The 56,408-nt window shown below is 66.8% G+C and carries 50 protein-coding genes, 2 tRNA genes and 3 pseudogenes; 23 read left to right on the plus strand and 32 right to left on the minus strand.

The genetic code is table 11. From position 1 onward, the window contains the following. Positions 1-164 precede the first annotated feature (164 nt). Positions 165-554: pseudogene (locus tag JSE7799_RS03510) on the plus strand (transposase); the annotation flags it as partial. A gap of 343 nt (positions 555-897) precedes the next feature. Here JSE7799_RS03510 and JSE7799_RS03515 read toward each other — a convergent pair. Then, the gene (locus JSE7799_RS03515; RefSeq protein WP_055662364.1) at positions 898-1,212 is read right to left on the minus strand and encodes a hypothetical protein; all 315 of its coding nucleotides are present in this window, start codon (positions 1,210-1,212) and stop codon (positions 898-900) included. Between the two features lie 73 nt (positions 1,213-1,285). Beyond that, complete coding sequence (tyrS, locus tag JSE7799_RS03520; RefSeq protein WP_055662365.1) at positions 1,286-2,542, minus strand: tyrosine--tRNA ligase; 1,257 nt, start codon at positions 2,540-2,542, stop codon at positions 1,286-1,288. A 63-nt stretch (positions 2,543-2,605) separates the two neighbouring features. Here tyrS and JSE7799_RS03525 point away from each other — a divergent pair, with 63 nt between their 5' ends. From JSE7799_RS03525 to pgi, 4 genes are all read left to right on the plus strand, one after another. Continuing rightward, a complete protein-coding gene (locus JSE7799_RS03525; RefSeq protein ID WP_055662366.1) occupies positions 2,606-3,754 on the plus strand; it encodes an anhydro-N-acetylmuramic acid kinase in 1,149 nt (382 codons plus the stop codon). Positions 3,755-3,774: 20 nt separating this feature from the next. Continuing rightward, a complete protein-coding gene (gene zwf / locus JSE7799_RS03530) occupies positions 3,775-5,229 on the plus strand; it encodes a glucose-6-phosphate dehydrogenase (protein ID WP_055662367.1) in 1,455 nt (484 codons plus the stop codon). A 169-nt stretch (positions 5,230-5,398) separates the two neighbouring features. Continuing rightward, positions 5,399-6,070, plus strand: a complete 672-nt coding sequence (gene pgl / locus JSE7799_RS03535; protein WP_055662368.1) for a 6-phosphogluconolactonase — start codon at positions 5,399-5,401, stop codon at positions 6,068-6,070. Positions 6,071-6,080: 10 nt separating this feature from the next. Then, entirely contained in the window at positions 6,081-7,670 is a 1,590-nt protein-coding gene (gene pgi, locus JSE7799_RS03540; protein ID WP_055662369.1) for a glucose-6-phosphate isomerase, read from the plus strand. A 113-nt stretch (positions 7,671-7,783) separates the two neighbouring features. On the opposite strand, the gene JSE7799_RS03545 is transcribed toward pgi, so the two are convergent. The 7 genes from JSE7799_RS03545 to JSE7799_RS03575 form a co-directional block, all read right to left on the minus strand. Then, positions 7,784-8,272, minus strand: coding sequence for an acyl-CoA thioesterase (locus JSE7799_RS03545; protein ID WP_055662370.1), 489 nt, complete (start codon positions 8,270-8,272; stop codon positions 7,784-7,786). After that, a complete protein-coding gene (locus tag JSE7799_RS20865; protein WP_186201831.1) occupies positions 8,269-8,418 on the minus strand; it encodes a hypothetical protein in 150 nt (49 codons plus the stop codon). Before JSE7799_RS20865 ends, JSE7799_RS03545 begins: the two co-directional genes overlap by 4 nt. A 33-nt stretch (positions 8,419-8,451) precedes the next feature. Beyond that, a tRNA-Gly gene (locus tag JSE7799_RS03555) sits at positions 8,452-8,525 on the minus strand. A 267-nt stretch (positions 8,526-8,792) separates the two neighbouring features. Continuing rightward, the gene (locus JSE7799_RS03560; RefSeq protein ID WP_055662372.1) at positions 8,793-9,686 is read right to left on the minus strand and encodes an NAD(P)-dependent oxidoreductase; all 894 of its coding nucleotides are present in this window, start codon (positions 9,684-9,686) and stop codon (positions 8,793-8,795) included. Between the two features lie 11 nt (positions 9,687-9,697). Then, positions 9,698-10,522 carry a shikimate dehydrogenase family protein gene (locus JSE7799_RS03565; RefSeq protein WP_186201832.1) on the minus strand — a complete coding sequence of 275 codons (825 nt, stop codon included), beginning with the start codon at positions 10,520-10,522 and terminating at the stop codon, positions 9,698-9,700. A 76-nt stretch (positions 10,523-10,598) separates the two neighbouring features. Beyond that, on the minus strand, positions 10,599-12,101 hold the full coding sequence (locus tag JSE7799_RS03570; RefSeq protein WP_055662374.1) for a UxaA family hydrolase: 1,503 nt from the start codon (positions 12,099-12,101) through the stop codon (positions 10,599-10,601). Positions 12,102-12,782: 681 nt separating this feature from the next. Continuing rightward, on the minus strand, positions 12,783-13,640 hold the full coding sequence (locus JSE7799_RS03575; protein ID WP_055662375.1) for an NAD(P)-dependent oxidoreductase: 858 nt from the start codon (positions 13,638-13,640) through the stop codon (positions 12,783-12,785). Between the two features lie 65 nt (positions 13,641-13,705). Here JSE7799_RS03575 and JSE7799_RS03580 point away from each other — a divergent pair, with 65 nt between their 5' ends. Genes JSE7799_RS03580 through JSE7799_RS03595 form a run of 4 tightly spaced genes read left to right on the plus strand, consistent with a single transcriptional unit; the run spans position 13,706 to position 18,112 of the window. Next, entirely contained in the window at positions 13,706-14,446 is a 741-nt protein-coding gene (locus tag JSE7799_RS03580) for an SDR family oxidoreductase (protein WP_055662376.1), read from the plus strand. A gap of 51 nt (positions 14,447-14,497) precedes the next feature. Next, positions 14,498-16,273, plus strand: a complete 1,776-nt coding sequence (locus JSE7799_RS03585) for an IlvD/Edd family dehydratase (RefSeq protein ID WP_055662377.1) — start codon at positions 14,498-14,500, stop codon at positions 16,271-16,273. Positions 16,274-16,314: 41 nt separating this feature from the next. Next, positions 16,315-17,163, plus strand: coding sequence for a fumarylacetoacetate hydrolase family protein (locus tag JSE7799_RS03590; RefSeq protein ID WP_055662378.1), 849 nt, complete (start codon positions 16,315-16,317; stop codon positions 17,161-17,163). Next, complete coding sequence (locus tag JSE7799_RS03595; RefSeq protein ID WP_055662379.1) at positions 17,156-18,112, plus strand: 2-hydroxyacid dehydrogenase; 957 nt, start codon at positions 17,156-17,158, stop codon at positions 18,110-18,112. Before JSE7799_RS03590 ends, JSE7799_RS03595 begins: the two co-directional genes overlap by 8 nt. 16 nt (positions 18,113-18,128) lie before the next feature. On the opposite strand, the gene JSE7799_RS03600 is transcribed toward JSE7799_RS03595, so the two are convergent. Continuing rightward, on the minus strand, positions 18,129-19,274 hold the full coding sequence (locus JSE7799_RS03600) for an acetoin utilization protein AcuC (protein WP_083480224.1): 1,146 nt from the start codon (positions 19,272-19,274) through the stop codon (positions 18,129-18,131). A gap of 103 nt (positions 19,275-19,377) precedes the next feature. On the opposite strand from JSE7799_RS03600, the gene JSE7799_RS03605 reads away from it, so the two are divergent. Both JSE7799_RS03605 and JSE7799_RS03610 read left to right on the plus strand, forming a co-directional pair. Next, positions 19,378-19,803, plus strand: coding sequence for a DUF1178 family protein (locus JSE7799_RS03605; RefSeq protein ID WP_055662381.1), 426 nt, complete (start codon positions 19,378-19,380; stop codon positions 19,801-19,803). Next, a complete protein-coding gene (locus tag JSE7799_RS03610) occupies positions 19,803-20,435 on the plus strand; it encodes an SDR family NAD(P)-dependent oxidoreductase (protein ID WP_055662382.1) in 633 nt (210 codons plus the stop codon). Before JSE7799_RS03605 ends, JSE7799_RS03610 begins: the two co-directional genes overlap by 1 nt. 430 nt (positions 20,436-20,865) lie before the next feature. On the opposite strand, the gene JSE7799_RS03615 is transcribed toward JSE7799_RS03610, so the two are convergent. The 5 genes from JSE7799_RS03615 to lipB all read right to left on the minus strand — a co-directional run bounded on the left by JSE7799_RS03615 (position 20,866) and on the right by lipB (position 25,425). Continuing rightward, entirely contained in the window at positions 20,866-21,375 is a 510-nt protein-coding gene (locus JSE7799_RS03615) for a DUF2244 domain-containing protein (RefSeq protein ID WP_055662383.1), read from the minus strand. A gap of 1 nt (position 21,376) precedes the next feature. Then, the gene (locus tag JSE7799_RS03620) at positions 21,377-23,050 is read right to left on the minus strand and encodes a cytochrome c oxidase subunit I (protein ID WP_055662384.1); all 1,674 of its coding nucleotides are present in this window, start codon (positions 23,048-23,050) and stop codon (positions 21,377-21,379) included. Positions 23,051-23,160: 110 nt separating this feature from the next. Continuing rightward, positions 23,161-23,658, minus strand: coding sequence for an isoprenylcysteine carboxyl methyltransferase family protein (locus tag JSE7799_RS03625; RefSeq protein ID WP_055662385.1), 498 nt, complete (start codon positions 23,656-23,658; stop codon positions 23,161-23,163). Further along, positions 23,655-24,704, minus strand: coding sequence for a type III polyketide synthase (locus JSE7799_RS03630; protein ID WP_055662386.1), 1,050 nt, complete (start codon positions 24,702-24,704; stop codon positions 23,655-23,657). Before JSE7799_RS03630 ends, JSE7799_RS03625 begins: the two co-directional genes overlap by 4 nt. Positions 24,705-24,780: 76 nt before the next feature. After that, a complete protein-coding gene (lipB, locus tag JSE7799_RS03635) occupies positions 24,781-25,425 on the minus strand; it encodes a lipoyl(octanoyl) transferase LipB (protein WP_055662387.1) in 645 nt (214 codons plus the stop codon). 139 nt (positions 25,426-25,564) lie between these two features. Between lipB and JSE7799_RS03640 the strand changes: the two genes are divergently transcribed. Continuing rightward, positions 25,565-25,651, plus strand: a tRNA-Leu gene (locus tag JSE7799_RS03640). 172 nt (positions 25,652-25,823) lie between these two features. Here the strand turns inward: JSE7799_RS03640 and JSE7799_RS03645 are convergent. Beyond that, positions 25,824-26,702 carry a 1-acyl-sn-glycerol-3-phosphate acyltransferase gene (locus JSE7799_RS03645; RefSeq protein WP_055662388.1) on the minus strand — a complete coding sequence of 293 codons (879 nt, stop codon included), beginning with the start codon at positions 26,700-26,702 and terminating at the stop codon, positions 25,824-25,826. A gap of 565 nt (positions 26,703-27,267) precedes the next feature. On the opposite strand from JSE7799_RS03645, the gene JSE7799_RS03650 reads away from it, so the two are divergent. Further along, the gene (locus JSE7799_RS03650; RefSeq protein WP_055662389.1) at positions 27,268-28,548 is read left to right on the plus strand and encodes an AI-2E family transporter; all 1,281 of its coding nucleotides are present in this window, start codon (positions 27,268-27,270) and stop codon (positions 28,546-28,548) included. On the opposite strand, the gene pepN is transcribed toward JSE7799_RS03650, so the two are convergent. Next, positions 28,505-31,042, minus strand: a complete 2,538-nt coding sequence (gene pepN / locus JSE7799_RS03655; RefSeq protein WP_055662390.1) for an aminopeptidase N — start codon at positions 31,040-31,042, stop codon at positions 28,505-28,507. The genes JSE7799_RS03650 and pepN overlap by 44 nt on opposite strands. Before the next feature lie 128 nt (positions 31,043-31,170). Between pepN and JSE7799_RS19500 the strand changes: the two genes are divergently transcribed. The 5 genes from JSE7799_RS19500 to JSE7799_RS03675 all read left to right on the plus strand — a co-directional run bounded on the left by JSE7799_RS19500 (position 31,171) and on the right by JSE7799_RS03675 (position 35,332). Then, positions 31,171-31,332, plus strand: a complete 162-nt coding sequence (locus JSE7799_RS19500) for a DUF2256 domain-containing protein (protein WP_370736640.1) — start codon at positions 31,171-31,173, stop codon at positions 31,330-31,332. Positions 31,333-31,398: 66 nt separating this feature from the next. Further along, entirely contained in the window at positions 31,399-33,549 is a 2,151-nt protein-coding gene (locus JSE7799_RS03660) for a malate synthase G (protein ID WP_055662391.1), read from the plus strand. Between the two features lie 2 nt (positions 33,550-33,551). Then, positions 33,552-33,998 (plus strand): methyltransferase family protein, encoded by a 447-nt coding sequence (locus JSE7799_RS03665; RefSeq protein ID WP_055662392.1) that lies wholly within the window; start codon positions 33,552-33,554, stop codon positions 33,996-33,998. 27 nt (positions 33,999-34,025) lie between these two features. Next, positions 34,026-34,454: a GlcG/HbpS family heme-binding protein gene (locus JSE7799_RS03670; protein ID WP_055662393.1), complete on the plus strand. Its 429-nt coding sequence runs from the start codon at positions 34,026-34,028 to the stop codon at positions 34,452-34,454. Between the two features lie 95 nt (positions 34,455-34,549). Next, a complete protein-coding gene (locus tag JSE7799_RS03675; RefSeq protein WP_055662394.1) occupies positions 34,550-35,332 on the plus strand; it encodes a gamma-glutamyl-gamma-aminobutyrate hydrolase family protein in 783 nt (260 codons plus the stop codon). Between the two features lie 778 nt (positions 35,333-36,110). On the opposite strand, the gene JSE7799_RS03680 is transcribed toward JSE7799_RS03675, so the two are convergent. The 13 genes and pseudogenes from JSE7799_RS03680 to JSE7799_RS20880 form a co-directional block, all read right to left on the minus strand. Further along, positions 36,111-37,712, minus strand: coding sequence for an ATP-dependent DNA ligase (locus tag JSE7799_RS03680; protein ID WP_055662395.1), 1,602 nt, complete (start codon positions 37,710-37,712; stop codon positions 36,111-36,113). Next, a complete protein-coding gene (locus JSE7799_RS03685; protein ID WP_055662396.1) occupies positions 37,709-38,566 on the minus strand; it encodes an alpha/beta hydrolase in 858 nt (285 codons plus the stop codon). Before JSE7799_RS03685 ends, JSE7799_RS03680 begins: the two co-directional genes overlap by 4 nt. After that, the gene (locus JSE7799_RS03690) at positions 38,563-39,567 is read right to left on the minus strand and encodes a ligase-associated DNA damage response exonuclease (RefSeq protein WP_055662397.1); all 1,005 of its coding nucleotides are present in this window, start codon (positions 39,565-39,567) and stop codon (positions 38,563-38,565) included. The genes JSE7799_RS03685 and JSE7799_RS03690 overlap by 4 nt, the downstream gene beginning before the upstream one ends. Before the next feature lie 241 nt (positions 39,568-39,808). Then, on the minus strand, positions 39,809-40,906 hold the full coding sequence (locus JSE7799_RS03695) for a FliG C-terminal domain-containing protein (RefSeq protein WP_055662398.1): 1,098 nt from the start codon (positions 40,904-40,906) through the stop codon (positions 39,809-39,811). 128 nt (positions 40,907-41,034) lie between these two features. Beyond that, complete coding sequence (gene argC, locus JSE7799_RS03700; RefSeq protein WP_055662399.1) at positions 41,035-41,946, minus strand: N-acetyl-gamma-glutamyl-phosphate reductase; 912 nt, start codon at positions 41,944-41,946, stop codon at positions 41,035-41,037. Between the two features lie 199 nt (positions 41,947-42,145). Continuing rightward, positions 42,146-42,439: a sensor histidine kinase gene (locus JSE7799_RS21525; RefSeq protein WP_055662400.1), complete on the minus strand. Its 294-nt coding sequence runs from the start codon at positions 42,437-42,439 to the stop codon at positions 42,146-42,148. A gap of 665 nt (positions 42,440-43,104) precedes the next feature. Next, positions 43,105-44,580, minus strand: a complete 1,476-nt coding sequence (locus tag JSE7799_RS03715; RefSeq protein WP_055662402.1) for an ATPase domain-containing protein — start codon at positions 44,578-44,580, stop codon at positions 43,105-43,107. A 211-nt stretch (positions 44,581-44,791) separates the two neighbouring features. Further along, positions 44,792-45,169, minus strand: a complete 378-nt coding sequence (locus JSE7799_RS03720) for a response regulator (RefSeq protein ID WP_055662403.1) — start codon at positions 45,167-45,169, stop codon at positions 44,792-44,794. Continuing rightward, positions 45,156-45,404: a sensor histidine kinase gene (locus tag JSE7799_RS20870; RefSeq protein WP_055662404.1), complete on the minus strand. Its 249-nt coding sequence runs from the start codon at positions 45,402-45,404 to the stop codon at positions 45,156-45,158. The genes JSE7799_RS03720 and JSE7799_RS20870 overlap by 14 nt, the downstream gene beginning before the upstream one ends. A gap of 27 nt (positions 45,405-45,431) precedes the next feature. Continuing rightward, positions 45,432-45,759: pseudogene (locus tag JSE7799_RS22235) on the minus strand (HWE histidine kinase domain-containing protein). A gap of 171 nt (positions 45,760-45,930) precedes the next feature. Beyond that, positions 45,931-46,782: a PAS domain-containing protein gene (locus tag JSE7799_RS22240; RefSeq protein WP_370736641.1), complete on the minus strand. Its 852-nt coding sequence runs from the start codon at positions 46,780-46,782 to the stop codon at positions 45,931-45,933. Positions 46,783-47,244: 462 nt separating this feature from the next. Beyond that, a pseudogene (locus JSE7799_RS22245) lies at positions 47,245-47,926 on the minus strand (CheR family methyltransferase); the annotation flags it as partial. Next, on the minus strand, positions 47,866-48,519 hold the full coding sequence (locus tag JSE7799_RS20880) for a chemotaxis protein CheB (RefSeq protein WP_055662406.1): 654 nt from the start codon (positions 48,517-48,519) through the stop codon (positions 47,866-47,868). The pseudogene JSE7799_RS22245 and the gene JSE7799_RS20880, both read right to left, overlap by 61 nt. A 462-nt stretch (positions 48,520-48,981) precedes the next feature. Here JSE7799_RS20880 and JSE7799_RS03740 point away from each other — a divergent pair, with 462 nt between their 5' ends. The 3 genes from JSE7799_RS03740 to JSE7799_RS03750 are packed head-to-tail and all read left to right on the plus strand — an operon-like array spanning position 48,982 to position 52,101. After that, positions 48,982-49,794: a TIGR00282 family metallophosphoesterase gene (locus JSE7799_RS03740; RefSeq protein ID WP_055662407.1), complete on the plus strand. Its 813-nt coding sequence runs from the start codon at positions 48,982-48,984 to the stop codon at positions 49,792-49,794. Between the two features lie 46 nt (positions 49,795-49,840). Further along, complete coding sequence (locus JSE7799_RS03745) at positions 49,841-51,622, plus strand: SLC13 family permease (protein WP_055662408.1); 1,782 nt, start codon at positions 49,841-49,843, stop codon at positions 51,620-51,622. A gap of 29 nt (positions 51,623-51,651) precedes the next feature. Further along, positions 51,652-52,101 (plus strand): hypothetical protein, encoded by a 450-nt coding sequence (locus JSE7799_RS03750; RefSeq protein WP_055662409.1) that lies wholly within the window; start codon positions 51,652-51,654, stop codon positions 52,099-52,101. Positions 52,102-52,141: 40 nt separating this feature from the next. Here JSE7799_RS03750 and JSE7799_RS03755 read toward each other — a convergent pair whose 3' ends face one another. Next, a complete protein-coding gene (locus JSE7799_RS03755) occupies positions 52,142-53,125 on the minus strand; it encodes a phosphoadenosine phosphosulfate reductase (protein ID WP_144431544.1) in 984 nt (327 codons plus the stop codon). Between the two features lie 301 nt (positions 53,126-53,426). After that, positions 53,427-54,413, minus strand: a complete 987-nt coding sequence (locus JSE7799_RS03760; protein ID WP_055662411.1) for a hypothetical protein — start codon at positions 54,411-54,413, stop codon at positions 53,427-53,429. 106 nt (positions 54,414-54,519) lie between these two features. On the opposite strand from JSE7799_RS03760, the gene JSE7799_RS03765 reads away from it, so the two are divergent. Next, positions 54,520-55,437, plus strand: a complete 918-nt coding sequence (locus tag JSE7799_RS03765; protein WP_055662412.1) for a DMT family transporter — start codon at positions 54,520-54,522, stop codon at positions 55,435-55,437. Positions 55,438-55,739: 302 nt separating this feature from the next. Further along, positions 55,740-56,351: a Hint domain-containing protein gene (locus JSE7799_RS03770; RefSeq protein WP_083480232.1), complete on the plus strand. Its 612-nt coding sequence runs from the start codon at positions 55,740-55,742 to the stop codon at positions 56,349-56,351. Positions 56,352-56,408 lie beyond the last annotated feature (57 nt).

The raw sequence follows: 56,408 nt of genomic DNA on the forward strand, positions 1-56,408 counted from the left end.
TCAGAGCCAAGAGCTCGTTTTGGAGATTTGGCCCCGCTCCGCAGATCACCATATCGGCCCGCGGCTTCTGGAAGTGCCGCACATCGAGGCCTTAAAGAAGTTCGCACTCGATCACACGTCAAAAGGGTCAAAAGCTACTTGCATCACGGGCGGCAACCAAAGAAGCCGTCTGCCCGGCCCGCGCGACCGGCGCCGCGCTCGTCATGCCCTACGCCAACACAGGTGCGATGAGCGACCACCTCGCCGAGATCGCCCGGCACGTTTCGCCCGGCGCGCACGCCATCCTCGTCGTTGACGGCGCCGGCTGGCACAGCTCTAGGGAGCTCGTCGTGCCGGCGAACATCACCCTACTGACGCTTCCGCCCTACAGCCCCGAGCTGAACCCGGTTGAAAACATCTGGCAATTTCTCCGCCAGAACCACCTCGCGAACCGCGTCTTCGAGAGCTACGACGCCATCGTCGGCGCCTGCTGCGAGGCGTGGAACGCGCTCATCGCAATCCCGGAGCGGGTCGCCTCGATAACCTCCCGAGATTGGGCGAAGGTCAGCGGATGATGCCGTCGGTATAAGCCATCCAAAAGTTTGATCCATCGCTCTCGCGTTGCCGGTGCGGCAGGCCTTAAATTGAGTCGCTTATAATCTGTCAGGAGCGGAGGCAAATATGCGTCGTCGGCTTGGATGTTCCGCAACGGGAACGCTCGGTGCTCGTCGAAATTGAGATTGTGATACCAGCGGAGAAGCGAGTTAGTGCCGAGACGAGATTCGACTCCGGAAGACGCTTTGGCCGGAATGATTGACGGCCGATCCTTTGGGGACCGGCCGTCAATGCTGCTTGGAGCTCCATCACCCGCAATATGTAAACAGCGAGGTGAAACTGCGCTGACGCCGGGCGACCGCCTTACTCGTCCGGCAGCGCGTCGATGATGTCGCCGTCGCGTCCGCCGCCGCGGGTCGTGGCGGGGCCTTCCGATTCGGGGGCGACGGTAATCGGGGCCTGAGGGTCGATCTCGTCCGTCTCAACGCCTTCGGGCAGGACTTGGTTGATGTCGGGGCTCGGCACGCGGTCCGGCTCGGACACCTCCTCCGGCGTGGCCACGTAGAAGATCATGGACACCAGCAGGACAAGCGCGAGAAGCACGCCGGCGGCAATACCGATGAGCGGCCCGTAATGGCGCTTTTCCTGCTTCTCAAGGTCGGTCTGGGGGGCGCTCATGGCGGAACCTCCTAATGATGATTTCGGTTGTGCTTAACATGAAAACGCAAGGCGGGACGGCGATGTTCCGGTCCTAGTCCTGCGACAGCTTGACCAAGGCATGCCGCTTGCGCCCGGCCGAAAGCTTGAGCGGCACGGCCAGCGCGCCGGCGTCGAGAACCTGACCCGGATCCTCCAGCGGCTGGTCGTTCAGGCGTGCGCCACCTTCCGCGATGAGGCGCTTGGCCTCCTTGCCGGATTTGGCGAGGCCGGTGCGGACCAGAAGCTGGACTACGGAAATGCCGCCGACGATCTCCTCGTCGGTGAGCGTCACCGTCGGCAGGTCGGCTCCCGCGCCGCCACGCTCGAACGTCTCGCGGGCGGTGGCCTCGGCGGCTGCGGCGGCGTCGGAACCGTGCAGAAGCGTCGTGACCTCGTTGGCGAGCCGGACCTTCGCATCGTTGATCTCGGCCCCTTGCAGCGCGCCGAGCCGGTCGCATTCCTCCACGGGAAGCTCGGTGTAGAGCTTCAGGAACCGGCCGACATCGGCATCGTTCGTGTTCCGCCAGAACTGCCAGAACTCGTAGGGCGACAGCAGGTCCACGCTGAGCCAGATGGCGCCTTGCTGCGACTTGCCCATCTTGCGGCCGTCCGACGTCGTCAGAAGCGGCGAGGTCAGGCCGAAGACCTGATCGTCGAGGATGCGGCGCGTCAGGTCGATGCCGTTGACGATGTTGCCCCATTGATCCGACCCGCCCATCTGCAGAAGGCAGCCGTGCCGGCGGTGCAGCTCCAGAAAATCGTAGGCCTGCAGGATCATGTAGTTGAATTCGAGGAAGGACAGCGACTGCTCCCGGTCGAGCCGGGACTTCACGCTCTCGAAGGCGAGCATCCGGTTGACGGAGAAGTGCCGGCCCACATCGCGCAGGAATTCGAGGTAATTGAGCCCATCGAGCCATTCGGCGTTGTTGACCAGAATCGCGTCGGAGGCGCCGTCGCCGAAGGTCACGTAGCTGGTGAACACCTCCCGGATCCCGGCGATGTTGGCGTCGATCTGACTGGACGTCAGAAGCGGGCGTTCCTCGGCGCGAAAGGACGGATCGCCCACCTTCGTCGTGCCGCCGCCCATCAGGACGATCGGCTTGCCGCCTGTCTTCTGCAGCCAGCGCAGCATCATGATCTGGATGAGCGATCCGACATGCAGCGACGCGGCCGTGGCGTCGAATCCGATATAGCCCGGAACGTTTCCCGCCATCAGCGCCTCGTCGAGACCCTGATAATCGGTGCAGTCGGCGAGAAAGCCGCGCTCCATCATCACGGTGAGGAAATCCGATTTGGGGTGGTAGGTCATGGCGTGCCGGTCCATTTCTGACGGTGCCCTGCCTTAGCGCGTGGGCGCGGGAAGGGGAAGCCGATGGAGCAGATACGTGCGCTCGGGGCGATGTCGGGCACGTCGATGGACGGTGTGGACGCCGCCGAGATCCTGACGGACGGCGAAACCATCGGCGGCTTCGGCGAGACCGGCTATCTGGAATATTCCGCTGAGGAGCGGGCGGCGATCCGGGCGGCGCTTGGGCGGTGGCCCGGTGAGGATGGCGTGGATCGTGCGGCGCAGGCCGTCGCGGACGTGCATGCGCGCCTGCTGAGCCGGTTCGAAAGTGCGCAGGTGGTGGGATTTCACGGGCAGACGCTGGCCCATGATCCACGCGGGCGCGGCACCCATCAGGCCGGCGACGGCGCCGCGCTGGCGGAGCGTCTGGGCGTTCCGGTCGTGTGGGATTTTCGCACCGCCGATGTGCGGCTCGGCGGGGAGGGGGCGCCCTTGGCTCCGGCCTTTCACCATGCCTGCGCGCGCCATGCCGGCCTGACGGCGCCGGTCGCGTTCCTCAATCTCGGCGGTGTGGGCAATTTGACATGGCTCGACCCGATGCGGCCGATGGAGGCCGAGGGCGCGCTTCTCGCGTTCGATACCGGCCCCGCCAACGCGCCGATCGACGACCTGTGCATGGATTGGCTGGGCACGCCCTTCGACCGGGACGGCGCCTTGGCGCGGGAGGGAACGGCGCAAACGGACCTCGTCGAGACGTTCCTGCGCCATCCGTTCTTTGCGCGGATGCCGCCCAAATCGCTCGACCGGGATGCGTTCCGGCAGGCGGGGGCCCAGATCGACGCCCTGATGCCCAGCCATGCCGCCGCGACCTGGGTCGCCGTGATCGCGGAGACGGTCCGCGTGGCCCTGACGCTGTGCCCCGCGGCGCCGGCGCGCCTGCTGGTCACCGGGGGCGGTCGGCGCAATCCGGCGATTATGGCGGCCTTGGCCGCGCTGCCGGTGGCGGTGGATCCGGTGGAGGAGATCGGCCTCGACGGCGACATGCTCGAGGCGCAGGCCTTCGCCTTTCTCGCGGTGCGCGTGTTGCGCGGGCTGCCGACATCCTTCCCCGGCACCACGGGCGTCGCGGCCGCCGTCGGTGGAGGGCGCGTTTCGCGGCCCGATGGCGTGGTGGACTCGCTGCCGTCGAGTGCTAGACACACCCACACAAGGCGACTGACCAGAAGCCGATAGCAACAACGACCGGAGCCTCCATGGTCTCGCGCACGATCCCCGTCGACCCCTTCGACCTCGTCCTGTTCGGCGCCACCGGCGATCTGGCGCGACGCAAGATCCTCCCCTCGCTCTACCGCCGGTTCCTTGCGGGACAGATGCCGGAGGAGGCGCGCGTCATCGGCGCGGCCCGCTCGGAACTGTCGGATGACGATTTCCGCGATCTGGTGCGTGAGGCGCTCAAGGAATTCGTCTCCGAAAAGGCCTTCGACGCCGACACGGTGGAGACGTTCGTCGAGCGGTGCAGCTATATCGCCGTGGATGCCAAGGATGACGCCTGCTGGCAGCAGCTGAAGTCGATGATTCGCGACGACGTCATCAAGGCATTCTACTTCTCCGTCGCGCCCTCGATCTTCGGCCCGCTGGCGGAGAGGCTGCGCGATCACGGGATCGCCTGCGAGAACAGCAGACTGATCGTCGAGAAGCCCTTCGGCACGGATCTCGAAACGGCGCGCAAGCTCAACGACAAGCTCGCCACCTCCTTCGGGGAGAGCCAGATTTACCGGATCGACCATTTCCTCGGAAAGGAGACGGTGCAGAACCTGATGGCGGTGCGGTTCGCCAACGTCCTGTTCGAGCCGCTGTGGAACGAGCGCTTCATCGACCACGTGCAGATCACTGTGGCCGAAACGGTCGGCGTCGGCGGCCGCGGCAGCTATTACGACACATCCGGCGCGATGCGGGACATGGTGCAGAACCACCTCATGCAGCTTTTGTGCCTGATCGCCATGGAGCCGCCCAACCAGTTCGAGGCCGACCGTCTTCGCGACGAAAAGCTCAAGGTGATCCGCGCGCTCGACCCCATTCCGCCCGAGGACATCGTGCGCGGGCAGTACAAGGCGAGCAAGGAGAATCCCTCCTATGCCGAGGATGCCGAAAACCCCGACAGCCTCACCGAGAGTTTCATCGCGCTGAAGGTCGGCATCTCGAACTGGCGGTGGAAGCACACGCCGTTCTACCTGCGCACCGGCAAGCGGATGGCGCGGCGGATGAGCGAGATCGTCGTGCAGTTCAAGGAGACGCCGCACTCCATCTTCGACCGCGACGGCGCCAGCCGGGCCAACAGCCTTACGATCCGGTTGCAGCCCGACGAGGGGATGGACCTGTCCCTGACCATCAAGGAGCCGGGGCCGGGGGGGATGCGGCTGGTGAACATGCCGCTCGACATGTCCTTTGCCGACGCGCTGGGGCCGCGGGGCGGCGAGATTCCGGATGCGTATGAGCGGCTCATCATGGACGTGATTCGCGGCGACCAGACGCTGTTCATGCGTGGCGACGAGGTCGAGGCAGCGTGGTCCTGGACCGATCCGGTCATCGCCGGGTGGGAGGAGCGGGGCGACAAGCCGCATCCCTATTCCCAAGGCACCAGCGGGCCGGAGGCGGCGCTGATGCTGATGCATCGCGACGGACGCCGCTGGCGGGATCTGGAAACGTAGGCCTGCCCGTGCCCGCCGCGACGGATCGGAAGGATACGCGCGGCCGGGGAACCCAAGGCCGAACTCGCGGGTCTCGCTTCTGGAGCCCCGCCCGCGCGACGGTTGGGGCGGCGCAACAGACGGACACCGCCGCACCGTTTCGGCGGGGCATGGAGGATGAGGGAAAGTTATGAACCTGATCGAATATTCTGACCGCGAGATGCTGGCGATGGGGCTGGCCGACCGGCTGGCGACGGTGCTCAAACTCGCCCTCGACGGTCATGACCGGGTCAGCTTCTGCGTCCCCGGCGGGACATCTCCGGGCGAGACGTTTTCGAACCTGTCGGGCGTCGATCTGGATTGGGATCGCGTGCACGTGTTCCTGAACGACGAGCGGTGGGTTCCCGAAGGCCATGAGCGGTCGAACACGACGCTGCTGAAGGACACGCTGCTGACCGACCGCGCGAGGCGCGCGATCTACGTGCCGATGGCCAACGATGCGGAGACGCCGGAGGCGGGAATTCCCGCGCTCGAGGCGGGGCTGAAGGAACAGCTTCCGATCAGCGTTCTGCTTCTGGGCATGGGCACCGACGGGCACACGGCAAGTCTGTTTCCCGGCGGCGACAACCTTGCCGAAGCCATGGCCGAGGATGCGCCGATCCTGTTGCCAATGCGGACCGAGAGCCAGCTTGAGCCCCGGATCACGCTGACCCGCCGCGTTCTGGCCGATGCGATGGAGACGCATGTCCTCATCATGGGCGAGGAGAAGCGCGAAGTTCTGGAACGGGCGCGACGCGCCGATCCGATGGATATGCCGATTGCGGCATTCCTGCGGGACGCGGACGTGCATTGGGCGCCTTGAGGAGAGAGATATGAATGACGTCTGGACCCGTATCAAGGCCCTGAAGGCACACAAGGGACAGCGCATCGCGGACCTGTTGAACGACGAGGATCGCAATGCGCGGCTGGTGGTGGAGACGGGGCCGTTCCTGTTCGATGCGTCGAAGACCGCGATTGACGGGGCGGCTCTGGACGGGCTGCTGGATCTGGCCGCCGACGTCGCCGCCCGCCGCGATGCCATGTTCGAGGGCGGGCGGATCAACGAGACCGAGGGCCGCGCCGTTCTCCATACGGCATTACGCGCGCGCGGCACGTTGATGCTCGACGGCGAAGACATCATGACGGGCCTGAGCGAGACGCGCGACCGGATGCGCGCCTTTGCCGACGATGTCCGCTCGGGGGCCTTCAAGGGGCAGGGCGGGGCGATCACCGACGTCGTCAACATCGGCATCGGCGGCTCCGACCTCGGTCCCGCCATGGCCACGCGCGCGCTCGGCCCCTATCACGACGGCCCGCGCTGCCACTTCGTATCGAACGTGGACGGGGCGGATTGGGCCGATACCGCCAAGGGCCTGAACCCGGAAACGACGCTGGTGATCGTCGCCTCGAAGACCTTCACCACGATCGAGACGATGACCAACGCGCGCACCGCGTGGGACTGGATGGCGGGAACCGTCGACGATCCCGGCACGCAATTCGCCGCCGTCAGCTCCGCGCAGGAAAAGACCGCCGAATGGGGCATCGACGCGTCCCGCGTATTCGGATTCGAGGATTGGGTCGGCGGGCGCTACTCCATGTGGGGGCCGATAGGCCTGCCGATCATGCTGGCCATCGGGCCGGACGGGTTCGACGAATTTCTCGGCGGCGCGCGGGACATGGACGCGCATTTCTGCGACGCCCCGCTCGAGGGGAACATGCCGGTCCTGCTGGCGCTGGTGGGCATGTGGCATCATCAGGTGCTGGGCTATCCGACGCGCGCCGTCCTGCCTTACGACGATCGCCTCGCGCGGTTGCCGGCCTACCTCCAGCAGCTGGAGATGGAGTCGAACGGCAAGGGCGTGTCGATGGCGGGCGAGCCGCTGGAAGGCCCCGCCGGTCCGGTCGTCTGGGGCGAGCCGGGCACGAACGGGCAGCATGCATTCTATCAGCTCATCCACCAGGGCCGCACGCCGGTTCCGTGCGAGTTCATGGTGGCCGCCGAGGGTCATGAGCCGGAGCTGGATCACCATCACAAGCTGCTCATCGCCAATTGCCTCGCCCAGTCGGAGGCGCTTCTGAAGGGGCGCAGCCATGCCGAGGCGCGTGCGAACATCGCCAATCGTTTCAGCGGCGCGGAGCTGGAGCGTCAGGCGGCGCATCGGGTGTTCGAGGGCAACCGGCCATCGACGACCTTGATTTATCCCAAGCTGACGCCCGCCGCGCTCGGGGGCATGGTGGCCCTCTACGAGCATCGCGTCTTCGTCGAGGGCGCGATTCTCGGGATCAACAGCTTCGACCAATGGGGCGTCGAGTTGGGCAAGGAACTCGCCACCTCGCTTGGCCCGCTGGTGGAGGGGGGCGACGCATTTGCCAAGGACACGTCGACCCGTCGTCTGCTGGAGCGGCTTGCATCGTGGCGGTGACGTCCGGCCGCCGACCTGACGGCGGTTCGGCGTGGCCCGTGTTCAGGCTCTCCTGACACATTCCGGGGCGTCGATGCGCCCGGGGATGCGCGCATGTCGCGACCGCGGGACGTTCATCCCGCGCGGGTCGCGCCGTCGCGTTCGGTGAAGCTTGTCTGCCAAGTCTCTGGTAAGGCACGCTTTGTTTTGTAATCCGGCTCCATCAGCACAAGCACGGCCTCCGACGTGGCGCAGAGGAGGCCGTCGCGCCAGACGGTATATTCCATCGTGAAGGACGTGTTGCGATAGGCCTTGGTCCGCCCGGCGACAACATAAACGTCCTCGAGGTGGAGAGGCCGATGGTAATCGACCGACACCCCCTTGAGCACGAGGCCGGGGCGCGCCGTCTCGGAGGCGTAATCGCCCAGCCCGTAGGCGCGCAGATAGGAAAGGCGAAACGTCTCGAACCACGACAGGTAGCGGGTGTTGTTGACGTGATCGAGCACGTCGATCTCCTGAAACCGGACCCGGTCGGCATAACCGAAGGAGAACGGCTCCGGCACGCCCGCTCCACGCAACGCATCAAGGTCGAGCGGAACGAGAAACGGCAGACCGGAATTCATTGGATATCCTTGTTCTTCAGGTGCTTGCCGATCGTGCTAAGACCGGTTCGCTGCGTGATGATGTCGGTTAAGGGCGGGACGATCCGATTGCCCGCGACGCCGAATGCTGCGCGTGGAAACGTAACAGGGCGGAGAAACATCAGCATCGACCTGTCGAGTTTGCCGGATCGGAGAAGCACTGGAGCGGGTAACGGGAATCGAACCCGTAACTTAAGCTTGGGAAGCTCGCGTGATACCTTTTCACCATACCCGCATCAGTTCGGGCGAGATGCCACAGGCTTGCGGCGATCTCAAGGCCGAACCGGCGGCCGGAGGCGAACCGATCCTGCGGACAGGATTTCCGTCCGGGGCGCGAGGTACTTCTGGACCTTAAACCAATAGTCGATCCGCACGTCGCTGCGTGAGCCATTCGGCGAGAGTTTCCGTGAGGCCAGCCTCTTCGCCCAAAAGTTGAGGAAACGCATCCGCGGCTGAATTTCAGCGACAAGAGGTCAGGAGGCGAAGGAAGCCTGTCCTTGTATCAATCAGCTTCGCTTGAGAAACGGTCGGCAAAGAAGTCCACCATCTCGGGGACCATCGCGTCGCCTCGCCCGGCCTCGACAGCCGTGGACAGCGCCATCAGCGCACAGATCGACATGATCGAGTCCGCCTCAAGTTCATCCGCCATCATCTTGTAATAGCTTACATCCTTGCGGGCATTGGCGACGGAGAAGGCGAGATCGACCTGACCCTCCTTCGCGTAGTTGGCGATGAAATCCATCATCCCCGAATGCAGCGGCCCCGCAGCCATCACCGCATGCAGCTTGTCGCGCGCCACGCCCGCCCGGTCGGCCATGGCGAACGCCTCCGCCATCGCATTGGCGGTCGTCATCGCGAAGAAGTTGTTGATGAGCTTGATCGTGTGCCCGCTGCCCAGCTCGCCGAGGTGAAACACGTTCTCCCCCAGATCGTCCAGAAGCGGACGCACCCGGTCAAACGCCGCGCGGTCGCCTGCCGCCATGATATTCAGCTTCCCCTCGCGTGCGTGGCTGGGCGTGCGGCCGAGCGGCGCGTCGAGATAGGTGCCGCCCGCGGCCTCGACATCCGCGCCTAACGCCTTGGTCGAGCCGGGCAGAGAGGTGCCGAAATCGATGACCACCGCATCGGGGCGCAGGCCTTCGATCACGCCACCATCGCCCCGCATGCGCGCCTCGACGTGATCCGACGTGCCCATGCAGAGCATCACCACGTCACAGGCTTCGGCGACCTCCCTCGCCGAGCCGGCCTCCGTCGCACCCCGCGCGATGGAGGCGTCGAGGCCCGTCCGGTTGCGATTGCCCAGAACCATCAGCGTGTGCCCGCAATCGAGAAGCCGCTGTGCCATGGCGGAGCCCATGAGGCCCAGGCCGATGAAGCCGATCTTCGCGTCGGGCATGATGTGTCCTCTCAGATTGGCGGACGCAGTGCGTCCAGAAGCGGCAAGTTTCGGTCCGGGTCGGGCGGGTGGCCGGTATAGGCTGCGAAGCTCGCCAGCGCCATGAAGCGGAACAGGTCGAACCCGGTCAGGCAGTTCAGGCCCGCGGCGCGTGCGGCTCGCAGGAACGGCGTCTCGACGGGCGTGTAGACCGCATCGAACGCCCAGACCTGGGTACCGAGCCAGCCCGCATTGAAGGCGGAGCGCGTGTCGGGCGCCATGCCGAGCGGGGTGCAGTTGACGACCCCTTCGGCGCTCCGCACGGCCTCGGGGGCCTCCGCCTCCGAAACTGCGCGCGCACCCGTCGCGGCGGCGAGGGACCGGGCGCGGGCGGGATCACGGTCCCAGACGGTGACCGGGCCGGCCCCGAGCGAGAAGAGCGCGGGCACGACCGCACGGGCCACACCGCCCGCGCCCGCCACCGCGACAGAGCCGGGAGACCGGTCCATCACCGCCCGCCACGCCCCGAGAAACCCGGAATAATCGGTATTGTAGCCGGCGACGGGCCGGAAGGTCAGCAGGTTGGCCGCGCCCAGTTCCGCCGCGCGGGCGGTCATGTCACCGTCGGCCCATCGCGCGGCGGCGGGCTTCCACGGATGCGTGACGCTGATCCCGTCCCAGCCATTGGCGCGAAGCGCGTCGATCTCGTCGTTGAAGCGAAACCCGGTCGCCCCGGACGTCTCGATTGGCGTGAAATCCAGCGCGATGTCACGCGCCGCGCACATCGCAGCCATTGCCGCCGGAAACCGCGACTGGCTGATATTGTCGCCGATCAGACCGATGCGCAGCGTCCTCATGCGCGCGCCCCCACCATGCGGCTTCGGGCGAGGCGCCGCAAACTTCCCGGGCGCGTCCATGCCACCGATATTTGGCTCACATCACCGCTCCAATCTGCCAAGGTACGAATTCATGATCGCCGAGCCCCTGCGCCTCGGACTTGCTGACTTCTCCCGACGCGACCCGCAGGAACATGTCGTAGATCTCGCGGCCCTTTTCTTCGACGCTCGCCGCGCCGGTCAGGATGCCGCCCGCGTCGATATCCATGTCCTCGGGCATCCGCGCGAACAACTGAGAATTGGTCGCCACCTTGATCGTCGGCGCGGGCTTGGAGCCGAACGCGGATCCTCGGCCGGTCGTGAAGCAGACCAGGTTGCAGCCTCCTGCAATCTGCCCCGTGACCGAGGCCGGATCGTAGCCCGGCGAATCCATGAACGCGAAGCCGGATTTCGTCACCCGTTCCGCGTATTTATACACGCCCGTCAGCGGGGTCGTTCCGCCCTTGGCCGCCGCGCCGAGGGACTTCTCCAAGATCGTCGTCAGCCCACCCTTCTTGTTGCCGGGCGACGGGTTGTTGTCCATCGAGCCGCGGTTGCGGGCGGTGTAATCCTCCCACCACGCGATCAGGTCGAGCAGCTTCTCGCCCGTGGCGCGATCGACGGCACGACGGGTCAGAAGGTGTTCGGCGCCATAAATTTCCGGCGTCTCGGCCAGCACGCCAGAGCCGCCCTGCGCCACCAGCAGATCCGTTGCATAGCCAAGCGCGGGGTTCGCCGTGATGCCCGACCACGCATCCGAGCCGCCGCATTGCAGCGCAACCCGCAGGTCGGAGGCGGGGCAATGCTTGCGCACCGCCTCGTTGGCGACGGGCAGCATGGCGCGCACCTTCTCGACGCCCATCTCGACCGTTCGGCGCAGGCCCGCGACGTCCTGGATGTTCATCGCCTGAAAAGTCGGCCCCTGCTTCAGCCCCCACGCATCGAGCAGCCAGTCGATCTGGTTCATCTCGCAGCCGAGCCCGACCATCAGTACGGCGGCATGATTGGGATGGCGCGCATAGCCCCACATGACGCGCTGCAACGCCTCGAACCCGTCGCCGTCGCCGGCCATGCCGCAGCCCGTTCCGTGAACGAAGGCGCAGACGCCGTCCACATTCGGATAGGCGGCCAGTTCCTCTGGGCCGAACGCGTCGGCGATGCGCCGCGCCGCGGTGGCCGAACAGTTGACCGAGGTGACGATGGCCACGTAGTTCCGCGTGCCCACCTCGCCATTGGCGCGCCGGAAGCCCATGAACGTGTCACCCGTCGCATTCGTGGCGGGGCGCAGGTCCGTCGCGAAGTCATAGGCATGATCGGTCGCCGCGAAGGCGCAATTTTGGGTATGGACTTGATCTCCGGGCGCGATGTCCTCGGAGGCATAGCCGATGACCTGCCCGTATTTGCGGATCGGCGCCCCCTGCGCCACCGCACGCACGGCGATCTTGTGGCCAGATGGGATCAGCGTGCGCGTGACGGTGCCCGCGACGGCCTGACCCGCCTGCAGGGCGCGGGTGGCGGTGACCACGTCATCGATTTCGTGCAGGCGGATGGTGTCGGACATGGGGGCACGCGCTCTGAGGGCTCCGGAGGCTCGCGGCGACGGATCGGGAAAAGGCCGCGCGCCGCGTAACCTTCCGGCACCTTGGCACATCCGCTGCCCGCTCCGCCAGTCGCGCGGCCGGGACGGCTCTTTGCGCAGGAGGCGAGGGCCTTTTGCAGGGTGAGAACGAACGAAGGTCGGCAGACGGATATCATCCGGAAAATAAGAGTTTGTGAGAGGAGCCTGCATGATCGACATGTCTCGCGGATGGCCGCATTTGTCCTCCGAGACGCTTCGCCTTGGCCTCTCGAGACCGAGCCGCATCTGCAACGCCGGCTCCTGTACGAAGAATTCGCGCCGCGTGCGCGGCTGACGCCATGCTCGCTGCTCGGGTCCTGCGGTTGTTCCGCCCACACGGTGCGCAAAATGCTGCTGCAGCTCTCGAAGGTCAGTCTCGTGGGCCCCAAGATCCAGCGCGCCTTTGGCGCACGTGCCGTCAGCCGTGAGTGCAGCGAGAAGAGTGCGCGGATTCACGTCGTCCCAAGCCGGTCGGTCCATGCGAAACGGCGGCTTGAAATGGAAGGCGGCGCTTTACCGTCTGTTAATTCGCGGCTTGGGATTGTGCCTGCGGCCTGCGGCCTGCGGCCTGCGGCCTGCGACCCACGGCCACCAAGCGCCACGTCTTCCGGGAGGATCTACCTACTACCCGTTGATGTCCTTGAGCTCGAGGTAGAGCGCGGAGTGGTCCAGTCCGGCCCCGTCGAGTTCGGTCATCAGTCGCCGGAAACGCGCCGTCACCGCCTCGACCGCAGGCAGAGTCAGGCCAAGACCCGCGGCCACCTCCGCGACGTTGTCGAGGTCCTTCAACTGCGACTTTACCAGGCCGCCCGGTTCGAAATCGCCTGTGGTCATCCGGGCGCCATGCTCCTGCAGGATGATCGAATCCGCGAACCCTCCCGCAAGGGCCCGCCGCACCGCCGCCGGATCGGCGCCACCCTTTTCCACGAGCAGCATCGCCTCCGCCACCGCGCCGATCGTGCAGCCGACAATCGCCTGATTGGCGAGTTTGGCAAGCTGCCCGGTGCCGACGGGGCCGACATGGACCGGATGGCCCATCGCCTCCAGCACCGGGGCGACGCGTGCGAAATCGGTCTCCGACCCGCCCGCCATGATGGCGAGGGTTCCGGCCTGCGCGGCTTTGGTGCCGCCGGAGACCGGGGCGTCCACGTAACCGACGCCGTCCGCCGCGAATCGCTCGGCATGGGCGCGGGCCTCGGCGGGGCTGATGGATCCCATCTCGACGAAGACCGCACCATCCGCGAAGGCGCCCAGCGCGTCCTGCTGCACCGCGTCCGAAGTGGGACCGTCCGACAGCATGGAGATCACGATGCCGCTGCCGGCGACGGCCTCGGCGGGCGTTTCGGCGAAGGTCGCACCCTCGACCGCGCGCGCCTTGTCGGCCGAGCGGTTCCAGACGATGACGTCGTGGCCCGCCGCGACGAGGTTGCGAGCCATGGGCCCGCCCATCAGGCCCGTGCCGAGAAGCGTAATCTTGATCATCGTCGTCTCCCTGTTTGCGAAGACGATAGAAACACCCTAGCCAGACTGACAACCGGGAGAACGAGATGACCAACCGCCTCGAGGGCAAGCGCGCGCTGATCACGGCGGCCGGGCAGGGGATCGGCCGCGCCACGGCCGAGATGTTCATCGCCGAGGGCGCCGAGGTGCTGGCAACCGACCGCGACACGGGCCTGCTGGAGGGGCTCGACTGCGAGACGATGAGGCTTGACGTGCGCGACGATACCGCCGTGCGCGAGGGCGTCGCGCGTGCGCGGCCCGACATCCTGTTCAACTGCGCGGGCTTCGTGCATCACGGAACGGTTCTGGACGCGACCGACGACGAGTGGGATTTCGCCTTCGAACTTAACGTCGCCTCGATGTTTCGCACCATTCGCGCTGCGCTGCCGGGAATGCTGGAGCGTGGCGGCGGATCGATCATCAACATGTCGTCGGCCGCATCGAGCATCATCGGCGCGCCCGACCGCTTCGTCTACGGCACGACCAAGGCCGCGGTTATCGGGCTGACCAAATCCGTGGCGCGGGACTACATCGCCCGTGGCATCCGCTGCAACGCGATCTGCCCGGGCACGGTCGAGAGCCCGTCATGGCACGACCGCGTCGCGGCCCTCGGCGAGAAGCTGGGCAGCCACGAGGAAGCCCTGCAAGCCTTCGTGTCGCGCCAGCCGATGGGCCGTGTCGCACGGGCCGAGGAGATCGCGGCGCTGGCGACCTATCTGGCCTCCGACGAAAGTGCCTTCACCACCGGCCATGCGCACGTCGTCGACGGCGGCTGGTCGGGCCAGTAATCCGATTACCCATGGGTAATTGACGCAGCATATTGAAAACACGGATCTTTCATGACGAGTCTCCGCTCCCGCCTGTGGTTCGATAATCCCGACAACCGTGAGATGACGGCGCTCTATCTGGAGCGGTATCTGAATTACGGCCTGACGCGGGAGGAGTTGCAGGGCAACAAACCGATCATCGCCATCGCCCAGACCGGCAGCGATCTGAGCCCGTGCAACCGCCATCACCTGGAGCTGGAGAAGCGGGTTCGTGACGGGATCCGCGCCGCCGGCGGCGTGCCGATGCAGGTGCCGGTCCATCCGATCCAGGAGACGGGCAAGCGGCCGACCGCGGCGCTCGACCGCAACCTCGCCTATCTGTCGCTGGTCGAGACGCTCAACGGCTACCCGCTCGATGGCGTGGTCCTGATGATCGGCTGCGACAAGACCACGCCCGCGCTGCTGATGGCCGCCGCGACGGTGGACATTCCGGCGATCGCGCTGTCGGTCGGGCCGATGCTGAACGGCTGGTTCAAGGGCAAGCGCACCGGCTCGGGCACGATCGTCTGGAAGGCGCGCGAGATGCACGCGGCGGGCGAGATCGACGATGCCGGCTTCATGGAGATCGTGGCGTCGAGCACGCCGTCGGTCGGGTATTGCAACACGATGGGCACGGCCACGACGATGAACTCGCTGGCGGAGGCGCTGGGCATGCAGCTTCCCGGCGCCGCCGCGATTCCTGCGCCTTACCGTCAGCGCGGCCATGTCAGCTACCAGACGGGCGAGCGGATCGTTCAGATGGTGCACGACGATCTTCGCCCTTCCGCCATCATGACGCGAGAGGCGTTCGAGAACGCGATCGTCGTCAATTCCGCCATCGGCGGCTCGACCAACGCGCCGATCCACCTCAACGCCATCGCACGGCATCTGGGCGTGCCGCTCGACAACGACGATTGGCAGCGGCTGGGCCACCGGATCCCGCTTCTGGTGAACCTGCAACCGGCGGGCGAGTATCTGGGCGAGGATTACTACCATGCCGGTGGCGTTCCGGCAGTGGTGGGCCAGCTCGCCGAAGCCGGGATGCTGCCGCATCCGGACGCGCCGACGGTGAACGGGCGCAGCATCGGAGAGAACTGCGCAGGCCGCGCGAGCGAGTTGCCCGAGGTCATCCTGCCGGTGGCGGCGCCGATGCTGAAGGATGCGGGCTTCGTGAACCTGCGTGGCAATCTGTTCGACTCCGCCATCATGAAGACCTCGGTGATCTCCAGGGCGTTCCGCGACCGCTACCTGTCGAACCCCGACGACCCCGAAGCGTTCGAGGGCCGCGCCATCGTGTTCGACGGCCCCGAGGATTTCCACGACCGGATCGACGACGAGAGCCTCGGGATCGACGAGACCTGCATCCTCATCATGCGCGGCGCGGGGCCGATCGGTTATCCCGGCGCGGCGGAGGTTGTGAACATGCGGCCGCCGGCCTACCTGATCAAGCGCGACATCCACGAATTGCCCTGTATCGGCGACGGCCGGCAATCGGGCACGTCGGGGTCGCCCTCGATCCTGAACGCGTCGCCGGAGGCGGCGGCGGGCGGGGGGCTGGCGCTTGTGCGCACGGGCGATCGGCTGCGGATCGACCTTGCCAAGGGAACCGCCGACATGCTGGTCGACGAGGCTGAACTGGCGGCCCGCCGGGCCGCGCTCCCCGCGCAGCCGTTCACGCCGGGGAACCAGACGCCTTGGCAGGAGATCTTTCGCGAGCGGGTCGGTCCGCTGTCGGAGGGGATGACGTTGCGCGGTGCGGAGGTTTACCGCGGGACGGCCGCAAAGGGTGTGCCCCGCGACAACCACTGACCGGCGCAGACGACGAATGTGACCATACAAGGAGTTGAGACGTGAAGTTATGCCGTTTCGGAGAGCCGGGCCAGGAAAAGCCGGGCATGATCGACCATAATGGCGACCTGCGCGACCTGTCGGAGGAGATTGCCGACATCGCGCGCGAGGCGCTGACCGATCAATCCATCGAGATCCTGTCCAAGCTCGACCCGATGAAGCTGCCGATGGTGGACATGCCGGTCCGCTTTGGCCCCTGCGTCGCGGGGACGGGCAAGTTCCTGTGCATCGGGCTGAACTATTCCGACCACGCCGCCGAGACCGGCGCTGACATTCCGGAGCATCCGATCGTCTTCCACAAGGCGACCAGCGCGATCGTCGGGGCGAATGACGACGTGGTTCTGCCGCGCGGGTCCGAGCGGTCCGACTGGGAGGTGGAGCTGGGCGTGGTGATCGGCAAGCCCTGCAAATACGTCACCGAGGCCGAGGCGCTGGATCACGTTGCGGGCTACTGTGTCGTCAACGACGTGTCGGAGCGGCACTTCCAGACCCAGCTGAGCGGCCAGTGGACCAAGGGCAAGTCCTGCGACACGTTCGGGCCGATCGGGCCGTGGCTGGTCACCCGCAACGAGGTGCCGGACCCGCAGGCCCTTTCAATGACGCTCGACCTCAACGGCAAGCGGATGCAGACGGGGAACACGTCGACGATGATCTTCACCGTCGCGCAATGCATCGCCCATCTGAGCGAGTTGATGACCCTGCATCCCGGCGACATCATCACCACCGGCACGCCGCCGGGTGTCGGCATGGGGATCAAGCCCGAGCCCGTCTACCTCAAGGCCGGCGACGTGATGGAGCTGGAGATCGAGGGCCTCGGCCGCCAGCGGCAGGAAGTTCGCGCCGATGGTTAAGCCCCGGCTGCTCCAGATCGGGCGGATCACCGACCGGATGCACGACGCGCTGGCGCCGCATTTCGACATCGATCCGCTGCCCGATCGGGAGGCGCGGGAGCCGTTCCTTCGCGAGAACGGGCCGGAATATGTCGCCATCCTGACCAACGGCCACCTCGGTGTGCCCGAGGACGTGGCGGTGGCGACGCCGAACCTGAAGGTCGTGTCGAGCTATGGTGTCGGCTACGATGCGATCGACGTCGAGGCCTTCGCCGCGCGCGGCATCGTGGTCGCGCATACGCCCGACGTGCTGAGCGATGAGGTGGCCAACACCTTCGTGATGCTCTGGCTCGCCGTCAGCCGTGAGCTGATCCCGTCGGACCGCCACGTCCGGTCCGGCGAATGGGTGCGGGCGGGGAGCTATCGGCTCACCCGGTCGGTCCAGAACCGGCGCGTGGGAATATTGGGGCTGGGCCGGATCGGCCGGGCGATTGCGGATCGCTGCGCCGTCTTCGGCGCCGACATCCACTACCATTCCCGCAGCCGCAAGGACGCGCCCTATACCTACCACGCCAGTGCCGTCGAATTGGCCCGCGCGGTCGAGGTGCTGGTCGCCATCACGCCGGGCGGGCCCGGGACGCGGCATCTGGTGAATGCAGATGTTCTCGACGCGCTTGGCCCCGACGGGTTGTTCTTCAACCTCGCGCGCGGGTCGGTGGTGGACGAGGCGGCGCTGGTGCGTGCGCTGGAGGCGGGGCGGATCGCGGGGGCCGGCCTCGATGTGTTCGAGGCGGAGCCGAAGGTTCCCGATGCGCTCAAGGCGATGGACAACGTCGCTTTGACCCCGCACGTCGCCTCGGGCACGCACGAGACACGGCAGGCGATGGGCGATCTGGTGGTCGAGAACCTCCGGCAATGGCTCGAGGACGGGACGGTGCGCACGCCGGTCCCGGAATGCGCGCACCTGTGAGACGACGGGGCGATCCCTAGAGGACGCGCCCCGGCATCGCCCCGACCCGCGCGGCAAGCGCCGAAACCCTGTCCGACACCTCCGCACGCAGCGGGCCGGGGCGGGCCGGATCGCGCAAGGTGGTGAACCAGTGTTCCGGCGGATTGCGGCCCCGGGAGTTCCCCTCGAAGCGCAGGTTGCGAAGGACGGCTTCGGCCCCCGGCGGCAGGCGGTCGGGGATCTCCTGGTCCGACAGCACCGCCCAGTTCCCGGTCCAGAGCCGTCCCACCGACCACGGGTTGTAGCCGCCCCCGCCCAGAAGCAGAAAGCGCGGCGACAGGGGCATCAGCGCAGACAAAATGCCCCAATGCGCGTTGTTCGACAGGGTCAGGCGCGACAGCGGGTCCTCCTCCACCGCATCGGCGCCGCATTGCATCACGATCGCATCGGGTGCGAAGGCTTCTACCGTAGGCAGGATCAGGCGGTCGCGGGTATGCGCCATCTCGGTGTCGTTGAGCGCACGCGGGACGGGCAGGTTGAAGACCTGTCCCACGCCGCGATCCTCCAGCGCGCCAGTGAAGGGCCAGCGGCGCTCCTCGTGCGTCGAGATCAGGAGCGTGTCCGGATCCTCCGCAAAGGCATGTTCCACGCCGTCCATGTGATGCGCGTCGATATCGATATAGGCGATGCGGGCGGCACCGTTTCGGCGCAGCGACAGGATCCCCAGAACCGCGTCGTTGAGGTAGCAGAAGCCGGAGGCGCGATCCGGCATCCCGTGATGCGTGCCGCCGCCCGGATTGTGGATGCGGCCGCCATGGCGCAGGAGTTCCCCGGCCAGAAGTGATGCACCCGCGCCGGTGGCCGGGCGGCGGAACATCTCCGGGAAGATCGGATTCGACACGGTGCCGAGGCCGTGGCGCATCTTGGTGGCCTCGTCCGCGGCGCCCTCCTCCTCGACCCGGCGCAGGGCCTCGACGTAATCCGGCGTGTGCCAGATCGTCAGGGCCGCGGGCTTGGCGCGGGGCGACGCGCGGAACCGCTCCGGCGGCAGCCAGCCCATTGAACGCGCGAGATCGAGTACCGTCGACACACGCGGCACACGCAGCGGATGCCAAGCCCCGTAGGACGACCCGCGATAGATTTCCGACCCCATCAGGAGCGGGCCAACTGGACTTGTATTCATCGGGTGCAGGCTAGCAGTGCGGCGATCGGCATCAAGGTGTGACGCTTGCGCGCAGCGCGAGAATGCCTAGATTGCAAGAACTTGCAGGGGACGCAGCACAGTCATGATCCGCTATTCGCTCAAATGCGCCAAGGGCCACGCGTTCGACAGCTGGTTCCAGTCCGCCGATGCCTTCGACACGCTCGCCGCGCGCGGGATGGTAGCCTGCGTGGAATGTGGATCGACCGAGGTCGAGAAGGCGTTGATGGCACCGAAAGTCGTCCCGAAGGGCGAGGTTATCTCTCGGGGCGACCTGCAGCATCCGCAAACCGAGATGGAGGCGAAGCTGGCCGCGTTCCGCCGCAAGATCGAGGCCGAGGCCACCTATGTCGGCGGTCGGTTCGCGACGGAAGCGCGCGCGATTCATGCCAGTGAGACGCCCGACCGCCCCATCTACGGCGAGGCCAATGCGGCGGAGGTGAAGGGGCTTCTTGAGGACGGCATCCCGATCGCGCCGCTGCCGTTTCTGCCGAAGTCGAAGGCCAATTGATGCGCGCCCTCGTGACGGGCGCCAATCGCGGCATCGGCGCCGCGCTCCGGTCGGAGGGGCTTTCGCGGGGGCATGATGTCGTGGGAACATCGCGTGACGGGGCGGACGGGCTGCTGCGGCTCGACGTGACGGATGGGTGTCTCCAGACGGCCTGCGCCTCGGCGGCGGGCGCGCTCGATGCGGTGATCTGCAATGCCGGCGTATATCTCGACAAGGGGCAGGGGCTCGATGAGCTGGATGGTGCGACCCTCGCCGCAACGTTTGCCGCCAACGTGACCGGCGTATTCCTGACGGTGCAGGCCCAGCTTCGCAACCTGTCCGAGGGTGGGCGCGTGGCGATCATCGCCTCGAAGATGGGGGCGTCGGAGGCGGCTTCGGGCAACGCCTTCGCCTACCGCGCATCCAAGGCAGCGGCGGTCAATCTGGGCCTCAATCTTGCGGAGGCGCTGCGCCCCCGAGGCATTGCCGTCGGCATCTACCATCCCGGCTGGGTCCGAACGGATATGGGTGGCGCATCGGCGAGCGTCGGTGTTGAGGACAGCGCGCGCGGCCTGTGGAACCGGATCGAGGCGCTCGATCTCGACCGCACCGGCACCTTCGAAAGCTTCGACGGGACGCCGATCCGGCCGTGACCTGGCACGGCGCGTGGTCGCGGTGGACCCGCGACAGGTTCCGTGTTCGCGCGGCCGCTGACGACCTACGTATGATACGTTGCAGTGGCGGGCGGAGCGAATTGTTGCGGGACATGTTCCGGCGCAGATTGTTGCAGATAAGCTGGTCGTGACTGTTCGGCCGGCAATTCAATTGCACCGAAGGCAACGACTGGGTGGCTCGATCAGGCACGGTCAGCCGTGGGTGCGCTCCCTTGGATGACGCTTGCGCGGTGCCGGCTCATGTCGCGGAGCGCACACAGCGGAAGCTCGTTTTTGAAGGTGCTCGATACTGCCTCGGGTCACATGGCGGCCAAGAGTCGATCGCGAACCTCAGCGGTCTTTTTGCGACTGAGCTGTGAGGATCGATGAACTCGCGCAGGATAATTCCCGCGCCTGTTCTGTCCCTCTGCTAACGCAATCGTGCCAAGGCTCCAGCGAGCCGATCTTCCAGACCGCGGCGTTCGGCGGGGGTCAGGAAGGCGCCGATCTCGACGCGGCGCGGTCCGCCGTCGAGCGTGAGGTAATCCTCCACCTGCCCGACCTTGTCGTGCCGCGAAACGCGAATCCAGTATGGATTGGCCTCCCAGTCGCGGCGGGATCCGTCGGGGTCGATGCGGATGAGTTCGACACGGTCATGCGTCAAGCGGAACGTCTCGACGATGTCACGGTCGCGCCAGTTCCGCTTGAGCGACCACGTCAGCGCCAGAACCGAAATCATCGCGAAGGGCAGGATGCCGAGGAACACGACCGTCCCCAGAAGTCCCAGAAGCGGGATGCAGGCCATCACGAAGGTGCCGCCGATGATCCAGACGAAGCCCGTGCCGGTCAGTGACTGATGCGGCCAAAGCCTGACCTCATACAGAAAGGCCCCGGTGCTTGCCGGGGCCTCCTGTCGGTCCGTCAGAACCTGGTAGGGCATGTCAGTGGCCCGGCTGGCGGTCCCACATCTCGCGCGTGGGAAGCTGCTCGAACGTGTGCTCGGGCGGCGGGTTGGTGAGGGTCCATTCCAGCGTATCCGCGTGCTCGCCCCAGTAGGCCGGGTCGGTCACCTTGCGACCGGCGAAGATCGTGTAGAACACCACGCCGATGAAGAAGACGAACGATGCAAAGCTCAGGAACGCGCCCCAGGAGGAGACGTAGTTCCACATGGCGAAGGCGTCCGGGTAGTCGATGTACCGGCGGGGCATGCCCTGACGGCCCAGAAAGTGCTGCGGGAAGAACGTCAGGTTGGCACCGATGAAGAACGCCCAGAAGTGTAGCTTACCGGCCCATTCGGGATATTGGCGGCCCGACATCTTGCCGATCCAGTAGTAGATCCCGGCGAAGATTCCGAACACCGCACCCAGTGACATCACGTAGTGGAAGTGTGCCACGACGTAGTACGTGTCGTGGTAGACGCGGTCGATGGCCGCCTGGCTGAGCACGATGCCGGTGACGCCGCCGACGGTGAACAGGAAGATGAAGCCGATCGCGAAGAGCATGGGTGTCTTGAAGGTCAGCGACCCGCCCCACATCGTCGCGATCCACGAGAAGATCTTCACCCCGGTCGGGACCGCGATGATCATCGTGGCGACCATGAAGTAGGCCTGCTGCGTCAGGGACATGCCCACGGTGTACATGTGGTGCGCCCAGACGACGAAGCCGAGGCCGCCGATCGCGATCATGGCGTAGACCATCGGCAGATAGCCGAAGATCGGCTTTCTGGAGAAGGTGCTGACCACGTGGCTGACGATGCCGAAGGCAGGCAGGACGACGATGTAGACCTCGGGATGGCCGAAGAACCACAGGATGTGTTGATAAAGCACCGGATCGCCACCGCCCGCGGGATCGAAGAACGTCGTGCCGAAGTTACGGTCCGTCAGGAGCATGGTGATCGCGCCGGCTAGCACGGGCAGCGCCAGAAGGATCAGCCAAGCCGTCACGAAGATCGACCACGCAAAGAGCGGCACCTTGTGCAGCGTCATGCCCGGCGCCCGCATGTTGAGGAACGTCGTGATGATGTTGATCGCGCCGAGGATGGAGGACGCGCCCGAGACGTGCACCGCGAAGATCGCCACGTCGGTCGAGAAGCCGGCCTCGTTGGTCGAAAGCGGCGGGTAGAGCACCCAGCCGATGCCCGATCCGGCCTGTCCGTTGCCGCCTGGCAGGAAGACCGACAGGACGGCCAGCGACACGCCCGCCACGAACAGCCAGAAGGACAGGTTGTTCAGGCGCGGAAACGCCATGTCCGGCGCGCCGATATGCAGCGGCATGAAGTAGTTGCCGAAGCCGCCGAACAGCGCCGGAATCACGACGAAGAACATCATCAGGATGCCATGCGCGGTGATCAGCACGTTCCACAGATGGCCGTTCGGCGTACAGGTCCCGGGCTCACCGGCGAAAAGGCGCGCCCCTTCGAGGCACATGTACTGCACGCCGGGATCCATCAGCTCCAGCCGCATGTAGACGGTGAAGGCCACCGAGACGAAACCGGCAAATCCCGAGACCAGCAGGTACAGGATGCCGATATCCTTGTGGTTCGTGGACATGAACCAGCGTGTGAAGAAGCCCGGCTTGGCGTGCTCCTCGTGTCCTGTGATCGCGGCGTCTGCCATGCGGTCGCTCCTTGAGACGTGTCGTTCGAATCTCTGCGCGGGACATAGGTGTCCCGTTGGGAGGGTTCTATCCCTCGTGACGCGTCACGGCAACGCCAACGGAGGGCGCATCATGTCGCATCTTTGCGGTTCAGGGCGCGGGATTCGGCCGGAATGCGGATTCCGAAGAGCAATGCGGCATTCAGGATCGAGAAGATCAGCGCCACCCAGGGCAGCCCGAGGACCAGTGGGGCGACCGCGATCTCGGCGATGACGACGGCGTAGTTCGGATGGGGGATGAGGCGGAACGGGCCATGGACGACGCGCGGCTCGTCCAGCACGATGATGCGCGTCGTCCATCGCGGCCCGAGTGTCAGGAGAACCCAGATGCGAGCGATTTGCAGGACCACGAAGACGGCGAGCCAGAAGAGATTGATGGGTTCGTCCCAGCCGAAGGCGATCAAGGCCGCGATCCAGGCGGTGTGCAGCGCGACGATCAGGGGGTAATGCCCCGCCCCGTGCTCCACCGCGCCGCGCGCCATCAGGCGGGTCGTGTTGCGCCGTGCGATCACGAGCTCCGCAAGCCGCTGCGCGACGATGAAGGCCAGGAACAGGATCGCGCCGGTCATGCCGCGATTTCGAGCGGCACGAAGGAGGCGGTGAAGCCGGGGCCGAGCGCGCTGAGGAGGAAGCGGCCGGTATGGCCGCCGCGCCGGGCCGCATCGAGGACGAAGAGGACGGTCGGCGCGCTCATGTTCCCGTGCTCGCGCAGGACGTCGCGCTCCAGATCGAGCGCACCCTGACCCAGTTCGAGGCTCGCCTCCAGCGCCGTCAGGACCTTGGCGCCGCCGGGATGGCAAAGCAGGCGGTCGAAATCGTCGCGCTCCCGCCGCATGGCGGTGAGGGCGGCGTCGACGGCCTCGGGCATGTGCGCGGTGACGAAGGCCGGAATGGCCCGGTCGAACACGACGCCCAGCCCCTCGTCATCCACGTCCCAGCCCATGATGCCGAGCGTGTCGGGCCACATATGCTGCACGCCGGGCGAGAGCGTGACCGCGCCGTCGCCGTCGGTGGAGAGGCACGCCGCCGCCGCACCGTCGCCGAACAGGACCGTGGCGATGATGTCGGACTTTTGAAGCCGATCGGTGCGGAAGGAGGGCGTGCAGGCCTCCACCACGACAAGCAGCACCTTCGATCCCGGACGGCCCTGCGCAAGTTGCGCCGCGATGGAGAGGCCCGAGGCCCCGCCGGCGCAGCCCAGCCCGAAGACCGGCACGCGCATCACGTCGGGCCGGAACCCGAGCGCCTCGTGGCACACGGCTTCCAGCGTCGGGGTGGCGAGGCCCGAGGTCGAGACTGTGATGACGACATCCACCTCGTCCCCGCGCCAGCCCGCATCCGAGAGCGCCCCTTCGGCCGCCTCGCGCCACATCGCCGCGCAGCCGTCGTGCCAGATGCGGTTGCGTTCCGCCCAGCCATGCGCGCCGTCGTCGAACCATTCGAGCGGGGCGACCGACCGCCGCCGCTCGATCCCCGATTGCACGAATGTCGACAGAAGACGCTCGAATTGCGGGTATTTCGGCCCGAGAACCGTCTTGGCCCGTTCCTGCACGAGGTCCTGCGGCAACTCATACGGGGCCAGCGCCGTGGCGAGGCCTTGGAGGGTGACGTTCATGCGGTGCCTCGCGGTAGGTCCTGCCCCTTGGGCTGACGAGGAGGATGGCGCGCCCTCCCGCGCCGTCAAGCCGGCATCACGTCCAGGGCGAGGTCCGACGCAGCGCATCGTCGAGATCGCCCATCGTCACCGGCAGGCCGAGATCCACCAGCGACGTGACCCCGTGGCCGGTGATGCCGCAGGGCACGATCCCGTTGAAATGCGCCAGATCGGGCTCCACGTTGATTGACAGGCCGTGAAAGCTGACCCATTTGGACAGGCGTATGCCGATGGCGGCAATCTTGTCCTCGCGCGGGGTGCCGTCGGGCAGGGGGGGCAGGTCAGGGCGGGCGACCCAGACACCCACGCGGCCGGGGCGGATTTCGCCCCGCAGGCCGAACTCCGCCAGCGCATCGATGACCCAAGCCTCCAACGTGGTGACGAAGGCGCGCACATCGCGGCCGCGCGCCGCGACGTCGAGCATGGTATAGGCGACCCGCTGACCCGGCCCGTGATAGGTATATTGCCCGCCGCGCCGCGCCTGATGGACCGGGAACCGGCCGGGATCGCGCAGGTCCGACATCCTGGCGGATGTGCCGGCGGTATAGAGGGGCGGATGCTCCAGCAGCCAGATCGCCTCGTTCGCACCGCCGGCGCGAATGGCAGCAACGCGCGCCTCCATCTCGGTCAGCGCGGTCTCGTAGGCCACGGGGGCGTCGGAGGTGATCCATTCGGGCTGCATGTTACCGCGCGGCCATGCCCGAACGGGCCGCCGGGGTCCAGAGTGCGGGCGGTGAGAATTTCCGCGACGCTGGTGGCGAAAGCCCCTTTTCATTCCGCGACGGCTTGGCTATTCCCCCGCCATCCGAAGGCATGGCCGTGCGGTCGTGGCGGAATTGGTAGACGCGCAGCGTTGAGGTCGCTGTGGGGTAACACCCGTGGAAGTTCGAGTCTTCTCGACCGCACCATGCCATTCGGATCGTTGCGACGCCGCCCTTCGGGGCGGCGTTTCGCGTTTCGGCCGTGGGTTGGGGAGCTGGGACGACGTCTTGCGGAGCAGACCGGCGCCTTGCGGAGCAGACCGGCGCCTGCTCCGCCAAATTCGGTCGTGTCGAAGCCTGGGCCTTGGCCCCGCGGAGGTTATCCGATGCGGGGGGTGCTCGGGCGCCAGCGCCAGCCGGGGCGATTCTGCGTCAGGCGGATGGCGCCGCCACGCTCATCCGCGAGGCGCAGCGTGGCATCGCGCAGGACCGCGATTCCCTCTTCGCCCGATTTCGGCAAGGTGGCGCCGTCGAGCGGGCGCCCGATGGTGATGTGATAGGGCTGCACGTCCTTGTTCAGCGTCTCGTGGAACAGGGTGATATCGCGCAGCGTCGGGTGGATCGCGTCGAAGGCGTAGAACATCGCCGAGTTGCGCGCCCGGATGTGCACGGGAATCACGGGCAACTCGAATTTGCGCGCGATCATCGCGGCCGAAGCCATCCAAGGCCGCTCGTGCAGGTGCAGGCCCCGGCGTTTGGCCAGGCGTCCGGCCGGAAAGATCACGCCCAAGCGGTTCTTTTCCAATGCGGCACGAGTCAACTGCATCGTTTCGCGGGTTTTCGTGACGGTCCGCTTGTCGGTGCGCCATTCCACCGGGACGATTATGTCCGAGAATTGCGGAAGGATACGAAGAATGTCGCAGTTTGCGTAGTAAAACGCATCATCGCGGCGTTTTCGCAGCAAATCGTGCAGGATGATCCCGTCCGCGATGCCGGTCGGATGGTTGGCCACGATCAGGGCCGGGCCGCTTGCGGGGACGTTCTCAAGCCCCGTTGCAGTCACACGACGAGCGATGCGGCGGGCGAGGTCGCCCATGATCTCAGGCACCGTCAGATCGACGTAATGCGCACCGATCTCGACGCTGCGTTCATAGGCCAGAAGCCGGTCGAGGACGGCACGCGCCGCCCTATGATGGATCGCCTCGTCGAAGAGCCATGGGGCCCGTTCGGCAATCAAGGGGTCAAGACGATCGCGCATGACGCTTCCTTAATCAGTTCCATGTGACGTTCCTGCGAATTGTCGTCACAGGTGGCGCAAATATAGGCGGCCGGCGAACTTTACCACGTCAATTCTTAACGCTGCCGGAGGCAATGCGGTTCAACGGCCACAGGAGAGATCGAGAATCGTGCCGGTAAGATGTGGGGCATGATTGTTCAGCAGCCGCAGACTCGCTCGCGCGTCCGCTCCTCCGGGACTGCCGTTCGGAACCATCGCCAGATCGTGATCCGACGGATCGAGGTCGCACTTATCCCGGAGGAGACGCCCGCAGGGAACATCACCTTGCGCACCACGCGGTTTCTCCCCCCAAGGGCGGAACCTCATCGGCAACCCGTGCGATTCCCTACTGCCGTACCATCCGGGGCGGGGGGCGTCGTCTTGTCCCGCTGCGATATTTGAAACCGCGCCCACACGGCGCTGTCCATGGGCGTCGGGAGGCGCCCGCGCGAACCCGCGCAGCGCCCGAAGCAGAGGAAAGCCGGTGGGGCACGGACAATTTGAGGAACCCGCGCCGCATGAAGGCCGCCTGCACAGGGGAAGCACGATGAGCGATCAGAACCGCAGACCGAAGTTCCTCTGGTATGACGGGGAGGCCGATTGGCGCTGGTTCCTGGGATTCATGCTCTTGATCCTCACACTCTGGGCGTTTCATGCGGCCGCGTCGGTCGCGCTTCTGGTGACCGGCGGCTTTTTCGCCGCGCTGCTGGTTCTGCCGCTGGACCGTGCCGTGGCGGACCGCCTGCCGGATGGCTGGACGTGGATCGCGCATGTCATCGCGGCCTTTGCGTTGGTCCTCGGCCTTGCGGTGCTGGCCGGCGCGCTTGCCTATTGCGCCGTGCGGGTCGCATCCGAGTTCCAGAACATGTCGGACGGAAGCCTGTCATCCATGTTCGACACGTTCGGGTCGGGCGATGCGGGCGACGGCCAGAACGCCGGCGCGGGAGCGGACACGGAGGGTTCGACCGAGCCTGCCGGAGCGGCGGCAGGTGTTGCCGACAACGAAAGCCTGTTCCGGCGCTTCGGGCTGGATCTGGAGAACCTCGTCTCGCAGGCGGCGCAGTGGACCTCCCAGTTCATCACCGGCGCGATGAGCAGCGCGCTGGCGGTCGTGACGGGGCTGATCCTGATCGTGTTCCTTGCGCTGATGATGCTGATCGTCGCGCCGCATTGGGGCGCGCGTATCCGCGTGGCGACCGACCGTCATGTCTCCTGGATCAATGCGGTCGAGGTGCTGGGACGGGCGGTTCGCCGCTTCGCCTTGGTGCGCCTCGCGATGGGGGTGCTGACGGCGGTGCTCTACTCGATCTGGATCTGGATCATGGGGATCGACCTGATCTGGACCTGGGCGATCCTGACGGTGGTCTTCACCTTCGTGCCGACGCTGGGATCGATCATTTCCGGCGTGCTGCCCGTGATCTATGCCGTATTCATGCGCGACATCGGGACGGCGCTACTGCTCGGGGCGGGGTTGTTCGTCATCGAGCAGGTCATCGGCAACTTCGTCGATCCAAAGGTCGCGGGCGATCAGGTCGATGTCTCGCCGCTGGTTGTGCTCATCTCGCTTCTGGTCTGGGGGTGGATCCTAGGGCCGGCGGGCACGTTGCTGGCCACGCCGCTGACGCTCGCCATCGTTGTGTTCGCCGCCCGGATCGAGCCGTTGCGACCCTTATCGCTGATGCTGTCAAACCGGCCGGATTATGAAAGTCTGGACAATGCCCTGTCCTGCGAGGGGGAACGGCGCGACGTGGCGAAGGATGGAAGGCCGCACCGCCGCGCCGCGATCAACCGCGAATCCGGCCGATCATCTCCGACAAATCCCGACTGAGCCCGTCGGTCGCGGCGATCCGGTCGAGTTGCGCGGAGATGAGGGCCTGCCTGTCGGCGTCGTAACGCCGCCAAGTCTCGAACGCGGTCGACAGGCGCGCCGAAAGCTGCGGGTTCATGCCGTCGAGGCGGAGCAGCCAATCGGCGTAGAACCGGTAGCCCCGCCCGTCTGGCGCGTGGAAGCCGGCGGGATTGGCGGCCGTCAGCGCGCCGAGGACGGACCGCACCCGGTTCGGGTTTGCCGGATCGAAGAGAGAATGCGCGGTCAGGCGTTTGGCCACGTCAACCGCATCGCGCGGCGCGGCATGCGAAACCTGCGCGGCGAACCACTTGTCCATCACCAGCCGGTCGTGACGCCAATCGCTCTCGAACCGGGCGGCAACGCTTTCGTCGCCCGCTTCGAGCAGGCAGGCGAAAGCCGCCATCCGGTCGGTCATGTTGTCGGCGGCGTCATAGGCCGCGCGCGCGGCCGCCCCGCCGTCGAGGAAGGTCTGCAATCGCAAAAGCGTCGCGGAAAGCGCCCGCTTTCCCGCATCCTCGGCCCGCGGATCGTATTGTCCCGCCGTGGCGCAGGCATCGCGGAGCGCGGGAATGGCGGACGAAAGGCGTTCGGCCATCGCCATCTGCGCATGACGGCGGGCGGCATAGATCGCATCGGGGTCGGGCACCACGCCCGCCTCGTGCAGCGATCCGGCCAGATCGTCCTCGGACGGCAGCGCCAGCGCGAGCGCGCGAAAGGCGGGATCGGCGGTCGCATCGGTTGCCAGCGCCGCCACGGCGTCGAGCCAGTCCGCATCGAGCGCGACATCTTCGCCGATCGCAGCGATCAGACGCTCTTTCGCCAGCCGCCGTCCCGCCTCCCACCGGCAGAAGGGATCCGTGTCCTGCGCAAGGAGGCGGAGCCGGTCGACATCCTCCATCGGGTGGTCGAGCATGACCGGCCCGGAGAAGCCCCGGAGCATCGACAGGACCGGACGCTCCGCCATCTCGAAGGTCAGATGCTCTTCGGCCTGCGTCATCACATGCACTTCGGTTTCGCGGATTTCGTTGCCCGCGGTGTCGAGCAGGCCGAAGGCGAGGGGGATCGCCATCGGCGCCTTGTCGGGCTGCCCTGGGGTCGGCGGCACGACCTGTTTCATGTCAATGCGGTAGAGGCCGTCGTTGAAGCTGTCCCTGACCTCCACATGCGGCGTTCCGGCCTGCGAATACCACAGCTTGAACTGCGCCAGATCGACGTCGCAGGCCTCCTCGAAGCAGGCGAGCCAATCCTCGACGGTGCAGGCTTCGCCGTCATGCCGCGCGAAGTAGAGGGCGACGGCCCGGTCGTACCCTTCCGCCCCGACGATCCGGCGCAGCATCCCGATCACCTCGGCGCCCTTTTCGTAGACGGTCGCGGTATAGAAGTTGTTGATCTCCACGAAGCTCTCGGGCCGGACGGGATGGGCCAGCGGGCCGGCATCCTCGCGGAACTGCCGGGCGCGCAGGGTCATCACGTCGCCGATCCGCTGCACCGCCTGCGACCGCATGTCCTGCATGAATTGCTGGTCGCGGAACACGGTCAGCCCCTCCTTCAGGCAGAGCTGGAACCAGTCGCGGCAGGTGATGCGGTTGCCGGTCCAGTTGTGAAAGTATTCATGCGCCACGATCCGCTCGATATTGGCGTAATCGGCATCGGTCGCCGTCTCTGGCGAGGCCAGCACGTAGCGGGAGTTGAAGATGTTGAGGCCCTTGTTCTCCATCGCGCCCATGTTGAAGTCGTCGACCGCCACGATGTTGAACACCGACAGGTCGTAGGCCCGGCCATAGACCCGTTCGTCCCACGCCATCGACCGCTTGAGCGCATCCATCGCGTAGCTCGTCCGCCCCTCGTCGCCCGGCCGGACCCAGACGTTGAGCGCGACCTCGCGGCCCTCCGACGTGGTAAAGGTGTCGGCCTCCGCAACGAGATCCCCGGCCACCAGCGCGAACAGGTAGGTCGGCTTGGGCCACGGATCGCGCCAGACCCCCTGCGCCACCTCGTCGCCGTTCGACAGCAGGACCGGCAAGTCGGACTCGATGCGCACGTCATAGGTCGCCATCACGTCCGGCCGGTCGAGCATCCATGTGATGCGGCGGAACCCTTCGGCTTCGCATTGGGTGCAGTACATGCCGCCCGAAATGTAGAGCCCCGACAGTTCGGTGTTCCGCTCCGGCGCGATCTCGACCTCGGTCTCGAGCACGAAGGCGTCGGGCGCGTCGCGCAAGATCATCCGGTCGCCCTCGATCTCGGGCGCGATCTCCGCTCCGTCGAGGGCCACGCGGATCGTGCGCAGTGCCTCGCCGTCGAGCACCATGTCCCCCGGCCCCCGCCGTTCACAGGTCAGCCGCGCCAGCACCCGCGTCGCCTGCGGGTCGAGGCGGAACGTCAGGTCGACATGCGTCACCGTCACCGGGACGGGGGCATAATCCTTCAGGTGGACGGCCTGATTGTTCTGGGCGGGGTTCGCGTCGCGCATGGGGCATCTCCTTCGGGGCGCGACGCTACGCGCGGTGCGAAGGTGCCGCCACCCCCTTCTTTGCTTCCCGTGCGGGCATCCGCACTTGACGTTCGCGACCGTCGCCCGACCATCGGTCTATGGCGAAGATGACGCGAAAGGGCGATCTGCCCGTAAAGACCTGCGCGACCTGTGGGCGGCCCTTCGTGTGGCGGCGCAAATGGGCGCGGGTTTGGGACGAGGTGCGCCACTGCTCCGACAGGTGCCGGTCGCGAAAGACGGGATTGAAGCCGTCCGGAGGCAAGACTTGAGCGCGCCATGTTGTCGCTTCGCCGCCCGCAGGCTAAACCCGTCACGACACAATAAGGAGAGGCGCCATGAGCGACGCGAAGCTGATCGACAAGTCGGACCTGAAGGTGGCGGCGGAACTCGTGCGCTTTGTCGAGGACGAGGCGCTGCCGGGCACGGGAATTGCGGCCGACGACTTCTGGACCGGCTTCTCCGCGCTCGCCCATGACCTCGCGTTGAAGAACGCGGCGCTGCTTGCGCACCGCGAACGCCTGCAGGAGCGGATCGACGCGTGGCATCTGGAGCGCGCGGGCCAGCCGCATGACGCCACCGCCTACCGCGCCTTCCTCGACGAGATCGGTTATCTCGTGCCCGAAGGCGAGGCCTTCACCATCGACACGGGCAACGTCGATCCCGAGATCGCCGAGATCCCGGGGCCGCAGCTCGTCGTGCCGATCACCAATGCCCGCTACGCCCTGAATGCCGCGAATGCGCGATGGGGGAACCTGTACGACGCGCTTTACGGCACCGATGCGCTGGGCGACCTGCCGCCGGCGGGGGGCTATGACGCCGAACGCGGATCGCGGGTGATTGCGCGGGGCAAGGCCTTCCTCGACGAGGCCGTGCCGCTCGTCTCCGGCAAGTGGGCCGATGTCACTGGCATCGATATCGACGGCAACGACCTTGTCCTCGAGGCCAGCGGCAAGGCCGCGCTTGCCGATCCGTCCGTCTATCGTGGCTGGGTGCGCAAGGACGGGGTGCTGCGGGTGCTGCTGCGCCATAACGGGCTCGGCATCGTGCTCGTCATCGCGCCCGAGGGCGCCATCGGCGCCGACGACCCGATGGGCCTCGACGCGATCCATCTGGAGAGCGCGGTCAGCGCGATCATGGATTGCGAGGATTCCGTCGCCTGCGTCGATGCGGAGGATAAGGTTCACGCCTATCGCAACTGGCTCGGCCTGATGCGCGGCGATCTGACCGAAGAGGTCGCCAAGGGGGGCGAGACGTTCACCCGCCGCCTGAACCCCGACATGGAGTTCAATGCGCCCGACGGGTCGCTGATCACCGTCAAGGGCCGGGCGCTGATGCTGGTGCGCAATGTGGGCCATCTGATGTCCAACCCGGCGATCCGCCTGCGCGACGGCGACGAGATCCCCGAGGGCCTGATGGATGCGGCGATCACCGTGCTGATCGCGATGCACGACCTCGGGACGCCGGGCGGAAATTCCGACCACGGATCGGTCTACGTCGTGAAGCCCAAGATGCACGGCCCCGACGAGGTCGCGTTTGCCGACGAGATCTTCACGCGCGTCGAGACGCTGCTGGGCCTGCCGGCCAATACCGTCAAGCTCGGCATCATGGATGAGGAGCGTCGCACCTCGGTCAATCTAGCCGAATGCATTCGTGCCGCGAAATCCCGCGTGGCCTTCATCAATACGGGCTTCCTCGACCGGACCGGTGACGAGATCCATACCTCGATGGAAGCGGGGCCCATGCTGCCCAAGGGCGAGATGAAATCGACCCCCTGGATCTCGGCCTATGAGGATCGCAACGTCGATATCGGCCTGGCCTGCGGGCTCAAGGGGCGTGCGCAGATCGGCAAGGGGATGTGGGCCATGCCCGACCGCATGGCCGACATGATCGAGCAGAAGATCGGCCATCCGAAATCCGGCGCGACCTGTGCCTGGGTGCCGTCGCCCACGGCGGCGACGCTGCATGCGATGCACTATCACAAGGTCGACGTACTGGCGCGTCAGGACGAATTGGCGGCCGGCGGCGCGCGCGGCACGCTGGATGACCTGCTGACGATTCCGGTGATGGAGGGGCGCAACCTCTCCGATGCCGAGGTCACGGCCGAGATCGAAAACAACGCGCAGGGCATCCTAGGCTACGTCGTCCGCTGGATCGATGCGGGGGTCGGATGCTCGAAAGTGCCCGACATCAACGATGTGGGCCTGATGGAGGACCGCGCCACCTGTCGGATCTCCTCGCAGGCGCTGGCCAACTGGCTGCATCACGGGATCGTCCGCCCCGAGCAGGTCGAGGACGCGATGCGCCGGATGGCCGTCAAGGTCGATGCGCAGAACGCGGGCACGCCCGGCTATGAGCCCTTGGCGCCCGGCTTCGACGGGCCTGCCTGGAACGCGGCGCGCGACCTCGTCTTCGAGGGGCGGGTGCAGCCGTCGGGCTACACCGAGCCGGTCCTTCACCGCCGCCGGCTGGAGCGGAAGGCCGGCTAGCGATGTCAGTCCGCCGGGACTTTCCGGACCTGCCACCGGTCTGGGCCGCGAGTATCCTGATCATTCAGATCCTCGCGGCCTGGATCGTCCCGGTCGTGCAGTTTGAGGCGGACGTTCTTGGCTGGGTGGTGGTTGCGGCGGGCTTCGCGCTGATCCTGTGGTCTGCCCTGTGGTTCCTGCGCAGACGCACGACGATCGAGCCGCGCCAGACGCCGACCACCCTGATCGTCGAGGGGCCGTTCCGGCTGAACCGCAATCCGATCTATTCCGGCATGGCCCTCATCCTGATCGGCGCGGGTCTGCTCCTCGGTGCGCTGTCGGCGGTGCTCCTCGCGCTGGTCTTTCCACCGGTCGTCACGCGCCGATTCATTGTCGGAGAGGAGCGCGACCTTCGCGCGGCCTTCGGCGATGAGGCCGAACGCTACATCTCCACCACACGCCGCTGGTAGCGCGCGTCCACCCGAAAGGATTCCGACATGCCCGATCTCAACATTGCCAAGGCCCGCAAGATCATCAAGGCGACGCTCGCGCGCGGACGCGAGATGGAGCTAAAGCCGCTTTCCGTCGTCGTCCTCGATGCGGGCGGACACGTGAAGGCGTTTGAGCGCGAGGATGGCGCCGCGCCCGGGCGGTTCGCGCTCGCGCATGGCAAGGCCTACGGCTCGGTCATGCTGGGCATGGCAGGGCGCGCGCAGATGGCGCGGGCCGAGGAGCAGGCCTATTTCATGACGGCGATGAACGGCGTCTATGGCGGACAGGTCGTGCCGGTGCCGGGCGGCATTCTGGTACGCGACAGCAAGGGCGAGATCCTCGGCGCGATCGGCGTGACCGGCGACACATCCGACAACGATGTCGAGGCGGGCCTTGCCGGGATCGAGGCGGCGAAACTCGTGGCGGAGCCCTGAGCGTCACTGTGCGGTTGCGCACGTCCTTCCCTGCCGCCGTCGGTCTGGTCCGGCCATTCCGAAAACGGTAGGGTCGCCCGAACCGGAGGATATACATGCGCCCGATCGTCGGCATCATCTCGAACAGCTACCTCATCAACGACGAATATCCCGCCCATGCCAATGGGTCGATGAACACCGACGCAGTGGCCCGCGTCGCGGATGCCATTCCGCTGGCCTTTCCCGCCTGTCCGCAAAGCAGCCGGATCGACGAGTTGCTGGAGGTGTTCGACGGCTTTCTCTTCACCGGGGGGCGTCCGAACGTGCACCCGGAGGAATACGGGCATGATGCGACGGATGCGCATGGTGTCTTCGACCGCGCGCGTGATCTCGTGGCGCTGCCGCTGATCCGGGCGGCCGTCGAGCGGGGGCAGCCGGTTTTGGGCATCTGCCGCGGGTTTCAGGAGGTGGCGGTGGCCTTCGGCTCCACGCTCCACCCCGAGATCCGAGACCTGCCGGGGCGCGACAACCACCGCATGCCGCCGGATGGCACGCTGGAGGAGAAGTTCGCCCTGCGCCACGACGTGACCTTCACGGCGGGTGGGCCTTTTGCGCAGCTCATGGGCGCGGAGGTTGTGCGAACCAACACGCTGCACGGGCAGGGGATCGACGTGGCCGGTACGCGGGTGATGATCGACGGTCGCGCGCCCGATGGCACCGCAGAGGCGATCTGGATCGACGGTGCGCCGGGCTTCGCGCTGGCGGTGCAGTGGCATCCGGAATGGAACGCGGAACGGGACCCGGTGTCGCAGCGTCTGTTCCGCGCGTTCGGGGCCGCCTGCCGAGATTGGCGCGAGGGACGGATGGTCCAGACGGCCCCGCTGGCGCAGGCCGGTTAAGGTCGCCGCTGCGTCGGCGTTGGCGTCGGTCTCGAACGATGCGCCGGGACTGTCACCGCTCCGTTGTGGCGGCAACCGTGATACGGCAGGCGTGAACTGATTTTGCAAGGGATGGCGAGTCAGAAGCCGCGGAGTCGCGCAGAGTAGTTGACCGGAGCAACCTGCTGCACCTCGTCCTTGAAAAAAATCGATCGAATGCGTTGAGGAGCGCGTCGAGATGCATGAACAGTGCTGGAACCTGCCGGTTAGGGGCAAAAACTTGAGCCAGATGCGACCCGGACCAGTGAGTTGCGTAGCGCGAGAAGGCCCAGCGCGACCCCTCCGCCTCCGCTTCCGCCTCCGCATTGGTCAAAACGCCGATCCCGCCCGCTTGCATTGTTGTCGCCGAACGCAGCATCGGCCCACGCAGTTGGTGCGACATCGGTGCCTTGGAAGATTGGTTGGAAGACAATTGTGCGTGTGACGCTGTGCGTGTCCTTCCGCGGGCGGTAAGAGTCGAGACAGACATTGGAGCTCATGCCGGAGTCCTCGGAGCTTGGTTTCGGTGGAGCACATCGTCGGCGAGGATGCGAACCTCACAGTCGCACATTCCCTCCGGCACGCGATGACGAATGAAGTGGTGTGAGCGGTGAGGTAGAGCGGGAAAGAGCCATGCCGTGCTCTTTGGTCGCTGTGGGGCCTGCCTAGACATGATCTGGTCTCGGAACCCGGCGAAACGGCATCGCGACCCACATCACCCTTGAACCATGCCAAGCCCGACCGATCCGCTCGCAATCCCTCAGCCGTAGGTTTCCAGCATCTCCATCAGGTCGTCGTGATTGTTGGCCTCCTGCACCGGCTTGTCCTGCCGCCAGCGCAGCATCCGGGGAAAGCGTAACGCCACGCCGGATTTGTGGCGGGTGCTACGCTGGATTCCCTCGAAGCCGATCTCGAAGACGTGCTCCGGCGGAACCTGACGCACGGGGCCGAACCGCGCCAATGTGTTGCGCCGGACCCAGTGGGTGATCTTGCGAAACTCCGCATCGGTGAGGCCGGAATAGGCCTTGGTGAAGGGCACGAGTTCGTTGCCCTTCCACACGGCAAAGGTGAAGTCGGTGTAAAGGTTTGCGCGCCGCCCGTGCCCCGCCTGCGCATAGACCATGACGGCATCGATCGAGAGGGGGGCGAGCTTCCATTTCCACCAATCCCCCTTCTTGCGGCCGACGTGATAGGGGCTGTCGGCGCGCTTGAGCATCAGGCCCTCGGCCTGCGCATCGCGCGCTCCGGCGCGGATTTCGGCCAGCTTGTCCCAATCGTCGAACGGCACCAGCGGAGATATCGCCACCGGCGCCTCGCGCGGCAGGTCCGCAAGCATCGCTTCGAGCCGGGCGCGACGCTCAACGAAGGGACGCGCGCGCAGGTCGGCGCCGTCCTGTTCCAGCAGATCATAGGCGCGCAGGATCGCGGGCGCTTCGGACAGCACCTTTTTCGGCACAGTCTTTCGGCCGATCCTGCGTTGCAGCGCGGCGAAGCCCATCGGTGTTTCGGTCGCAGAATCCCACGCAAGGATTTCTCCGTCGAGAACAGTCCCATCCGGCAGGAAGTCGGCGGCACGGGCGAATTCCGGAAACCGGTCGGTCATCAACTCCTCCCCGCGGCTCCACAGGAAATGCTGCCCACCGCGCAGGATGAGTTGGCCGCGAATGCCGTCCCACTTCCACTCGGCCCGCCAGTCCTCCGGCGGGCCGAGCGACGCGGGCCCCGCATCTTCCACTCCGTAGGCGAGGCAGAAGGGATAGGGCCGGCTCAGCGCCGCCTCCGGATCCGGAGCGGTGACGAGGGTCGCGAAGCTCGTCGTCTCAGGGGTCCAGCCGCCCATCAGGCGATGGGCCAACTCGGCCTCGTCGATGCCCGTCGCGCGCGACAGGGCGCGGGTCATCAGCTTCTGGCTGACACCCACGCGAAAGCCGCCGGTGATGAGCTTGTTGAACACGAACCGTTCCATCCCCTCGAGCCTGTCCCACGCCTGAAGGATCCACCGCTTGCGCTCGGACTCCTCCAGGCGGGCAAGGCCGCGGATGTCGTTGATCCAGGACGAAAGGCTTCGATCCGGCGCGGCTTCCGGCTCCGGCAAGACGAGGTGGATCGTCTCCGCCAGATCGCCGACCACGTCGTAGCTTGCCTTGAAGAGCCACATCGGCAGGTCCGCCCGCTCCGCCGCCCATTCGGACAGACGGGTCGCGTTGACGGAGCGCTTGGGCCGGCGACCGGAAAGGAGCGCGATCGTCCAGATCTTGTCGTCATCCGGCGCCTCCTCGAAATACGCCGTCAGCGCCGCGGTCTTGGCCAGCGTTTTGGTTGTCTGGTCGAGCGTGGTGAAAAGCCGGGCGAAGCGCCTCATCGCAGGAAATCCGCAAGCCGCGCCACCGCACGATCGGCCTTCGGACTCAGCCCCACGAAGAGATGCCAAGTGTGCGGCACGCCGCGTTCCTTCTCGATCGTGACCTCTGCGCCGCCCGCGCGCAGGTGTTCGGCAATGGCGTCGGCATCGCCTTCCAGCAATTCGCCCACGGCGCACTGGATCAGCGTGGGCGGTGCGCCGGCGAAATCGGCGTGGATCGGCGACAGGGCCGGGTTCCTCGGGTCGGCGCGTGCAACATATTCGCGCTGCACCCGCCGAAGCATCCGCAGCGGCAGCAGCGCCTCATGCGGAGCGGGCGGCATCGGACGGTCCGGGTCAAGATCGACAGCCGGCGAGACGAGAATCAACCGTTCCGGCGGCGTCCCGTCGCGTAAAAGCGCGGCCAGAGTCACGAGCGCCAGCGTTCCCCCGGCGCTGTCGCCCGCCAGTGCAAACGACCCCTCCGCACGAAGCGCGCGTGCGACGGTGACGCAATCGTCCGGCGCGGCGGGGAAGGGATGTTCGGGGGCCAACCGATAATCGGGAACGACGACGCGCCGGCCGCTCAGATGCGCCAGCGTCTTGGCCAGATGCGCGTACGTAAGTGAGGAGCCCAGCACGAAGCCGCCGCCATGCAACCACAGCAGCGTACCGCGCGCCTGCGGGGACGCAAAGATGCGCGCCGGCACGCCACCGATGCGCGTCTGGATGACCTTTATATCGGGCAAGCTACGCCGGTGTGATACGACGGCCTGCATCACGCGGCGATGCCACCTCCAGGGCACGGGCAGCGCCAATGCGGGGCGCGCGCCCCAGCGGCAAAGCGCGAGGACGAGGGCATCGCGCCAGCTCATGCCGCGCCCTCGTCGGCTTCGAGCAATTCGTCGCCATATTCCGTCTCGACGATCCGTGCGTCGTAACCCTGCTCCTCCAGCCACTGGCGAAAGGTCGACGTGTAGCCATGCGTGGTGAATATTCGCGTCGCACCGGTCTCCGCGATGGCGGCGTTCAGCCCCTTCCAATCGGCATGGTCGGACACGACGAAGCCTCTGTCGGCCGCCCGCCTGCGGCGCACCCCGCGCAAAGCCGCCCAACCCGATGCAATGGCTTGGCTCGCCGCCCCGAAACGCCGCGCCCAAGGTTGTGCAAGCGCGCCCGGCGGGGCAACGATCAATGCGCCGGCATGGGACTTCAGGTCGATCTCCGGCGTGACCAGGATCGTGGCGGGCAGCGTTATTCCCTGCGCGCGCAGCACCGCATTCGTGTTCTCGACGGCGCCATGCGTCAGGATCGAGCCGATGGACGGGTCGATCATCGTGAGCACGCGCTGCGCCTTGCCCAAACTGTAGGCCCCGATCAGCGAGAAGCGACCGGCCTCGCGATTGGTCCGCCACCAGGCGTTGATCTCTGCCGCCAATTCCGCCTCGGGTCGCCAATCGAAGACAGGCAGGCCGAAGGTACACTCGGTGATGAAGGTGTGGCAGCGGACCGGCTCGAACGGCTCCGAAAGACCGTCGGGCGTGGTCTTGTAGTCGCCGGAGACGACCCAGACTTCGCCGCGATGCTCGACCCGGATCTGCGCACTGCCGGGGACGTGACCGGCGGGGTGAAAACTGACGCGAACTCCGTTTATGTCGCGCGTCTCGCCGAACTCGATACCTTCGAGGTCAACCTCGCCGAGCCGGTGGCGAATGACCGGACCGGCGGCCTTGCTCGTCAGGTAGCGACGATGGCCGGGATAGGAATGATCGGCATGCCCATGGGTAACGAGAGCCCTTTCCACGGGGCGCCACGGGTCGATGTGAAAGCGGCCGGCGGGGCAGTAGATGCCTTCATCGCGAAATTCGAGTACCATGGGATGGGATGGTAGGGGACGTGGCGGTGCGGGAAAGGGCCCCTGTTCTGCAGCGGCCGATTCGTCATGAGTTCGGAGTGGCACTCAGGCGACGGAACCGACCTGCGGTCAGAAAATTTCGCGCTTCCCATACCATTGCCCACTTTGCTCTGGTGCAGAGACAATTGGGCGAACATGTGCCGCCACTGCCCTATCCTGTGCGCCATACGCGCTGACGCCTTACGACGGGCGCCAGTGGCACTCAGTCCGCAGCCTTTTCCGGCTCCATGTTGAGGCTCAACTCGCCGCTCTCCTCAAGTTCACGGACGGCGGCAACAATGGCGGACATCGCTTCCTCCGCCTCTTCGTCGGCCACGTCGGCGCGATCCGTTATCTCCTCGCGAAGCTGTTCGGCCATACGTTTTGAAATCGACCCAAGGATGAATTCGCCGATCTTGTGCTGCTCCGCTGGCAGGGCCTTGATGGCGGCGACGATGAAATCGTTGCCAGCGGCACGCAGGACCTTCGGTATGTCGCGCGGATCGATCCGCTTCGGGATGTCTTCAAAGCTGAACACAGCGGCGCGGACGCGTGCTGCGAAGTCGGCGTCGCGTGCGTCGAGCGCATCCAGCAGCGTCCTGCGCACGCCAGAGGTGGCGGCGTTGAGGATTGCGGCGACCCGTGCCACAGGCGCAGATGCGAAGGCGAGCGGGGGACGGGCGGCGGCCTGGCGGCCGATTGCCGTACCGATCCGCGCCACGGCGTCGGGCGTCACGTATTCGGTGGCCGCGAAGGCCGCCGCCACCGCATCGGCCCGCTGGGACGGCAAGGCGGCGATGATCTCAGCCGACCGCTCCGCGGGCAGTTTCGAGAGCATGATCGCGCAGACTTCATCGGATTCCGCGTTGACCATCTCGAGGATGTCTTCGAGCGGCATCTCCGCGGCTTCGCGCCAGACGTTGTCGCCGGATGTCCCGCTGAGCCCGAGTTCGGCCGAGAGCATCTCCACCACATCCATTGAAAGCTGCCCGTCGAGGCCGGCAAGAAGCTTGGCGGGATCGCGGGGGATGTGGAGGCCGATCGCGTCGAGCTCCCCCGCGAATTCCGCAACGACGGCGGCCAAGGTCGGCTTGTCGATGAAGCGCAGCTCGGTCATGACACGCACGAGCATGCGCTGCTGTTCCTGGGGCAGGTCGCGGATACCCGGATCGACCCCGCCGGTCACCAGAAGATGCACAACGACCGCCGCCTTTTGACGGCGGGTCAGGGTATCGGCAGCCGGATCGCCATCGAAATCGGGCAGGGCCGTCCGCATGGCAAGCGATGCAGTCTCGGCCTTCTTGGGCAAGGCTTGGGGCACGGAACCTCCACCGGATCAGAACGTCTCCGGTCTCGCACGTGCTTTCCTAACGCTTCCCTAACTTGCCGGACGGCACCGCCTTCCTTTCCATGAAAATCCGATACATCGCGCCGGATACACAGCGTGGTTCAGGTCAGCCCCGCCGTCTCCTCCGCCCCGATCATCAGGTTGAGGTTCTGCACCGCCGTCCCCGACGCGCCCTTGCCGAGGTTGTCGAGCGTGGCCGTCAAAGTGACGCGACCACGGCCGTCGCCATGAACGCCGATCTCCATCCGGTTGGTGCCGTTGAGCGCCTGCGGGTCGAGCCGATCGCCCCCGAGCACGACGGACACGAACGGATCCTTCGCATAGAAGTCGCGTAGCGCCGCCTCGATCCGGGCATGGCCCGGCACCCCGCCGGTGAGGAGGTCGGCATGGAGGTGCAACTGCACAACCATTCCCTGCGCGAAATTGCCGACCGCGGGCTGGAACAGGGGGCGCCGCGTGAGGCCGCCATAGGTCATGATCTCGGGGACGTGCTTGTGATCCTGCCCGAGCGCATAGAGCGAGAAATCGGGCGCCTCCCCGGCCTCATGCGCGGCGATCGAAGCCTTGCCGCCGCCGCTATAGCCCGACACCCCGGTCAGGACGGTGGCGTGGTCGCTGCGCATGATTTCGGCGTCGATCAGCGGGCGCAGAAGCGCGATTGCCCCGGTCGCGTAGCAGCCGACATTCGCCACCCTGAGCGCATTGGAGATGCGGCCGCGCTGGCCCGGAAGCTCGGGCATGCCATAGGTCCAGTCCGGCGCGATCCGGTGTGCGGTCGAGGCGTCGATCAGCCGAGTTTCTCCAGCCATCGGAATGGCCATGCGCGCCGCATCGTCGGGCAGGCACAGGATCGCCACATCCGCTTCGGCAAAGGCGGCGCGGCGTGCGCCGTCATCCTTGCGATGCGCCTCGTCGAGCTGGACGAGTTCAATGTCGTCCCGGGCGGAGAGGCGATCGCGGATCCGCAAGCCCGTCGTGCCGGCTTCGCCGTCGATGAAGATCTTGTAAGTCATGGCCGTACCTCCCGCTGCGCGTCGTCTTGAGATACGCGCGGCGGCGGGGCCGTGCAACCGATGGGCGTGCCGTCGGCGCACAGACGCATCTGGCTGTACCGGTGGCTGCGTCAGAACCGGCTCGCGACGGGCGCGATGCTACACGAAATCAAGAAGAGCAGGGCGCATAAACGTCCTCGCCGGCACCGCAATCAAGCGATCACTGCGTCGCGTCGGGCAAAGCGGCGCGGATGGTGCACACCACCCCTTCGGGATCGAAGACAAGCGCTGCCGAACCGCCCAGATCCGGCGCGAGCGCCCGTTCGATGAGGCGGGAGCCGAACTCCTGCCGCTGTGGCGGAGAGACCTGCGGGCTGCCTTCCTCTCGCCATTCCACGACGAGGGTGGCGTCCTCCGATCCCGCCTCCGCCCACCAGCGGATGCCAACGCAGCCCTCGGGCGTGGAAAGCGCGCCGTATTTCGCGGCGTTAATCGCAAGCTGATGGAACGCCATCGAAAACGCAGTGGCCTTCTCGGTCGAGACGCTGATCTGTGGGCCATCGCGGCCAGCCGACCGAGAAACGCGCGCCGGCCCTCCTCGAGCATGTCCGCCTCGCGGAAGGTCTGCGACGCGAGGCTGCTTGCAAGCGCGAAGGCGTTCTTGACACCCGGTGCGCCATTTCCCCCGCAAGCGTCTGGGCCCGGCTCTCCGCCCGCCTGCGCGCCTCCAGTTCGTCGCGAAGCTGGAACGGCCGCTGTCGCGCGTCAAAAGCCGCGCGGGCGATCGAAATGAAGACCGCCGTACGCATCGGGCGCTCCAGCATGACGACCCCCGGACGCGTGCTGAAGGAGGTCATGTGGTCCTTGGTGCCGCTCACGGTGCGCCGCCGCTCCGGATCAACCAGGAGGATGACCGGAAGGCTCGACCAGTACGGTTGCGCATCGAGTAGGTCCGTCAGGCGCCGGACCACCTCACATGTCAGGAACTCCTCGCTCAGGACCAGCGCGCTCAGGTCCTCCAGCGGGATCTTGAGCAGGTCCGCGAGGTCCGTCGCGGGCAGACAGGGGAGGCCCGCATTGTCCAGCAATCCACACGCGATTTCCGCATCCCGGCCGATGGGGGCGAGTGTCAGGACGGCTCTGGTACCGCTTGTGTCTTCGGTCAATTTCGCCCCAGCCTCACTCCGGCAGTCCCTTGTTCTGCGTCTGCAATTCCGGCTCGCCGGACAGAACGCCGGAGAAGTTCTCGACCGGCTCGCTCACCTCGATCCGGCCGGGGGCGAAGCGCAACGCCCGGATGGTCGCCTCGTGGGGACCGTCGCGCTTTTTCAGGACGGAAATCACCCTGTGCACGCTTCCCGCCGCTTTGAAATGCCAAAGCACGATCACCGTATCCGCCATGTCGCTGACATCCACCGGGCTCTGCACGTTTTCCCCCAGAAGGCCGTGCTGTCCCACGACGACCAGCGACAGCACGCCCCTCTCGCTCAAGAACGCGAGCAGGTCGTGCATCTGCGTCACGAGGGCCTGCTCCTGCGGCATCGCGTGGGAATAGCCGGTGAGGGTGTCGATCATGACCACCTTGGCCTTGTCCCGCTCGACCGCCTCGCGGACCAGCTGCGAAAACTCGCCGGGTGACAATCCGGAGGTGTTCACGGACCGGAAGGTCACACGCCCGTCATCGATCAACGGGCCAAGCTCCATCCCGAGGCTCTTGGGAGCGGTTGAAGAACGTCGCCGGGCGCTCGTCGAAGCTGAAGATCGCGGCGCGGTCGCCGCGTTGCGCCGCGGCATAGGCGTAGAGCGCGAGGTCTTGCCCGTCCCCGTCGGCCCGACCACCACGCAGGCCGTGCCGAAGGACATGCCGCCGCCAAGCAGCTTGTCGAGTCCCTCGATGCCGCTTCCGACGGCTTCGCCGGGCGGCGGCCTGCCGCCCGTGTCGGCCTCGAGCCGCGGGAAGACCTGGATCCCGCCGCTTTGGATGCGGAAATTGTGGTTGCCGCCGTGGAAATCCATGCTCCGCATCTTCGAGACGTGCAGCCGCCGCCGCACGTCGTCGTAATCGGGCACGTTGCGGTCCAGCGCCACAACGCCGTCGGCAAGGTCGCCCACGACTTCGTTCATGCACTTGGCGCTGTCGAGAATGAGGGAGGTCGTCGACATCCGCGACAGCAGGGCCCGCAGCAGCAGGACCTGCCGCTGGAAGCGCACCTGCGTATCCGCAAGGTGCCGTATCTGTGCGATGGAATCGAAGACCAGCCGGTCGGGTCTGAAATGCTCGATCTCCTTCAGGAGCGCCGACATCATCTCCGTCAGTTCGACCTCGGCGGTGTGAAACAGCGTCTGCTCGCTGCTGTTCTCGGCCCCGTCCATCATCCGCTCGTTGCGAATTTCGACACCATCGAGCGACCAGCCATGCGCCGCGGCGGTGCGCTTCAGGGCCGCCTCGGTCTGCGACAGCGTGATGAAAAGGACCTTCTCGCCCTTCGCGAGACCGTCGAGCAGGAACTGTCGCCCCATCGTCGTCTTTCCGACGCCGGCATCGCCATAGACCACGTTCATTTCGCCGCGCGGAAACCCGCCGCCGAGAATTTCGTTGAGGCCCTTGATCCCGGTTCCGGCTCTCAACGGTTCATCGGGATTTCTGTCGAGCATGCGAGGTCCAGTTCACGATAGGGGGCACCGCCCGAATTCCGTCCGGTCACCAGAATCTTAACGAACTCGCGGAAGTAGCGTGCCCCCCCCCCCGCGGGTACGCAACGACTCCAATATCCGGGAGGCGCCATCGCCCTTGAGATCCGAAGCCCCTTCGCTGAGCCGGAAAGCCGCGTGGGACGGCAGGGACGCGCCGCAACCCCCGGACGTGTCAGGGATACGACGCATTCTTCAGCGCTTCGAGCGCGTCGTTGACGTCATGCGCGGTGTAGGGCTTGCGCATGATCGGATCGGTGAAGCCGAGCCTCCGCAACTCCGCCACCTCATAGCCGGACGCCAAAACCAGCGGAATCCCCGTGACGCGCAGGGCATCGACCACGGGCCGGGCGGACTGCCCGCCCAGATTGGCATCCACGAGCGCCGCATCCGGCCTGAGCGACAGCTTCTCGATCAAGTCGAGGGCCTGCGTAACCGTCGCGACGGGCCCGATCACTGAGTGACCGAGCTCCTCGAGCATGTCCTCGATTTCCAGCGCGATCAGTGTTTCGTCTTCGATGACCAGAACGCAAAGCGGTTCAACAGCACGCATCACTGACCATCTCGCCCTCGGGAAAGATCATCTCGCACACCAGACCGTCGGGCCGGTCGTCGAGCCGAACCTCCCCATCGAGTTCGCGGGCTATTCCTCGTTCCAGCATACGTTTTCCAAATGCCTGATGACTCGGCGGCTCAACCCGCGGGCCGCCGCTCTCGTTCCAGGTCAGGCGAAAGACCTTGCCGGCGTCGTCCCCGGGCGCCGCCTCGAACCGCCAGGAGACGTCCACGAGCCCGTCCGCATTCGACAGGGCGCCTTATTTCATGCCGTTCGTCGCAAGCTCGTTCAACGCCATCGCGAACGAGATCGTCGCGTTGGGCGACAGCCGGACCGGAGGCCCGCCGACGCGGAACTGGTCGCCGGCGCCGATGAAGCTGGCGAGGGCGGTCCGCGCAAGCTCCTCCAAGTCCGCGCCGCGCCAATGCCGCTGCGTCAGGAGGCCATGCGCGCGCGATGGCCTGCACCCGCTGCTGGAACGTCTCGATGAAGACGTTCATGTCGTCCGTCGTCCGCAGCGTCTGGCTGGCGATCGGCTGGACCACGGCGAGCATGTTTTTCACGCGGTGGTTCAGCTCCCCCATCATCAATTCGCGCTCTTCCTCGTGGCGCTTCCTGTCGGTGATGTCCTGGAACACGATGGCGACGCGGCTGTCGTCGATTTTGGTGGTGCCGATCTCGAATCAGCGCCGGACGGGTTCGACCCAAAGCTCGGCCTGTCCCGGCTCTCCGGTCTCCAGAACGCGCGCCGGCAGGTTTCACCATTCCGGCGCGAACCCTCGGCGATCTCGTGCAGGCAGCGGCCGCCGATATCGGACCCACCAGCCGCATCGCCGCCGGGTTGGCCTCGAGGTAGCCGCCTCGTCGCGGATCACCTCGGCCAACAGACAACCCTCATCCATCGTGTCGAACAGACGGCGATACCGCGCCTCGCTTTCGCGCAATTGATCGGCGGCCTGCCGCAATTCGGTGATGTCGACGAAACTCACGACGACGCCCTCGATCCGGTCCTCGACCGTCCGGTAGGGGCGAAGGCGCATCATCAGCCAGTGGCCGTCCTGGGTCTGGACCTCGGTCTCGACCGACGACAGGTCGCGCAGGACCTTGGCCGCATCCCGCTCGATCCCGTCACAGGCAAGTTTGTGGGTAAAGTCGGTGATCGGCCGGCCGACATCGCTGTCGGTCACGCTGAAAAGCTGCTCGACCACGGGCGTCAGCATGTTGATCCGCAACTCCCCGTCGAGGAGCAACATCCCGGGACCGGTCCCGGTCGCGTTAACGAGGTTGCGCAGGTCGCTATGGGCCGATGCGACGGCGTTGAGCTTGCTCTGAAGCTCGCCATTCACCGTCGAAAGCTCCTCTTTGATCGACTGAAGCTTCTCGTTGGCCATGCGCAGCTCCTGGATCGAGACCTCGTGCTCGCGCCGGCTCGCGCTGAGGCGGTCCTGCGTCGCCCGCAACTCCTCCTCGAGCCGAAGCACCTGGGCCGGCTCCGACAGGGCGGACGCATCCTCGCCACCGCCGTGACGGCTCGACGGTCCCGCATCCAGAAACAGGACCAGCGCCTTGCGGCCCACGGTCTCGTCGCCGGGAACCGGCATCACATGCATCAGGACGCGGCGCTGCTCCGCCTCCAGCTTGACCGATGCGGGCAGGGTGATCGTCGCGTGGTTCCGGTCGATGGCGCTGTGCAGCGCGCGGCGAAGCTCCGCCCGAAGCTCGGGATGCACGATGTCGGGCAGTTCCCGGCTCAGCGGCCCCTCGGACGGCCGGATGAACTGCCCGGCATTCGTCGAGAGGTTCAGGGTCCGATGCTCCTTGTCCACCAACGCGCTCGGCGGGGCCAGCGTCTCGAGGGCCGTGGCATGCGTGATCGGCGGGGCCTTCTCCCGATCGCGGCACCGCTCCCCCCGCTCATCGGGCAGGTTGAGGCGATGCTCCCGCGGCAACTGCGTTAGAGTCTCCGGATCGCGCGAACTGCGGGGCTTGGCTGCGTAACCCCACGTTTCCCGGTCGCACGGCGCGAACAGTTCCGGTCGCGTATCCACGCTTTCGGCGGAGCCGAGGAACAAAACCCGGCCCGGTTTGAGCGCGTAACGGAACAGCGCCAGCAATTGCCGCTGCAACTCGCGCTCCAGATAGATCATCAGGTTCCGGCAAGTGATGATATCCATCCGCATGAACGGCGGATCCTTCAGCGCGCTGTGATGGGCGAACGGCGCGATGTCGCGCACCTCCTTGCGGATGCAATAATGCGAGCCCTCGTCGATGAAGAAGCGGCGCAGGCGGTTCTCGGACACGTCCGCCTCGATCGCCTTCGGATAACGTCCCTCGCGCGCGGTCGCGAGGGACGTTGTCCAGATCGGTCGCGAAGATCTGGATCATCGGCCGCACCTGCTGACGCTCCGCCTCCTCCAGCATCAGCATGGCAAGGCGATAGTCTTCCTCGCCCGTGGCGCAGCCCACCGACCAGTTACGGAGCTTCTCCTCGCCATCAAGGTCCCGCAGGATCGGCGTCGACGCCTCCTCCACCAGCGACTCGATCGCGCCGGGATCGCGAAAGAACGCCGTGACCGAGATCAGCAGATCGGAGAAGAGATCCTGCGCCTCCTCGGGGTTGGTACGCAGATATTCGGCATAGGCCGTCAGGTCGTTCGTCCGCGTCACCTGCATGCGCCGCGAGACCCGGCGCATCACCGTCGCGCGCTTGTAGTTGGAGAAGTCGTGCCCGGTGCGGACGTGAAGGAACGACATGATCTTTCGGAGGTCGCTTCCGCATCGTCATCGCGCATGCGGCGCAGGCCTTCCCTGCTCTGGGCGACCTCCGCGATGCGGATGGCGATGCCTTCGATGGGCTCGACGAAATCGGCGACGCCGGTGGCCATGGCGCTGCGCGGCATCATCCCGTATTCCGCCTCGCCCGGATCCTGCACGAAGATGACGCCGTCGGCCTCCTTGACCTTCGTGATGCCGACCGCGCCATCCGAGGCCGCCCCGCTGAGCACGACGGCGAACCCGTCGCCCCGACCGGCCGCAATCGAGCGAAAGAACATGTCGATGGGCGTCCGCCGCCCGCGCTGCTCGGTGAACGGGCAGGAACGGACCCCGTTGCCCTCGATCATCAGTTTCGTATCGGGCGCAATGACATAGACGCAGTTCGGCTCCAGCTTGGGCGTATTGCTGACCTGATACACCGGCATCCGCGTCCTGCCGCCGAGGACCTCGCTCAGCTGGCTTTCGTGATCCGGCGACAGATGCATGGTCACGACATAGGCGAGACCCAGATCGTCGTCGATCGCCTCGAAGAACTGCTGGAGCGCCTTCACACCGCCGGCCGACGCTCCCATCGCTCAGATCGGCGTCAGCTTATCCTCCCGGCGCCGCGACTCTTTGTCCACTTCGACCATCGTGTTCCCGCCTCTCGTTGAGAGCCACTTACGCGAGACGCGAGTGTGATTACAGGCAGATACGACGATGCCCGCTGGATTTCGGGCGGGCCAGCCGAAAGTTGCGGGACCTGCGGCAAGCGGGAAATGGCGCTCCTGCACGCTCGACCACCCGCGCCGCGGTCCGGCCTGTCACCCTGCGGCCACACCCCCTGCTTCGCACCACCGGCGGCGCGCATTCCAGCGGGCGGAGGACGAGAATTGTCGAAACGTTCGCGGCAGCGAGGAATCCGGAAACGGTTGCGGTGGCACGGAATGAAGACGCCGCAACGGAGGTCGAAGCACCCGGAGTCCGGCGTTTTTCCCGCCACACGAACAAGAGCGGCGTTGCACGCCCCCTCCGGCGCGGCGTAACTCCGTCGGATGCGGATTCTGTTTCTAGGCGATGTAATGGGGCGGAGCGGCCGGACGGCCGTCACGGAACGGCTGCCGGGCCTGCGGGCTGAATGGCGGCTCGATGCCGTGATCGTCAACGGCGAGAACGCCTCCTCGGGGCGCGGCCTCAACGCGGCACAGGCGCGGGGGCTTCTCGACGCCGGGGCCGACGTCATCACGCTGGGCGATCACGCCTTAGACCAGAAGGACATGATGCAGGCGGTGGAAAAGGAGCCCCGGATCCTGCGCCCCATCAACTATGCCAAGCAGGCGCCGGGCCGCGGCTGGCGGGTGTTCGAGATCGGCGGCAAGCGCCTCCTCGTGGCGCAGGTGCTGGGCCAGGTGTTCATGTCGCGCACCTATGACGACCCGTTTTCGGCGATCGAGCCGGTCCTCACGGCGCATCCGCTGGGCCGGGCGGTGGATGCGATCCTCGTCGACATGCATTGCGAGGCGACGTCGGAGAAGATGGCGATGGGGCATTTCTGCGACCGTCGGGCCTCCGTGGTGGTCGGCACGCATACGCACGTGCCGACGGCGGATGCGATGATCCTGCCTGGCGGCACGGCGTATCAGACGGATGCCGGCATGTGCGGCGACTACGATTCCGTGATCGGCATGGAGAAGGCGGAGCCGCTGCGCCGCTTCGTGACCGGCATGACGCGGGAGCGGTTCACCCCGGCGGGCGGTGCGGCGACCCTGTGCGGGCTGTTCGTCGAGACCGACGACGCGACGGGCCTCGCCCAAACCGTCGCGCAGGTCCGCATCGGCGGGCGGCTGAGCCAGTCGGCACCGGCATGACCGGCGCACCCGCGGCTCCGCTCCGCCACCGCGACGGTTCGGCCGGATGATACCCGTCGAACTTTCGCAGCCAGTTCAGGCGTGGATCACGCTCGCCACGCTGGGCGTGATGCTGGTCCTCTTCGTGCGCGAAACCTACCCGACCGAGGTCGTCGCCATGTCGGGCGCGGCCTTCCTTCTGGTGGCCGGCGTCCTGCCCTACGATCTCGGCATCGCGGTCCTGTCGAACCCGGCGCCCTGGACCATCGCGGCGATGTTCCTGCTGATGGGCGCGCTCGTGCGGACGGGGGCGCTCGACTGGTTCACGCGCTTCGCGGAGGGGCAGGTCGGCTCCCGCCCGCGGCTCGCGATCGCGATCCTGCTGATCTTCGTCCTGGTCGCCTCGGCCTTCGTCGCCAACACGCCGGTCGTCGTGGTGATGATCCCCGTCTTCGTGCAACTCGCCCGCGCAATGGGCGTGGCACCCTCCAAGCTGTTGATCCCGTTGTCCTACGCCGCGATCCTCGGCGGGACGATCACGCTGATCGGCACCTCGACCAACCTTCTGGTCGACGGCGTCGCGCGGGCGCGCGGGCTGGCCCCGTTCTCGATCTTCGAAGTCGCGCCGCTGGCGATCCCGGTGGCGCTGGCGGGGCTGCTCTATCTGTGGCTTGTGGGGCGGCATCTGCTGCCGGAGCGGACGTCGATGGCAGCGATGCTGGGCGGGCCGCGCAAGGGCGCCAAATTCTTCGCCGAGGCCGTCATTCCGCCCGAATCGAACCTGATCGGCCGGGACGTGACCGACGTGAAGCTGTTTCAGCGCGAGGGCGTGCGCCTGATCGACGTCGTGCGTGGCGACGCCTCGCTGCGCCGCAACCTCGAAGGGGTGACGCTCCGGATCGGCGACCGGGTGATCGTGCGGACCGAGATCGCAGAGCTTCTGACCCTGCAGCGCAACCCCGACCTCAAGCGCATCGACCAGGTCGGCGCCGTCGAGACGACGACGGTGGAGGTCCTGATCACGCCTGACGCCAAACTCGTCGGCCGGCGTCTTGGCGCGCTGCGCCTGCGGCGGCGCTACGGGGTCTATCCACTCGCGCTGCATCGGCGGGACCGCAACATTTCGGGACAGCTCGACGACGTCGTGATCCGCGTCGGCGACACGCTTCTGATCGAGGGTTCGGCCGCGGATATCCAGCGTCTGTCCGCCGACCAGAACCTCGTGGATGTCAGTGCGCCGCGCGAACAGGCCTTCCGGCGCGAACGGTCCTGGATCCCCGTGGCTGTCGTCGCGGGGATCGTGGCGCTCTCGGCTCTGGACTTCGCGCCGATCCTGCCCCTGGCCGTGGTGGGGGCGGTGATCGTGATGCTGACCCGCGCGGTCGATGCCGACGAGGCGTTCGGCTTCATCGAGGGGCGGCTGCTGGCGATGATCTTTGCCATGCTCGCGGTCGGTGCCGCGCTTGAGACGTCGGGGGCCGTCAACATGATCGTCGATGCGATTGCGCCGGGCCTGTCGCTGCTGCCCGCATCGCTTCTGGTGCTGGCGGTCTTCGTGCTGACGTCCTTCCTGACCGAAATCGTGACGAACAACGCCGTGGCGGTGGTGCTGACCCCGATCGCCATTGCCCTGGGCGAGACGCTCGGCGTCGATCCGCGCGGGCTGGTCGTGGCGGTGATGGTCGGGGCCAGTTGCGCCTTCTCGACGCCGATCGGCTATCAGACGAACATGCTGGTCTACGGTCCCGGCGGCTACAAGTTCACCGACTTCGCGCGCGTCGGGCTGGGGATGAACATTCTGGTCGCGATCGTGTCTTCGATCTTGATCCCCTTCATCTGGCCGTTGTAGCGCCCAAGGGTCCGCCCAAGGAGATCCCCATGCGTCCGCTGCTTTGCCTCATTCCCCTCGCGCTGGTTGCCTGTATCCCGGTCGGCACCCCCGAACCCGCGCCCGGCGCCCGTGCGATCCCCGAAGGCGAGGTCGGCGTCGTTTCGGTCCGCGCCACCCCGTCCAAGCTGACGGTCCGCCTGTCGGACGGCGCCGTCTGCGAAGGGTTCCGCCCCGAGGAAGAGCCCGGCGGCTGGTCCGGCGTGACCGGCGGCTGCCCCTACGCGCTGCCCTACACGGTGACGTTCAAGCAGGGCGGCGTGGCGCAGCGCTACGTGATCGAGGCGCCGCAGCTGCCCCTGGGCGAGGACGGCGTGCCCGGGCCGCGCGCCGAGGTCTTCGTCACCGATGTGGATGGCGTGCGCCGGCTGTTCATGTCACCGCTCGACGCGAATGTCCGCTTCGGGCCGCCGCCGGGCGAGGCCGACCCGACCGGCTGAAGGCGGTCACCGTCTGCCATGCGTGCCGCATCGCGGGCGTCTATGCCCCGGCGAGGCGCGCGCTGACCGGTTGTGGCTCCAGTCCGGCGGGCGCGTCCCTGTCCTCTTCGTCGAGCCGCGCCAGCGCCGCATTCAGGCGGCGGCGCGCGACGGCGGAGCCGGTCCTGTCGGTGATGTACCCCGCGGCAATCGCCTGAAGCCAAGGCCGGTCGAGCTTTTCGACGTGGCGCAGCAGGCCCGCCAGCCATTCCGGATCGTCGCGCCGCGCCCGCCACAAGGCGGCGAACCGGGCGGGGGTGAGATCTCCACGCCCCGCCGCGGCCAGCAACGTGTCGAGGATGTCGATCGCTTCCAGGCGCCCCTGAATGTCGTGGCCGGCATGATGCGCGCGCAGGTGGGTCACATGCGCCCCCGAGAACAATGCCGCATGCATTGCATCGGCCGACTGCGTCGGGTCGGTCACGACAAAGACCCGCCGCGCCGCATCGGCCATCCGCGCCGCGTTGCCGTAGCGCGGACCGAAGGGCAGGGACCACGACGACCGGAACCGCCGCTCCCATGAGGTCAGGTCCCGGTCCAGCGTGGCGTAGGGCTGCACTAGGAACAGGGTCGCGCCCGGCGCGGCGACGGAATGGGCGGCGGCACCATAGGCCCCCATGCCGCCGCCCGCAAAGACGACCTGATCGTAGTCGTCAAACACACCTTCGTCGGTCAGCCCGTCAAAGAAATCGTGCACGTAATCGTCGCGGAACCACGTGCGCCCGTCGGCCATCACGTCGATCGTGGCCCAGCCCTCGCGCTGCGCCAACCCGGTCGAGAGGGGCAGGCCTCCCGGCCGCGCGCGCACCGCGTCGAGTGTGTCGAACGTGACGATCAACGTTCCGCCCGTCTCGCGCGCACCGGGTCGGCAGAGGATGATGTGACTATCGCCGCGTGAACAGAGTTCTCCGCCCCGCCCGGCGGCTGCCATCAGGACATGGCGATGCGCTTCGCGGCTCATCGGCGGGCTAGGGGCGTCGGACATCGGCGGTCTCACGGCTGCGGAATCGACGGCGCGGCCAAGCCGCGCCTGTGCGCACCATAGCCATCCGTGCAAAGCCTTCTGTCGGAAAAACGTCGCAATCCTTCGACGCGCCCCCGAAATTGTCGCCGTTTCGCAACGTTTGCCCGCTCAGGCCGCGAATGTGCCGCGATTCAAGACGGTCTTCCCGGTCTTTGACGGACCATGGCAGGTCTATCCGAGACAGATGCCGTCGATGGATCAGCTAGGCGCGTTCTCCTCACCGATCCGGAGGCTCCGCGCCACGACCGGTAGCCCGCGCGCCCTACGTCTCGCAGATCTCGCGCAGGGCAAGCCACGCCGTGTCGTCCAGCGCGGCCGGCATATCCGAGGGCGGGGCTTCACCTATCGGCAGCGACCGCACGGCGGCATAGGGTGCCCAGGCGAGGCCGCGTCCGGCAAAGCCGCTTTGCAGGCGCGCCGCATCGAGCGGGGGCGGGGGCGCGGAGAGCAGGGTCTCGACATGCGCGGCGACGGCCCGATCGGTCAGGGTGCCCGTGAACAGGAGGGTCGCCAGATCGCGCGCGCCAATCCCGCTCAGGAACCGCGCGAGCGGCGGGTCGCTCTCCGCCATGAGCGCGGCGGCGAGCACGTGGCCCGCCACGACCAGCGGATCGTCCTGCGCGATGAGCGTCGCCCCCGACACCGCAATCAGACCGCCGGGCAGGGCGAGCGCCGGTTCCGGCAGTCCGCGCACCACCATGAGCCGGACCGGCGTCGTCGGAAACAGCCGGTCGCGCAGCCGGCCCAAAGCCTCGTCGCCCAGCGGCGATGCGCAGACCGGGCCCGTCACGCGCGCGATCTCCTCGAGGAGCCGCTCGCCCGTCTCGACGCGTTGCGCAGGCGGCATGACGTTGCCCGCATGACCGCGCATCGCCCCCGGCAGCCAGAGCAGCAGCAGACCAACCGCGAAGCCCCCCGCGATGCCGACCGCCACACGGCGCAGCGCGCCGGGCTTCTGCCGCCCGCGTTCCACAGCGGCGACGACGCGTTCCAGCGCATCGGCGAGCAGCGTGTCCTCGACCTCCAGCACCTCGTCGGACCCTTCGACCGGAGAGAAACGGGCGGGCATCTCCCCCGGATTGCGCCGCGACAGGGCCGGCAGCGACCAATGCGCCAGCGCGGTCCCCTCGCGGTCCTGAAGCACCAGCTCCGCCTCGCCGATCACGGCATAGACGTCGCGTGCGGGGCCGTCGCCGGGGTGCCATATGGCCGGCGCCTCAAGACGCTCGATGCCGCGCAGGACGGTCATGCCGCCCTCCGATCTGCCCTTGCCCCAGCCATTCGCACTCCTCGTTGCACCGCCTTCGCGGCGGGGGGATACTGAACAGGACACGCGCGAGAGGACAAGGCCGCCGATGCAGAACCGACCCCTCCTCGCAGCGGCCTTCATTCTCGCGGGAACAGCCATCGTGTCCTTCGTCGACCAGTTCATCCGCGTCATCGCCGAACAATCGAGCCTGTGGACGTTCCACGCGCTGCGCAGCGCGATGATCCTCGCCGTCGCGGGCGCATGGCTTGCAGTGACTGGCGATCGGGTCGCGGTGCATCGGTGGCGGGCAGTGATCGCCCGCTCGATCATCCTGTCGACGGCGCTGATCATCTATTTCGGTGCGCTCGGGTTCCTTTCGGTCGCGGAGGCGGCGGCAGGCCTGTTCACCGCGCCGATCTGGGTGCTGATCCTGTCGGTCGGATTGTTTCGCCTGCGAATCGGACCGGTCCGGGTGGCGGCGGTGCTGATGGGGTTCGCGGGCGTTCTCCTGGTGCTGTCGCCGGATGCGGACGGCTTGAACCTGTGGGTCTTCGCGCCCGTCCTCGGCGGCGCGTTCTATGCCTTGGGCGCGATTGCCACGCGCGAATGGTGCGGGCCGGAGACGGCGCTCGCGCTGGTCCTCGGCTCCTTCGCGGCTTTGGGTCTCTGGGGGCTGGGCGGGATCGCCGTCCTGTCCTTGTTCGACGGTGGGGCGGGGTTTCTCGGCCAAGGCTGGATTACTCCGACGGCCGAGGTGCTCTTCTGGTGCGTTGTGCAGGCAATCGGCAGTCTGGTGGCCGTCTTCTTCCTTACCCGCGGGTATCAAAGCGCGGATGCCTCCATCGTGTCGGTCTTCGAATACGCCGTCCTCGCGTTTTCGGCCTTGTTCGGCTGGCTGGTTTGGGGCGACCTGTTGCCGCCGCTCGGCTTGCTGGGGCTGGCGCTGATCGCCGCGGCGGGCAGCCTGATCGTGCTGCGGGGCCGGAATGGGGCGCCCGATCCCGACGCCACGACGAGGCGATAAGGCGCAGGCAAACCGGCGTTCTCCGGCCCATTCGCACCGCCGCCGGGGTTCAAACCCGCGCCGACTCGTGGCAGGAACAAAAAGTCGGACCGGAACAGGTGCGGCAACGACGTGGCCTCCGCCCGTGATCGTGTGGCAGCGATCCGCCGGGCGGGCACCGCGACTTGAAGACCGGTCCGACGGGGGCTCGAGGCGCCCCCCGGCGTAATACCGCCGGTCGCCGCCCTCGCGCGACGACACGTCTCACAATCCGGGCGCGACAGGTCCATCCTGCCGCCCGTGTCTGCCGCAGGTCAGTCAAGATGGGACACGAACCCCGAATGTCGCAGCCCCCGCTCTTCAGCAAACCCGGTTTTCCGGAAACCGACCTCACCGCGCCCCCGCGGCGGGAGCCGCCGGCGCGGTTCCCGTCCGGAACGCTTCTGGCGACACCGAACGGCCCCCGCCCGGTCGAGGGGATCATCGTCGGCGACGCGGTCGTCACGGCTGACGGTCCGCGGCGGGTGGCGCAGGTGTCGCGCCGCGTGACGGCGCGGGCCGACTGGGCCTTCGCGCGCCGCATCTGGCCGGTCCGCGTGCCGGTCGGCAGTCTGGGCAATCCGCGGCCGCTGCGGCTGGCGCCCGATCAGCGGGTGATCCTTTCGGGCGACGCGGTGCAGCGCAGTTCCGGCGAGGCGGAGCTTTCGGTCCCGGTGGGCGCCCTGATCGGGCTCCGTGGCCTGATCATCGAGCGTCCGCTTGCGGCGCTGCGCTGCTTCGGGTTCGGGTTCGGGCGTCCGGCGCGGATCGAGGCGGAGTCGGTGATCTGCGTGCTCGACAAGGACGAGCCGTTCGACGCCGAGGCACGCGAGAGAGCCCGTGCGGCCTTCCTCGCGATGCAGGTCGCCGGGGAGCCGCGATTGCGCGTGCGCTGAGGCGGCCGCGACGGGTGAGGTTCCGGATTGTTCCGCGTCGTGACCGGGATTGTTGTC

This window comes from Jannaschia seosinensis (assembly GCF_001408515.1).
Taxonomy (GTDB): domain Bacteria; phylum Pseudomonadota; class Alphaproteobacteria; order Rhodobacterales; family Rhodobacteraceae; genus Jannaschia; species Jannaschia seosinensis.

Bases quoted from the DNA above. Each gene is read 5' to 3' on its own strand.
- JSE7799_RS03720 (WP_055662403.1), bottom strand. From the start codon at position 45,169: ATGCGTGCTGTTGAACCGCTTTGCGTTCTGGTCATCGAAGACGAAACA.
- JSE7799_RS03605 (WP_055662381.1), top strand. From the start codon at position 19,378: ATGATCCGCTATTCGCTCAAATGCGCCAAGGGCCACGCGTTCGACAGC.
- JSE7799_RS03645 (WP_055662388.1), bottom strand. From the start codon at position 26,702: ATGCGCGATCGTCTTGACCCCTTGATTGCCGAACGGGCCCCATGGCTC.
- JSE7799_RS19500 (WP_370736640.1), top strand. From the start codon at position 31,171: ATGACGCGAAAGGGCGATCTGCCCGTAAAGACCTGCGCGACCTGTGGG.
- JSE7799_RS03650 (WP_055662389.1), top strand. From the start codon at position 27,268: ATGAGCGATCAGAACCGCAGACCGAAGTTCCTCTGGTATGACGGGGAG.
- JSE7799_RS21525 (WP_055662400.1), bottom strand. From the start codon at position 42,439: ATGGCGTTCCATCAGCTTGCGATTAACGCCGCGAAATACGGCGCGCTT.
- JSE7799_RS03615 (WP_055662383.1), bottom strand. From the start codon at position 21,375: ATGCCCTACCAGGTTCTGACGGACCGACAGGAGGCCCCGGCAAGCACC.
- JSE7799_RS03760 (WP_055662411.1), bottom strand. From the start codon at position 54,413: ATGACCGTCCTGCGCGGCATCGAGCGTCTTGAGGCGCCGGCCATATGG.
- JSE7799_RS03630 (WP_055662386.1), bottom strand. From the start codon at position 24,704: ATGAACGTCACCCTCCAAGGCCTCGCCACGGCGCTGGCCCCGTATGAG.
- JSE7799_RS03755 (WP_144431544.1), bottom strand. From the start codon at position 53,125: ATGTCCGACGCCCCTAGCCCGCCGATGAGCCGCGAAGCGCATCGCCAT.
- pgl (WP_055662368.1), top strand. From the start codon at position 5,399: ATGAACCTGATCGAATATTCTGACCGCGAGATGCTGGCGATGGGGCTG.
- JSE7799_RS03665 (WP_055662392.1), top strand. From the start codon at position 33,552: ATGTCAGTCCGCCGGGACTTTCCGGACCTGCCACCGGTCTGGGCCGCG.
- JSE7799_RS03620 (WP_055662384.1), bottom strand. From the start codon at position 23,050: ATGGCAGACGCCGCGATCACAGGACACGAGGAGCACGCCAAGCCGGGC.
- argC (WP_055662399.1), bottom strand. From the start codon at position 41,946: ATGACTTACAAGATCTTCATCGACGGCGAAGCCGGCACGACGGGCTTG.
- JSE7799_RS03610 (WP_055662382.1), top strand. From the start codon at position 19,803: ATGCGCGCCCTCGTGACGGGCGCCAATCGCGGCATCGGCGCCGCGCTC.
- JSE7799_RS03765 (WP_055662412.1), top strand. From the start codon at position 54,520: ATGCAGAACCGACCCCTCCTCGCAGCGGCCTTCATTCTCGCGGGAACA.
- JSE7799_RS03515 (WP_055662364.1), bottom strand. From the start codon at position 1,212: ATGAGCGCCCCCCAGACCGACCTTGAGAAGCAGGAAAAGCGCCATTAC.
- JSE7799_RS03675 (WP_055662394.1), top strand. From the start codon at position 34,550: ATGCGCCCGATCGTCGGCATCATCTCGAACAGCTACCTCATCAACGAC.
- JSE7799_RS20865 (WP_186201831.1), bottom strand. From the start codon at position 8,418: ATGCTGATGTTTCTCCGCCCTGTTACGTTTCCACGCGCAGCATTCGGC.
- JSE7799_RS03565 (WP_186201832.1), bottom strand. From the start codon at position 10,522: ATGAGGACGCTGCGCATCGGTCTGATCGGCGACAATATCAGCCAGTCG.
- JSE7799_RS03745 (WP_055662408.1), top strand. From the start codon at position 49,841: ATGATACCCGTCGAACTTTCGCAGCCAGTTCAGGCGTGGATCACGCTC.
- tyrS (WP_055662365.1), bottom strand. From the start codon at position 2,542: ATGACCTACCACCCCAAATCGGATTTCCTCACCGTGATGATGGAGCGC.
- JSE7799_RS03740 (WP_055662407.1), top strand. From the start codon at position 48,982: ATGCGGATTCTGTTTCTAGGCGATGTAATGGGGCGGAGCGGCCGGACG.
- JSE7799_RS03525 (WP_055662366.1), top strand. From the start codon at position 2,606: ATGGAGCAGATACGTGCGCTCGGGGCGATGTCGGGCACGTCGATGGAC.
- JSE7799_RS03770 (WP_083480232.1), top strand. From the start codon at position 55,740: ATGGGACACGAACCCCGAATGTCGCAGCCCCCGCTCTTCAGCAAACCC.
- pepN (WP_055662390.1), bottom strand. From the start codon at position 31,042: ATGCGCGACGCGAACCCCGCCCAGAACAATCAGGCCGTCCACCTGAAG.
- JSE7799_RS03580 (WP_055662376.1), top strand. From the start codon at position 13,706: ATGACCAACCGCCTCGAGGGCAAGCGCGCGCTGATCACGGCGGCCGGG.
- JSE7799_RS03690 (WP_055662397.1), bottom strand. From the start codon at position 39,567: ATGGTACTCGAATTTCGCGATGAAGGCATCTACTGCCCCGCCGGCCGC.
- pgi (WP_055662369.1), top strand. From the start codon at position 6,081: ATGAATGACGTCTGGACCCGTATCAAGGCCCTGAAGGCACACAAGGGA.
- zwf (WP_055662367.1), top strand. From the start codon at position 3,775: ATGGTCTCGCGCACGATCCCCGTCGACCCCTTCGACCTCGTCCTGTTC.
- JSE7799_RS03680 (WP_055662395.1), bottom strand. From the start codon at position 37,712: ATGAGGCGCTTCGCCCGGCTTTTCACCACGCTCGACCAGACAACCAAA.
- JSE7799_RS20880 (WP_055662406.1), bottom strand. From the start codon at position 48,519: ATGGGAGCGTCGGCCGGCGGTGTGAAGGCGCTCCAGCAGTTCTTCGAG.
- JSE7799_RS03570 (WP_055662374.1), bottom strand. From the start codon at position 12,101: ATGTCCGACACCATCCGCCTGCACGAAATCGATGACGTGGTCACCGCC.
- JSE7799_RS03685 (WP_055662396.1), bottom strand. From the start codon at position 38,566: ATGAGCTGGCGCGATGCCCTCGTCCTCGCGCTTTGCCGCTGGGGCGCG.
- JSE7799_RS03625 (WP_055662385.1), bottom strand. From the start codon at position 23,658: ATGACCGGCGCGATCCTGTTCCTGGCCTTCATCGTCGCGCAGCGGCTT.
- JSE7799_RS03595 (WP_055662379.1), top strand. From the start codon at position 17,156: ATGGTTAAGCCCCGGCTGCTCCAGATCGGGCGGATCACCGACCGGATG.
- JSE7799_RS03600 (WP_083480224.1), bottom strand. From the start codon at position 19,274: ATGAATACAAGTCCAGTTGGCCCGCTCCTGATGGGGTCGGAAATCTAT.
- JSE7799_RS03545 (WP_055662370.1), bottom strand. From the start codon at position 8,272: ATGAATTCCGGTCTGCCGTTTCTCGTTCCGCTCGACCTTGATGCGTTG.
- JSE7799_RS03585 (WP_055662377.1), top strand. From the start codon at position 14,498: ATGACGAGTCTCCGCTCCCGCCTGTGGTTCGATAATCCCGACAACCGT.
- JSE7799_RS03750 (WP_055662409.1), top strand. From the start codon at position 51,652: ATGCGTCCGCTGCTTTGCCTCATTCCCCTCGCGCTGGTTGCCTGTATC.
- JSE7799_RS03660 (WP_055662391.1), top strand. From the start codon at position 31,399: ATGAGCGACGCGAAGCTGATCGACAAGTCGGACCTGAAGGTGGCGGCG.
- JSE7799_RS03715 (WP_055662402.1), bottom strand. From the start codon at position 44,580: ATGCTCGACAGAAATCCCGATGAACCGTTGAGAGCCGGAACCGGGATC.
- JSE7799_RS03575 (WP_055662375.1), bottom strand. From the start codon at position 13,640: ATGATCAAGATTACGCTTCTCGGCACGGGCCTGATGGGCGGGCCCATG.
- lipB (WP_055662387.1), bottom strand. From the start codon at position 25,425: ATGCAGCCCGAATGGATCACCTCCGACGCCCCCGTGGCCTACGAGACC.
- JSE7799_RS03560 (WP_055662372.1), bottom strand. From the start codon at position 9,686: ATGCCCGACGCGAAGATCGGCTTCATCGGCCTGGGCCTCATGGGCTCC.
- JSE7799_RS03670 (WP_055662393.1), top strand. From the start codon at position 34,026: ATGCCCGATCTCAACATTGCCAAGGCCCGCAAGATCATCAAGGCGACG.
- JSE7799_RS22240 (WP_370736641.1), bottom strand. From the start codon at position 46,782: ATGCATGTGATGCCGGTTCCCGGCGACGAGACCGTGGGCCGCAAGGCG.